Annotated in this window: 61 protein-coding genes (1 of these 61 running past the window's edge); 28 read left to right on the top strand and 33 right to left on the bottom strand. The window is 36.0% G+C overall.

Annotated elements, in window-relative coordinates; translation table 11 throughout:
- Both EK417_RS07465 and EK417_RS07460 read left to right on the top strand, forming a co-directional pair.
- Positions 1-573 carry the 3' portion of a cytochrome d ubiquinol oxidase subunit II gene (locus tag EK417_RS07465; protein ID WP_136521788.1) on the top strand. It extends 432 nt beyond the left edge of the window, so 573 of the gene's 1,005 nt are visible here — the last part of the coding sequence; its start codon lies beyond the left edge, outside the window; the stop codon is at positions 571-573.
- Positions 574-578: 5 nt separating this feature from the next.
- Complete coding sequence (locus tag EK417_RS07460) at positions 579-1,094, top strand: ClbS/DfsB family four-helix bundle protein (protein WP_136521787.1); 516 nt, start codon at positions 579-581, stop codon at positions 1,092-1,094.
- Between the two features lie 18 nt (positions 1,095-1,112).
- Here the strand turns inward: EK417_RS07460 and EK417_RS07455 are convergent, their stop codons facing one another.
- The 5 genes from EK417_RS07455 to EK417_RS07435 all read right to left on the bottom strand — a co-directional run bounded on the left by EK417_RS07455 (position 1,113) and on the right by EK417_RS07435 (position 5,487).
- On the bottom strand, positions 1,113-1,853 hold the full coding sequence (locus tag EK417_RS07455; protein ID WP_136521786.1) for a hypothetical protein: 741 nt from the start codon (positions 1,851-1,853) through the stop codon (positions 1,113-1,115).
- A gap of 129 nt (positions 1,854-1,982) precedes the next feature.
- Positions 1,983-3,680 carry a lysine--tRNA ligase gene (lysS, locus tag EK417_RS07450; RefSeq protein ID WP_136521785.1) on the bottom strand — a complete coding sequence of 566 codons (1,698 nt, stop codon included), beginning with the start codon at positions 3,678-3,680 and terminating at the stop codon, positions 1,983-1,985.
- 281 nt (positions 3,681-3,961) lie between these two features.
- A complete protein-coding gene (gene rlmF, locus EK417_RS07445; RefSeq protein WP_136521784.1) occupies positions 3,962-4,891 on the bottom strand; it encodes a 23S rRNA (adenine(1618)-N(6))-methyltransferase RlmF in 930 nt (309 codons plus the stop codon).
- 3 nt (positions 4,892-4,894) lie between these two features.
- Positions 4,895-5,269 carry a c-type cytochrome gene (locus EK417_RS07440; RefSeq protein WP_136521783.1) on the bottom strand — a complete coding sequence of 125 codons (375 nt, stop codon included), beginning with the start codon at positions 5,267-5,269 and terminating at the stop codon, positions 4,895-4,897.
- Positions 5,269-5,487, bottom strand: coding sequence for a hypothetical protein (locus EK417_RS07435; protein ID WP_076597060.1), 219 nt, complete (start codon positions 5,485-5,487; stop codon positions 5,269-5,271). Before EK417_RS07435 ends, EK417_RS07440 begins: the two co-directional genes overlap by 1 nt.
- Positions 5,488-5,683: 196 nt before the next feature.
- Here EK417_RS07435 and EK417_RS07430 point away from each other — a divergent pair, with 196 nt between their 5' ends.
- The 13 genes from EK417_RS07430 (at position 5,684) to EK417_RS07370 (ending at position 16,993) form a co-directional block, all read left to right on the top strand.
- Positions 5,684-6,136, top strand: coding sequence for a cupin domain-containing protein (locus tag EK417_RS07430; RefSeq protein ID WP_136521782.1), 453 nt, complete (start codon positions 5,684-5,686; stop codon positions 6,134-6,136).
- Positions 6,137-6,678: 542 nt separating this feature from the next.
- Entirely contained in the window at positions 6,679-8,103 is a 1,425-nt protein-coding gene (locus EK417_RS07425; RefSeq protein ID WP_136521781.1) for an anthranilate synthase component I family protein, read from the top strand.
- Positions 8,104-8,141: 38 nt separating this feature from the next.
- Complete coding sequence (locus tag EK417_RS07420; RefSeq protein ID WP_136521780.1) at positions 8,142-8,744, top strand: anthranilate synthase component II; 603 nt, start codon at positions 8,142-8,144, stop codon at positions 8,742-8,744.
- A 41-nt stretch (positions 8,745-8,785) separates the two neighbouring features.
- Positions 8,786-9,772, top strand: coding sequence for an anthranilate phosphoribosyltransferase (gene trpD, locus EK417_RS07415; RefSeq protein WP_076597128.1), 987 nt, complete (start codon positions 8,786-8,788; stop codon positions 9,770-9,772).
- A gap of 56 nt (positions 9,773-9,828) precedes the next feature.
- The gene (trpC, locus tag EK417_RS07410; RefSeq protein WP_136521779.1) at positions 9,829-10,602 is read left to right on the top strand and encodes an indole-3-glycerol phosphate synthase TrpC; all 774 of its coding nucleotides are present in this window, start codon (positions 9,829-9,831) and stop codon (positions 10,600-10,602) included.
- An 11-nt stretch (positions 10,603-10,613) separates the two neighbouring features.
- Positions 10,614-11,288 (top strand): phosphoribosylanthranilate isomerase, encoded by a 675-nt coding sequence (locus tag EK417_RS07405; protein ID WP_136521778.1) that lies wholly within the window; start codon positions 10,614-10,616, stop codon positions 11,286-11,288.
- A 28-nt stretch (positions 11,289-11,316) separates the two neighbouring features.
- Positions 11,317-11,826 (top strand): hypothetical protein, encoded by a 510-nt coding sequence (locus EK417_RS07400; protein ID WP_136521777.1) that lies wholly within the window; start codon positions 11,317-11,319, stop codon positions 11,824-11,826.
- Positions 11,823-12,368, top strand: coding sequence for a GNAT family N-acetyltransferase (locus EK417_RS07395; protein ID WP_136521776.1), 546 nt, complete (start codon positions 11,823-11,825; stop codon positions 12,366-12,368). The genes EK417_RS07400 and EK417_RS07395 overlap by 4 nt, the downstream gene beginning before the upstream one ends.
- A gap of 4 nt (positions 12,369-12,372) precedes the next feature.
- Positions 12,373-13,557 carry a tryptophan synthase subunit beta gene (gene trpB / locus EK417_RS07390; protein WP_136521775.1) on the top strand — a complete coding sequence of 395 codons (1,185 nt, stop codon included), beginning with the start codon at positions 12,373-12,375 and terminating at the stop codon, positions 13,555-13,557.
- An 82-nt stretch (positions 13,558-13,639) separates the two neighbouring features.
- Positions 13,640-14,374, top strand: coding sequence for a tryptophan synthase subunit alpha (gene trpA / locus EK417_RS07385; RefSeq protein WP_136521774.1), 735 nt, complete (start codon positions 13,640-13,642; stop codon positions 14,372-14,374).
- Between the two features lie 31 nt (positions 14,375-14,405).
- A complete protein-coding gene (gene lipB, locus EK417_RS07380) occupies positions 14,406-15,134 on the top strand; it encodes a lipoyl(octanoyl) transferase LipB (protein WP_136521773.1) in 729 nt (242 codons plus the stop codon).
- A 518-nt stretch (positions 15,135-15,652) separates the two neighbouring features.
- Positions 15,653-16,612, top strand: a complete 960-nt coding sequence (locus EK417_RS07375; RefSeq protein WP_136521772.1) for a protein-glutamine glutaminase — start codon at positions 15,653-15,655, stop codon at positions 16,610-16,612.
- Between the two features lie 69 nt (positions 16,613-16,681).
- The gene (locus EK417_RS07370) at positions 16,682-16,993 is read left to right on the top strand and encodes a hypothetical protein (protein WP_076597072.1); all 312 of its coding nucleotides are present in this window, start codon (positions 16,682-16,684) and stop codon (positions 16,991-16,993) included.
- A 6-nt stretch (positions 16,994-16,999) separates the two neighbouring features.
- Here EK417_RS07370 and EK417_RS07365 read toward each other — a convergent pair whose 3' ends face one another.
- On the bottom strand, positions 17,000-17,752 hold the full coding sequence (locus EK417_RS07365) for an SDR family oxidoreductase (protein WP_136521771.1): 753 nt from the start codon (positions 17,750-17,752) through the stop codon (positions 17,000-17,002).
- A gap of 293 nt (positions 17,753-18,045) precedes the next feature.
- Here EK417_RS07365 and EK417_RS07360 point away from each other — a divergent pair, with 293 nt between their 5' ends.
- Genes EK417_RS07360 through EK417_RS07350 form a run of 3 tightly spaced genes read left to right on the top strand, consistent with a single transcriptional unit; the run spans position 18,046 to position 19,570 of the window.
- Positions 18,046-18,678 (top strand): NAD(P)H-dependent oxidoreductase, encoded by a 633-nt coding sequence (locus EK417_RS07360; RefSeq protein WP_062670959.1) that lies wholly within the window; start codon positions 18,046-18,048, stop codon positions 18,676-18,678.
- 32 nt (positions 18,679-18,710) lie between these two features.
- Entirely contained in the window at positions 18,711-19,148 is a 438-nt protein-coding gene (locus EK417_RS07355) for a MarR family winged helix-turn-helix transcriptional regulator (protein ID WP_076597074.1), read from the top strand.
- On the top strand, positions 19,145-19,570 hold the full coding sequence (locus tag EK417_RS07350; RefSeq protein WP_136521770.1) for an organic hydroperoxide resistance protein: 426 nt from the start codon (positions 19,145-19,147) through the stop codon (positions 19,568-19,570). Before EK417_RS07355 ends, EK417_RS07350 begins: the two co-directional genes overlap by 4 nt.
- Positions 19,571-19,730: 160 nt before the next feature.
- Here EK417_RS07350 and EK417_RS07345 read toward each other — a convergent pair whose 3' ends face one another.
- From EK417_RS07345 to EK417_RS07305, 9 genes are all read right to left on the bottom strand, one after another.
- Positions 19,731-20,366, bottom strand: a complete 636-nt coding sequence (locus tag EK417_RS07345; protein ID WP_136521769.1) for a peptide deformylase — start codon at positions 20,364-20,366, stop codon at positions 19,731-19,733.
- A 160-nt stretch (positions 20,367-20,526) separates the two neighbouring features.
- The gene (locus EK417_RS07340; RefSeq protein WP_136521768.1) at positions 20,527-21,399 is read right to left on the bottom strand and encodes a ChaN family lipoprotein; all 873 of its coding nucleotides are present in this window, start codon (positions 21,397-21,399) and stop codon (positions 20,527-20,529) included.
- 115 nt (positions 21,400-21,514) lie between these two features.
- Positions 21,515-22,543 (bottom strand): hemin-degrading factor, encoded by a 1,029-nt coding sequence (locus EK417_RS07335; RefSeq protein ID WP_136521767.1) that lies wholly within the window; start codon positions 22,541-22,543, stop codon positions 21,515-21,517.
- Positions 22,544-22,547: 4 nt separating this feature from the next.
- Positions 22,548-23,198, bottom strand: coding sequence for a class I SAM-dependent methyltransferase (locus EK417_RS07330; protein WP_136521766.1), 651 nt, complete (start codon positions 23,196-23,198; stop codon positions 22,548-22,550).
- A 2-nt stretch (positions 23,199-23,200) separates the two neighbouring features.
- Positions 23,201-23,974, bottom strand: coding sequence for a heme ABC transporter ATP-binding protein (locus tag EK417_RS07325; RefSeq protein ID WP_076597081.1), 774 nt, complete (start codon positions 23,972-23,974; stop codon positions 23,201-23,203).
- Entirely contained in the window at positions 23,974-25,014 is a 1,041-nt protein-coding gene (locus EK417_RS07320; protein ID WP_076597082.1) for a FecCD family ABC transporter permease, read from the bottom strand. The genes EK417_RS07325 and EK417_RS07320 overlap by 1 nt, the downstream gene beginning before the upstream one ends.
- The gene (locus EK417_RS07315) at positions 24,998-25,876 is read right to left on the bottom strand and encodes a heme/hemin ABC transporter substrate-binding protein (RefSeq protein ID WP_136521765.1); all 879 of its coding nucleotides are present in this window, start codon (positions 25,874-25,876) and stop codon (positions 24,998-25,000) included. Before EK417_RS07315 ends, EK417_RS07320 begins: the two co-directional genes overlap by 17 nt.
- A gap of 21 nt (positions 25,877-25,897) precedes the next feature.
- On the bottom strand, positions 25,898-27,013 hold the full coding sequence (locus EK417_RS07310) for an HmuY family protein (RefSeq protein WP_228457908.1): 1,116 nt from the start codon (positions 27,011-27,013) through the stop codon (positions 25,898-25,900).
- 16 nt (positions 27,014-27,029) lie between these two features.
- Complete coding sequence (locus EK417_RS07305) at positions 27,030-29,135, bottom strand: TonB-dependent receptor plug domain-containing protein (protein ID WP_136521763.1); 2,106 nt, start codon at positions 29,133-29,135, stop codon at positions 27,030-27,032.
- Positions 29,136-29,230: 95 nt separating this feature from the next.
- On the opposite strand from EK417_RS07305, the gene EK417_RS07300 reads away from it, so the two are divergent.
- Together EK417_RS07300 and EK417_RS07295 are read left to right on the top strand one after the other, a co-directional pair.
- On the top strand, positions 29,231-30,037 hold the full coding sequence (locus tag EK417_RS07300) for a T9SS-dependent choice-of-anchor J family protein (RefSeq protein ID WP_136521762.1): 807 nt from the start codon (positions 29,231-29,233) through the stop codon (positions 30,035-30,037).
- A 195-nt stretch (positions 30,038-30,232) separates the two neighbouring features.
- Positions 30,233-31,525, top strand: coding sequence for a T9SS type A sorting domain-containing protein (locus EK417_RS07295; protein WP_136521761.1), 1,293 nt, complete (start codon positions 30,233-30,235; stop codon positions 31,523-31,525).
- Positions 31,526-31,610: 85 nt separating this feature from the next.
- Here the strand turns inward: EK417_RS07295 and EK417_RS07290 are convergent, their stop codons facing one another.
- The 3 genes from EK417_RS07290 to EK417_RS07280 all read right to left on the bottom strand — a co-directional run bounded on the left by EK417_RS07290 (position 31,611) and on the right by EK417_RS07280 (position 33,567).
- The gene (locus tag EK417_RS07290) at positions 31,611-31,901 is read right to left on the bottom strand and encodes a putative quinol monooxygenase (protein WP_034696070.1); all 291 of its coding nucleotides are present in this window, start codon (positions 31,899-31,901) and stop codon (positions 31,611-31,613) included.
- 88 nt (positions 31,902-31,989) lie between these two features.
- A complete protein-coding gene (locus EK417_RS07285) occupies positions 31,990-32,937 on the bottom strand; it encodes a sulfite exporter TauE/SafE family protein (protein ID WP_228457907.1) in 948 nt (315 codons plus the stop codon).
- Positions 32,938-33,159: 222 nt separating this feature from the next.
- Positions 33,160-33,567 carry an RrF2 family transcriptional regulator gene (locus EK417_RS07280; protein ID WP_076597090.1) on the bottom strand — a complete coding sequence of 136 codons (408 nt, stop codon included), beginning with the start codon at positions 33,565-33,567 and terminating at the stop codon, positions 33,160-33,162.
- Positions 33,568-33,719: 152 nt separating this feature from the next.
- Between EK417_RS07280 and EK417_RS07275 the strand changes: the two genes are divergently transcribed.
- From EK417_RS07275 to EK417_RS07255, 5 genes are all read left to right on the top strand, one after another.
- Positions 33,720-34,148 carry a DUF4268 domain-containing protein gene (locus EK417_RS07275; RefSeq protein ID WP_110367337.1) on the top strand — a complete coding sequence of 143 codons (429 nt, stop codon included), beginning with the start codon at positions 33,720-33,722 and terminating at the stop codon, positions 34,146-34,148.
- 109 nt (positions 34,149-34,257) lie between these two features.
- The gene (locus EK417_RS07270) at positions 34,258-34,896 is read left to right on the top strand and encodes a hypothetical protein (protein ID WP_076597092.1); all 639 of its coding nucleotides are present in this window, start codon (positions 34,258-34,260) and stop codon (positions 34,894-34,896) included.
- A 245-nt stretch (positions 34,897-35,141) separates the two neighbouring features.
- The gene (locus EK417_RS07265) at positions 35,142-35,510 is read left to right on the top strand and encodes a helix-turn-helix domain-containing protein (protein WP_136521760.1); all 369 of its coding nucleotides are present in this window, start codon (positions 35,142-35,144) and stop codon (positions 35,508-35,510) included.
- A gap of 25 nt (positions 35,511-35,535) precedes the next feature.
- A complete protein-coding gene (locus EK417_RS07260; RefSeq protein WP_136521759.1) occupies positions 35,536-35,823 on the top strand; it encodes a hypothetical protein in 288 nt (95 codons plus the stop codon).
- Between the two features lie 17 nt (positions 35,824-35,840).
- The gene (locus EK417_RS07255) at positions 35,841-36,332 is read left to right on the top strand and encodes a hypothetical protein (protein WP_136521758.1); all 492 of its coding nucleotides are present in this window, start codon (positions 35,841-35,843) and stop codon (positions 36,330-36,332) included.
- 81 nt (positions 36,333-36,413) lie between these two features.
- On the opposite strand, the gene gldG is transcribed toward EK417_RS07255, so the two are convergent.
- The 14 genes from gldG to EK417_RS07185 form a co-directional block, all read right to left on the bottom strand.
- Positions 36,414-38,084: a gliding motility-associated ABC transporter substrate-binding protein GldG gene (gldG, locus tag EK417_RS07250; protein WP_136521757.1), complete on the bottom strand. Its 1,671-nt coding sequence runs from the start codon at positions 38,082-38,084 to the stop codon at positions 36,414-36,416.
- 4 nt (positions 38,085-38,088) lie between these two features.
- The gene (locus EK417_RS07245; protein ID WP_076597095.1) at positions 38,089-38,817 is read right to left on the bottom strand and encodes an ABC transporter permease; all 729 of its coding nucleotides are present in this window, start codon (positions 38,815-38,817) and stop codon (positions 38,089-38,091) included.
- A 56-nt stretch (positions 38,818-38,873) separates the two neighbouring features.
- Positions 38,874-39,425 (bottom strand): CopD family protein, encoded by a 552-nt coding sequence (locus tag EK417_RS07240; RefSeq protein WP_136521756.1) that lies wholly within the window; start codon positions 39,423-39,425, stop codon positions 38,874-38,876.
- Between the two features lie 172 nt (positions 39,426-39,597).
- On the bottom strand, positions 39,598-40,794 hold the full coding sequence (gene kbl, locus EK417_RS07235; RefSeq protein WP_076597097.1) for a glycine C-acetyltransferase: 1,197 nt from the start codon (positions 40,792-40,794) through the stop codon (positions 39,598-39,600).
- A gap of 151 nt (positions 40,795-40,945) precedes the next feature.
- Positions 40,946-42,877, bottom strand: coding sequence for a M1 family metallopeptidase (locus EK417_RS07230; protein ID WP_136521755.1), 1,932 nt, complete (start codon positions 42,875-42,877; stop codon positions 40,946-40,948).
- 83 nt (positions 42,878-42,960) lie between these two features.
- Positions 42,961-44,430: a D-alanyl-D-alanine carboxypeptidase/D-alanyl-D-alanine endopeptidase gene (gene dacB, locus EK417_RS07225; RefSeq protein ID WP_076597099.1), complete on the bottom strand. Its 1,470-nt coding sequence runs from the start codon at positions 44,428-44,430 to the stop codon at positions 42,961-42,963.
- 161 nt (positions 44,431-44,591) lie between these two features.
- Positions 44,592-47,039 carry a replication restart helicase PriA gene (gene priA, locus EK417_RS07220; RefSeq protein ID WP_136521754.1) on the bottom strand — a complete coding sequence of 816 codons (2,448 nt, stop codon included), beginning with the start codon at positions 47,037-47,039 and terminating at the stop codon, positions 44,592-44,594.
- Positions 47,040-47,312: 273 nt separating this feature from the next.
- On the bottom strand, positions 47,313-48,221 hold the full coding sequence (locus tag EK417_RS07215) for an AEC family transporter (protein WP_136521753.1): 909 nt from the start codon (positions 48,219-48,221) through the stop codon (positions 47,313-47,315).
- 192 nt (positions 48,222-48,413) lie between these two features.
- Complete coding sequence (locus EK417_RS07210) at positions 48,414-50,882, bottom strand: beta-mannosidase (protein WP_136521752.1); 2,469 nt, start codon at positions 50,880-50,882, stop codon at positions 48,414-48,416.
- Between the two features lie 123 nt (positions 50,883-51,005).
- Entirely contained in the window at positions 51,006-51,668 is a 663-nt protein-coding gene (locus EK417_RS07205; protein WP_136521751.1) for a copper homeostasis protein CutC, read from the bottom strand.
- Between the two features lie 18 nt (positions 51,669-51,686).
- Entirely contained in the window at positions 51,687-52,241 is a 555-nt protein-coding gene (locus EK417_RS07200; protein WP_168801944.1) for a hypothetical protein, read from the bottom strand.
- An 84-nt stretch (positions 52,242-52,325) separates the two neighbouring features.
- Complete coding sequence (locus EK417_RS07195; RefSeq protein ID WP_076597105.1) at positions 52,326-53,321, bottom strand: isoaspartyl peptidase/L-asparaginase family protein; 996 nt, start codon at positions 53,319-53,321, stop codon at positions 52,326-52,328.
- Between the two features lie 259 nt (positions 53,322-53,580).
- Entirely contained in the window at positions 53,581-53,817 is a 237-nt protein-coding gene (locus EK417_RS07190; protein ID WP_136521749.1) for a hypothetical protein, read from the bottom strand.
- Positions 53,818-53,821: 4 nt separating this feature from the next.
- Positions 53,822-54,538, bottom strand: coding sequence for a hypothetical protein (locus EK417_RS07185; protein ID WP_136521748.1), 717 nt, complete (start codon positions 54,536-54,538; stop codon positions 53,822-53,824).
- 155 nt (positions 54,539-54,693) lie between these two features.
- On the opposite strand from EK417_RS07185, the gene EK417_RS07180 reads away from it, so the two are divergent.
- Positions 54,694-54,921, top strand: coding sequence for a hypothetical protein (locus EK417_RS07180; RefSeq protein WP_136521747.1), 228 nt, complete (start codon positions 54,694-54,696; stop codon positions 54,919-54,921).
- A gap of 57 nt (positions 54,922-54,978) precedes the next feature.
- Here the strand turns inward: EK417_RS07180 and EK417_RS07175 are convergent, their stop codons facing one another.
- Positions 54,979-55,908 carry an IS1595 family transposase gene (locus EK417_RS07175; RefSeq protein WP_136521746.1) on the bottom strand — a complete coding sequence of 310 codons (930 nt, stop codon included), beginning with the start codon at positions 55,906-55,908 and terminating at the stop codon, positions 54,979-54,981.
- A 474-nt stretch (positions 55,909-56,382) separates the two neighbouring features.
- Here EK417_RS07175 and EK417_RS07170 point away from each other — a divergent pair, with 474 nt between their 5' ends.
- Positions 56,383-57,144 carry a T9SS type A sorting domain-containing protein gene (locus tag EK417_RS07170; protein WP_136521745.1) on the top strand — a complete coding sequence of 254 codons (762 nt, stop codon included), beginning with the start codon at positions 56,383-56,385 and terminating at the stop codon, positions 57,142-57,144.
- Positions 57,145-57,257: 113 nt separating this feature from the next.
- Positions 57,258-57,596 (top strand): hypothetical protein, encoded by a 339-nt coding sequence (locus EK417_RS07165; protein WP_136521744.1) that lies wholly within the window; start codon positions 57,258-57,260, stop codon positions 57,594-57,596.
- Positions 57,597-57,671: the final 75 nt, after the last annotated feature.

Here is a 57,671-nt window from a genome sequence, read left to right as displayed (position 1 = left end):
CCTGATGCTATAGGTTTTCTGGATCTGTATGTGTTCAGCTGGCTGAACTGGTTTGGGGTTTCCGTAGGTTTATTTACGGTAGCGCTTTGTGCTTATCTTGCTTCTATTTTTTCATTAAGAGAAACACGTGATAAAACTGATCTTTCATTAATGATCAGAAAATCCAAACAGACGATGATCTTTGTTGTGATTACAGGTATTTTGGTATTTTTGACCGCTTATATTTCAGACATTCCCCTTTTGATGTGGGTATTTTCTAAACCTTTGGGGATTATGGCCATTGCCTTTGCTACGATTGCCTTATTGCTTATTCTAAGAGCCTTGAACCGTCAAAAGCTGCTTCCTGTTCGTGCTTTGGCTGGATTTCAGATGGTGATGATTTTAGTGGCGGCAACGTATCAGCATAATCCGGATATTATTTTATTAGGAAACGGACAGCATCTTTCATTACTGGAACATATGGCTCCTGAGAAAACCATTGCGGCATTGGGATGGGCACTGATGCTGGGTTCATTATTTATTCTTCCGTTTTTATTTTATCTGATGGCTTCTTTCAGTAAGTTGAGAAAATAGTGAGTATGCAGGGTTATAAGCATAAGGCAGAACTTATTGAAGAGCTTAGGAAAAGATTCCGGCTTTACGATCAGGAATTTGATGATATTACAGAAAACGATAAAGATCTTGTTCAACCGGGAGTTGACAAAACGCCATCGCAAAATATCTCCTATCAATTGGGCTGGACTCACCTGCTCTTACAATGGGAATCCGATGAAAGCCAAGGAATTGAAGTAAAAACTCCCACTCCTGATTATAAATGGAATAATCTGGGAGGATTATATCAGTCTTTTTATAATGAATATGGTTCCTATAGTTTACAACAGCAAAGACAGCTGCTTAGAAATCAGGTTGATGAAATTATCAACTGGATAGAAAGCCTTGATGATGATATACTATTTATTCCTGGCAAAAGAAAATGGGCAACAAAACCCGCACTATGGCCGGTCTGGAAATGGATTCATATCAATACCATAGCTCCGTTTAAAAATTTCAGGGTACAGCTTCGGAAATGGAAAAAAGAAAAAGGTACAGAATAGATTTGTACCTTTTATATTTTATAACCTCTTTCTTATATTTTGATAGATCATATTGAATATTGCTAAAACAAATTTGATACAAATCACAATTACAGCAGTAATAATAATTGCAGGAATAGCAAGAATTGATCCTGTAATAGTCCATCCATTATCTATTAATGAATAAAAGCTTCCTCCTATAATTCCTAAAAGCACCAGCATTGCTACAACAATCATCCACCAGTTTTTTCCTTCATAATAAGCAACATCAGATAAAATATATCCAAACCTTTTGCCGTACAGGACTTCTAAAAACATACCTTTTTCATTAGTAATAATAACTTCTTCTCCTTTTGCAAGAATTCTTTTTGAAACCTCAACATCATTATTATTATAAAATAAATTGACATATTTTTCTTTTTGAGCATGATCATAGATCCTTTTCATCTTTATAGATTCCTGACTCATTTCTTCAAGTGCATGCGAAGTAAATACTTCATGAAAATCATAATTCACTCTTGTTTTTGATTCATAGAAAACTACCGTACAAGAATCATCAATAAGCTTTGCTTTTTTTAGAATATAAATTTTTGAGAAATCTTTTTTAATATAACTTTTCTTTCCTTTCAAATAGATTTCCATCCAGTTAATTCCATTTCGCCTTTTTTCACGGTTAAAATCTACAATTTCTCCTTCGTGTAAAAAGTCAGACGTTTTGGAGTTTTCTTCATGAGCCGAATATAGCACCACAGGTTGAAGAATTTTAATTCGTTTTGACATGTTCAATAGGTTTTCAGCCAGTTTTTCAGGAGATGAATATACAAATAAAACCTTCTTTTACAATGCCCTACAAAAAAAAAGACTGCCCAAAAGCAGTCTTTCTATTTATACTATTTATTGTATTAAATCTTAAGCCAATTTCATCAAAAGATTTTCATCAATTTTCTCTACTTTCACAATATTATTCTTTGTTAAAGTTTTGGAAGCTTTATCCCATTTTTTACCGGATAACTGGCTTCTTTCTTTTACTTCCGCTAAAGACATTGCTTCTTCCTGAGAATTAAGGATTTCAAGGATTACTTTTTCATCCTCCCCTAATTCAATTTGTGGAACCGCTTTTTCAGGTCTCATCTGAGGGAAGAATAATACTTCCTGGATAGATGCATTATTCGTTAAGAACATGATTAATCTGTCCATACCGATTCCTAATCCTGAAGTTGGAGGCATACCATATTCCAGCGCTCTTAAGAAGTCCTGATCGATGAACATCGCTTCATCATCTCCTCTTTCAGATAACGCCATCTGTGCTTCAAAACGCTCTCTCTGATCAATAGGATCATTAAGCTCCGAATAGGCGTTCGCGATTTCTTTACCGCACACCATTAATTCAAAACGTTCTGTTAAGCCTTCTTTGCTTCTGTGTTTCTTTGTTAATGGAGACATTTCGATCGGATAATCTGTAATGAAAGTCGGCTGAATGAAGTTTCCTTCACATTTCTCACCGAAGATCTCATCAATTAATTTTCCTTTACCCATAGTCTCATTCACTTCAATACCGATAGACTTGGCAAAATCGTATAATTCCTTCTCTGTTTTTCCTGTAATATCGAATCCTGTAAATTTAAGGATCGCTTCTGTCATGGAAACTCTTGGATAAGGAGCTTTGAAGTCTACATTGTGTTCTCCGAACGTCGCCGTTGTAGTTCCGTTTACCTGGATAGCACAGAATTCCAGTAATTTCTCAGTGAAATCCATCATCCAGTTGTAATCTTTGTACGCTACATAGATTTCCATAGCCGTAAATTCCGGGTTGTGAGTTCTGTCCATTCCTTCATTTCTGAAGTTTTTAGAGAACTCATATACTCCGTCAAAACCACCTACGATCAATCTTTTCAGATACAATTCGTTAGCAATTCTTAAATATAATGGAATATCTAACGCATTGTGGTGCGTGATAAACGGTTTTGCTGCTGCTCCACCAGGGATAGACTGTAAGATTGGTGTTTCCACTTCAAAATATCCAGCGTCATTAAAGAATGTTCTCATGGCATTGAACAGTTTTGTTCTCTTCACGAAAATTTCTTTCACCTGTGGATTTACCGTTAAATCTACATAACGCTGTCTGTATCTTAATTCAGGATCTGTAAACCCGTCATGTACAACACCGTTCTCATCAGTTTTAGCCTGAGGCAGCGGACGTAAAGCCTTTGTAAGAAGGGTAAAGTTTTTTACTAAAACGGTCTTCTCTCCTACCTGAGTGGTAAACAATTCTCCCTCGATACCGATAATATCACCAATATCCAATAGGTGTTTGTATACTTCATTATATAGTTCTTTATCTTCACCCGGACAAATCTCGTCTCTGTTGAAATAAACCTGGATTTTTCCTTTAGAATCCTGCAATTCTGCGAAAGAAGCCTTCCCCTGAATTCTGCGGGACATTAATCTACCAGCGATCTTTACCTGTTTACTTTCAGAAAAGTCCTGTTTTATAGATTCTGTAGTATCTGTAATTGTATACTCATCCGCAGGGAAAGCATTAATCCCCATTTCAGTAAGCTTATTCAGCTTTTCTCTTCTAATGATTTCTTGTTCTGATAATTGCATTTCTTATTTTTCTAAAAGCGTACAAATTTAGTCATTTTTGACCTGACCATCAATGGCTTTTTTCAGAAATTTTAAAAAGTGAACAGGGAATCGATTTGAGATAAGGGCTATAAAGTATTGAAATCAACAATTGAGGTATTTAAACGCTGGGGTCGCAAAGATTATTATTATAATGGTAAAAAAACGATCGCAAAGCCGTTTCACTTAGCAAAGCACCCTATTATTAGTTAATTTAGTCTCATAATTTGAGCTATCGTGCTGGAAACTTTAAACTTTGAATTTTAAATCAACCAGGTTTTTCTGTCCTTTTGAGGAATAAACGTCCAGGCTAATATTCTGCTAACTTTTTGTCCCTGAGCCATATCAATCGTTTTGACTTCTACAGCTTTGACTTTTTTTAAAAGGTTAGTAAGCTTATTGAGATTGTCTTTTTTAGAAACCAGACACGTGAACCAAAGAACCTGCGATGAAAATAATGAACTTTCATTGATCATTTTAGTGATAAAAGCCAGTTCACCGCCCTCACACCATAATTCCGACTGCTGACCGCCAAAATTCAGTAAAGGCTGTTTGGATTTTGAGATTTTAAGGTTCTTTGTTTTTCGGATATTTCCTTTTACAGCAGACTCTTCAGAATCATGAAAAGGAGGATTGCACATCGTAAAAGTGAATCTGTCTTCAGGTTTGATGATATGGACAAAGATATGATCTGCATCAGGCTGGCTTTTCAGTTGAATAACGGAAGACAGATCCGGGTTTTGATTTAAAATATCCTGAGCATTTTTCAAAGAATCCTGATTGATATCTGTTCCCGTCATCATCCATCCATAAAATCTGTGGCTGATTAAAGGATACACAAGATTAGCTCCTGTTCCTATGTCAAGTCCTTTTACAAAACTTCCTGTTGGAGTTTTATTAAGCTCTTCGCCCAAAAGATCGGCAATATAATGTACATAATCTGCTCTTCCGGGGATCGGTGGACAAAGATTGGTATCGGGAATATCCCAGCCTTTAATGTTATAAAAATGTAAGAGCAAGGCTTTGTTGAGCAGTTTGACTGCTTGTGGAATGCTGAAATTAATGGTTACCGTCTGATAAGCATTTGTAAAAACATAGTGTTTCAGTTCCGGCACACAAGAAATAAGCTGATCAAAATCATAAGGATTACGATGCAGATTTCTTGTGTGCAGACTGGATTTTTCAGCGGACATATTTTATTTCTTCTGACTTAAAATATATTCCACCATTTTTTTGGCATCTTCTTTAGATACCTGTGGATGGGCAGCCATAGGCACACTTCCCCATACTCCACTTCCGCCTTCTATAATTTTGGAAGCCAGCAGCTCCGTATCCTTTTCAGAGTACTTACCTGCAATTTCCTTATAAGAAGGTCCTATCATTCTCTCATTAACAGAGTGACATCCTGAACAGTCCAATGTTTCGATGATCTGCTCACCTGAAAGATTAGATTGAGCCGGTTCTGAAACAGCAACTGCTTCAGAAGAAGACGCTGCTTCTGCTGTATTTTCTTTTTTAGAACAGGAAATGATCATAAGACCCAAAGTTCCTGCTAAAAGTATTTTTTTCATTATTTCTTTGCTGTAGAATCTGTTTTAGCAGCTTCTGGTGCCGGAGCAGCCGGAGTTGCAGCAGCTGGAGCAGCAGTTTTAGCAGTAGAATCCACAACAGTAGTTGCTGCTGGCTCTTCAAGCATTGTGTTGCTGTCCTGTAAAGAGTGATCTGTTTTTTTTGAACAGCTTGCTAATAATAAACCTCCGATAAATGCGATTGCTAATACTTTTTTCATTTTTTTCTAATTTGGAAACAAAAATATAAAAAATAAACTTTTAAACTTATGACAAATGTTTTCTTTAAGAAATATTTTTACAGACCGGGTTTTAATCCAATCAATAAAAAAAATAATTCAAACATCAGAGAAATTAAATAAGCTTAGTTATTTTTGTATAACGGATTATCCAAACCAAAATATAAATAGGAAGCTTATGACTAAAAAAAAATTGTTTGCTGCAACTTTCTTTGTTGTTTCCTCTAGCCTCTTTATTTCATGTGACAATTCCTCCAACGAACCACAATCACAATATTCTGATAAAATAGAATCGGTGACACTTTTAAAAACAACTAAATCATGGGATGGAACCGTATATCCGGCCTATCCTACCACACAGCCGGAAATTTCGGTTCTTAAAATTGCCGTACCTCCCAACAAAGCTTTAGACTGGCATAAGCATCCTGTTATTAATGCTGCTTATGTAGAAAAAGGGGAAATTCAGGTGGAAAGAAAAGAAGACGGCAAAACACAGTGGATTCGTAAAGGTGAGGTGCTGCCCGAGATGGTGAATATGGGCCACAGAGGAAAAACGGGAGATAAAGGAGTGACTTTAATTGTTTTTTACAGCGGAACTCCTGATACACCTTTGTCTGAACCAGTAAAATAATTGTTTTAACGCTATGTTCGCAAGGTCAATCTGTTTTATAGTGCGTTTATTTTTTTGTGCAAAGCCACTTCGTTTAGCTAATGACAATATACTTTGCTTAGTGAAACGCCTTGGCGAACGTTTAAATAATAATCTAATAACATCTTTGCGACCTCAGCGTTTAAATAAAACAATTATATTTAACTTTGGTTTAAAATTCAAAAATTCTGTTTTTCACCTGGTCATATTAAACGGTTGTAGCGGAAGGTTTTTAAAAGATTAAGGAATTGAAACAATAGCTCAAGCAGCTTAAATGAAGACTTTCTATATTAAATTTTTGTATTTTTTGATATTTTTTATTCTTGGTATTAAAAAATTTTCTACATTTGTCCCATGTTAAAAATGAACAACAATATTTGGTGGTGGCTTTCAAACTCTTCGTCGGGTCTGGAGGTATTGTCATGTTGTTAACTACAGCAGAAATAATCAAAAAACAATATATAGGCTTTGACGGATACCGTTAAAGCCTTTTTTTATTCCTTAATCTTACAAAAAACAATACAATGTTGACCAACACAATTACAATAAAAACTGTTTCGAAAAAAACACTGGGAGACCTTCATACTCCCATGAATATCTACCTTAAGATCAGGGATAAATTCCGTGATACCATTCTTCTGGAAAGCTCGGATTCAAAAAGTATTGATAATAATTTTTCCTTTATCGCCGTGAATGCCATTGCAGGAATTGAAGTGAAAAACCTCAGCGAATTTGAAATTAAGCTTCCCGCTTCAGCTCCTGTAAAACAATTGATTCATGATCAAAAGATTACAGATGTATTTGAAAACTTCAGAAATATTTTTAAATGTGAAAAAACGAATGATCCAATAGAGCAGACAGCTCAGAGCCTTTTTGGCTATACAAGCTTTGAAGCGGTACAGTTCTTTGAAAACATCAATCTTAAACCACAGAGCAAGGAAGTTGAAATTCCTGTTATGAGATACAGGTTATACCAATATGTAATTGCTATCAATCATTTCAATGATGAAATGCATATCATTGAAAATTTTATTGATGGGGTAAAATCTGAACTTCATCTTTTGGAAAATCTTATTAAAAATCAGAATACTCCGGTTTATCCTTTTGAAAAAACAAGCGAGGAAACCTCTAATATTACCAATGAAGAATATCTGGAACTGGTAAAAACGGCTCAGAAACACTGTATGCGCGGAGATGTCTTCCAGCTGGTTCTGAGCAGAAGATTTGAACAGAAATTCAAGGGAGATGAATTCAATGTATACCGTGCTTTGAGAAATATCAATCCTTCACCTTACCTATTCTATTTTGATTACGGGAATTATAAATTATTTGGTTCCAGCCCTGAAAGCCAGTTAATCATCAAAAATAATAAAGCAATTATTCACCCGATTGCAGGAACTTCCAGAAGAACGGGAAATTTTGAAGCAGACCTTGAAGCCATTGAAGTTTTAAAAGCTGATCCTAAAGAAAACGCAGAACATACCATGCTGGTGGACCTGGCAAGAAATGATCTTGGAAAACTTGGAAAAAATGTAACAGTTACCAAGCTTAAAGAAATCCAGCTGTTCTCTCACGTTATTCATATGGTAAGTGAAGTAACGGCAGATGTTGAAGATGATATCAATCCTCTTGAAATGGTTTCCGCTACTTTCCCTCAGGGAACTCTGAGCGGAGCACCAAAACATAAAGCGCTTCAGCTGATCAATCAATACGAAAAAGATTCCCGCGGATATTACGGCGGCTGTATCGGAATTATCGGACTGAACGGAACCTGCAACCAGGCCATTATGATCAGAACTTTCTTAAGCAAAAACAACACATTATTTTATCAGGCAGGTGCCGGTCTTGTAGCAAAATCTGTCCCTGAAAGTGAACTGCAGGAAGTCAACAACAAACTGAACGCCCTGAAAAAAGCCGTTGAAAAAGCAGAAAAAATAGTTGAAAAATAAGCCCTACTATTAACCAGCAACTCCATAACAAAAAAGCAATGAACAACAATATAAACACTCAACAGCCCCAGCTTAAAGTTCTCGTTTTCGATAACTATGACAGCTTTACGTATAACCTTGTCCAGATTATTGAAAGAATTCTGAACCAAAGAGTAGATGTGGTAAGAAATGATGAAATTACCCTGGAAGAGATTGGTAAATATGATAAAATCATCCTTTCTCCAGGTCCCGGTATTCCTGAAGAAGCGGGTATTTTATTAGACCTTATTAAAGAATATGCTCCTACCAAAAGTATTTTTGGAGTATGCCTTGGCCAGCAGGCCATCGCTGAAGCTTTCGGAGGAAACCTGATCAACCTGACTGAGATCTTCCACGGAGTAGCAACCACTACTGAACTGGTAAAAGAAAATACCAAATTGTTCAAAGATTTAAGTTCAGGACTGGAAGTGGGAAGATACCACAGCTGGGCAGTAAACCCTGAAGGTTTCCCGCAAGAACTGGAAATAACGGCTGTAGATAAAGACGGAATGATCATGGCTTTGCAGCACAAAACCTATGATGTACACGGAGTACAGTTTCACCCTGAGAGCATTTTAACTCCGGAAGGAGAAGTAATCATTAAAAACTTTCTGTTGTCATGAAAATCTCAGAAAGTCCTTCAACAAACATAAAAACACCACAAATGAAAGAAATACTGCAATACCTGTTCAACCATAATACGCTGTCCAAATCTGAAGCTAAAGCTATGATGATTGAGATTGCACAGAATAAATTCAATGCTGCGGAAGTGACGGCTTTCATCAGTGTTTTCCTGATGCGAAGCATCACATTAACAGAACTGGAAGGCTTCAGAGAAGCATTATTACAGATGGCCGTTTCTGTAGATATAGATGCCGGTAATGCCATTGACATTGTAGGAACCGGAGGAGACGGAAAAGACACCATTAATATCTCAACGCTTGCCAGCTTTGTAGTAGCCGGAACCGGACAGAAGGTAACAAAACATGGAAATTACGGAGCTTCTACCACTACAGGTTCATCCAATGTGCTGGAAGAACTGGGATATCAGTTTAAAAGCAGTTCAGAACAATTGAATGAAGATCTGGAAAGAGCCAACATCTGCTTTTTGCATGCTCCTTATTTTCATCCTGCACTGCAATCGGTTGGTTTATTGAGAAAGTCTTTAGGATTAAGGACATTTTTTAATCTCTTGGGTCCATTGGTAAATCCGGCAAAACCAAAATTTTCCATGATTGGAGTTTACAATCTGGAAATTGCAAGAATTTATCAGTATCTGCTTCAGAAAGAGGAACGTGACTTTATTCTTGTACATGGTCTGGATGGATATGATGAAATAAGCCTTACGGATGACAGCAAAATCATCACAAAAAACGGTGAAGAAATCTATTCTGCGGAAGATTTAGGCTTCAACCCGGTAACGCTGGAGGATATTAAAGCAGGAAACTCCATTCAGGAAACCGCAAAAATATTTATGAATATTCTGGAAGGAAAAGGTACGGAACAGCAGAACTCTGTGATCCTGGCCAATGCTTCAGTAGCTCTGTACAACACTCATCAATTCGGGACGTATGATGACTGTCTTCTGCTCGCTCAGGAAAGTCTGCACAGCGGAAAAGCATTAAACAGTTTTAATCTTTTGATTAATTAAATTCATTATTCACTTGCGAAGCAAAATTCACTATTGACCAAAATTAAACACAAGAAATGACTATACTGGATAAAATTATTGAACGAAAAAAAGAGGAAGTTGCAGCAGCAAAATCACGCATTTCTCTTGATCATTTAAAAAACACGGCTTTTTTTGGAAGACCAACCTGTTCTCTGAAAGAATCTATCAAAAATAAGAGCGGAATTATCGCTGAATTTAAAAGACAATCTCCTTCAAAAGGAATCATAAACAATAGTGTAAAGCCTTTGGAAGTAGTTTCAGCTTACGAAAAATTTGGAGCAAGCGGAATTTCTATCCTGACTGATCATGATTATTTCGGAGGAAATTTAAATGATGTTCTGGATGTAAGAAATGAGATTACCATTCCGATTCTGCGAAAAGATTTTATGATTGACGAGTATCAGTTTTATGAAGCAAAAAGTATAGGAGCAGATGTTGTTCTGTTGATTGCTTCATGTCTTTCACCTAATCAGGTACAGGAATTTACAGAATTAGCTCATCAACTGAAAATGGAGGTTTTACTGGAAATTCATACGGAAGATGAACTGAAACATTTCAATTCGAAAATTGATTTAGCAGGAATTAATAACAGAAACCTTAAAGATTTCAAAGTAGATCTGCAGCATTCTGTCCAGCTGAAAAACCAGCTTCCAAAAGGAGTTTTATCTGTTGCGGAAAGCGGCATTTACAGTCTTGAAGATTTTCAATTTTTAAAAGAAAAAGGATTTGACGGTTTCCTGATGGGCGAATATTTCATGAAAAATACAGATCCGGCCAACGCTTTTGAAGAATTTGCTTCTCAAATTTAAACTCAATACCAATGAACCTGCCACCTAAAACCTTTAACCTGCCACCTCAACTCAAAGTCTGCGGTCTTACAAAACCGGATCAGATTCAGGAATTGATTTCTATGAGTGTAGATTTTCTCGGTTTCATCTTCTATGAAAAATCCCCGAGATATGTTTTGAATCATCTGAGTATGGAAGAGATCTCAGCTATTGAGCATCGGGGAAAAACAGGTGTTTTTGTTAATGAAGAAACAGATGTCATTTTAAAAGCAGTTCAGCAGGCAGGATTGAATTTCGTTCAGCTTCATGGTGATGAAAGCAATCATTTCATTGCCGGATTAAGACAAAAACTAAATCCTGAGGTTGGAATCATTAAAGTCATCAGAATAGGAGATATTGATTCTGATAATAAAGATAAAATAGCACAAACGTTTACCTCCAATCTGCCACCTGTCACCTACTACCTATTCGATACTGACAGTAAAGCCTTCGGCGGAACGGGAAAACAATTCGACTGGAGTATTCTGAATGAATTCGACATCCCTCTGCCCTACTTTTTAAGCGGCGGTATTTCCGAGGAAAATATAGGGAATATTGATACATTGAAACAACAGCCTTTCGCTGTAGATATCAATTCAAAATTTGAAACAGAACCCGGCAGTAAAAATATCGACAGAATAAGAAAGTTTAAAACCCTGTTTCAGTAAAATAAATAACACATAAAAACACACAAGGATGAATATACATTTGCTAAAGAAGACATTTTATAAAACATTATTTCCGCCTAAATTCGGGAATGATAAAATTCAGAATCTGTACCGCTTTGTTTCTGAGAACGACAGCAATACAGAACATTGGGAAGTGGGAGGATTATTGTCTGATTTCATTTGTATTATTAAAGATTTTAAAGAAAGTGATATCCAGTATTTTTTTGAAAGAATCAGCTTATGGAACAGCTATTATCTGGTCATTATTTCAGATAAATTTTTAGAAAATCATGTAAGATCAAGTGTAAAGTATGACCTGGGATTGATTTATGCTAAAATTTTTCTGTTGTATGAAGATTCCGATCCTTATTTTTTAATTGATAATCTGGAAATTGCCATTACCATGTATCAGTCGGAAATAGATAAGGCAACCTTAATTGATTTAACACATAAAATAGAATTGTTATATTATAAAAAGCTGATTACGAAACAACAGTACGATTACCACCTCACCTTTATTAACAGCTTAAACCCATGAAATATCAAGTAAAAAAAACGAAAGATTTAACAGAAGCAGAAATAAAACATATTCTGGAGCTTTGGGATATTTCTGCCTGGAGCACCATGAATTCATCCTATTTCCGCTCTTTTTTCAGAGATTCAGAGTTTCATTTTCTGATGGATACGGATGAAAATATACTGGCCATTATGAGAGTGAATTTTGATTTCACCATACAAATAGCAGATACAGATTACTCCTTTGCAGAGGCTGTAGGGCTGGTTTCTGCTCATAAAAAGAAAGGGTATGGAGCTGCTTTGGTTCGTTATTTCAAAGAAAATGTTACTCAGAGAAATCTGGAAACAATTGGATTCTGCCATTCGGATCTTCGTATTTTTTATGAAAAGTGTGATGTAGAAATTCTACACGACAAAGCCAAAATGATCAAAGAAAATGTGGATTCAGAGTGGGTGAATGCTGAAGATGATGATATTTTGATTTTTCATACAACACAGGAAAGAAAAGAACGGCTCAATCAGCTGAATTCACAAAACAATGCTTATTTAATGACTAAAGAATAAAAAAATGAATTATAAAAACCCCGACGAAAACGGATATTATGGAGAATTTGGAGGAGCTTTTATCCCCGAAATGCTTTATCCTAATGTAGAAGAACTGCAAAAAAACTATCTCGAAATCATAGAATCTGAAGATTTTCAGGATGAATATCAGGATTTACTTAAAAACTATGTTGGGCGGGCTACCCCATTATATTTTGCTAAAAATCTGAGTAATAAATATAAGACTCAGATTTACTTAAAACGTGAAGACCTCAACCATACCGGAGCTCATAAAATCAATAATGCTCTGGGACAGGTTTTATTGGCAAAACGCCTCGGAAAAAACAGAATTATTGCTGAAACCGGAGCAGGACAGCATGGTGTTGCCACAGCTACAGCGTGTGCTTTGCTTGGTCTTGAGTGCATTGTTTATATGGGAGAAATTGATATCCAGAGACAAGCCCCCAACGTGGCAAGAATGAAAATGCTGGGGGCAGAAGTGGTAGCTGCCACTTCAGGATCAAAAACGCTGAAAGATGCGGTAAATGAAGCATTAAGAGACTGGATCAACAATCCTGTAACTACCCATTACGTGATTGGAAGTGTTGTAGGACCTCATCCTTTTCCTGATCTTGTAGCCAGATTTCAAAGCATTATTTCAAAAGAAATCAAAGAGCAGCTTAAAGAAAAAACCGGCAGAGAAAATCCTGATTATGTGATTGCCTGTGTGGGCGGAGGAAGTAATGCTGCGGGAACTTTTTATCATTTTGTAGAAGAGAAAGAAGTAAAAATTATTGCTGCTGAAGCCGGAGGTCTGGGTGTAGATTCAGGAAAATCTGCAGCAACAACATTTTTAGGAACACTCGGAGTTCTTCACGGAAGCAAAAGCCTTCTGATGCAGACGGAAGACGGACAGGTCATTGAGCCGCATTCTATTTCTGCAGGATTAGATTATCCGGGGATAGGACCTTTCCATGCGCATTTATTTAAACAAAAAAGAGCTGAATTCTTTAGCATTAATGATGACGAGGCTTTAAAATGTGCCTTTGAGCTTACCAGACTGGAAGGTATTATTCCTGCATTGGAAAGTTCTCATGCACTGGCTATTCTGGATAAGAAGAAATTTAATGAAAATGATGTTGTGGTGATTTGCCTGAGCGGCCGTGGAGACAAGGATATGGAAACGTATCTTAAAGAAATTAGAAGTTAGATACTAGAAATTAGTAATAACAAGTATTCACCTTCTAACTTCTAACCTCTAATTTCTAACTTCTAACTTCTATAAAAAAAAAATGAAAAAACTAAATATATACTTCACAGCAGGAATTCCGCAACTGGAAGATACCGCTGATATTATACAACTGATTCAGGATTCCGGAGCAGATATGATAGAAATCGGGATGCCTTATTCTGATCCTGTGGCAGATGGCCCTGTGATCCAGAAAGCTCATGAACTGGCGTTACAAAACGGAATGACGATTGAAAAACTCCTTTCCCAATTGAAAGCAATCAAAGACGAAATCAAAATTCCGGTTATTCTGATGGGGTACATCAATCCGGTTTTGAGCTTCGGATTTGAGAAATTCTGTGCTGCATGTGCGGAAAGCGGTGTTTCAGGATTGATCCTACCCGATCTTCCTCCTATTGAATTTGAGAAAAATTATCAGCATATTTTAAAACAGTATCATCTTAATTTCACTTTTCTTGTAACCCCGGAAACCTCTGATGAAAGGATGATCTATCTGGATTCTTTAAGTTCAGGCTTTCTGTATGCGGTAAGCTCTTCTTCTACCACCGGAAATGAAAATGCGGTTTTAAAAAATGAGAATTATCTTTCCAGACTTGCATCTCTTCCACTTAAAAACCCGGTAATGATAGGATTTGGAATTAAGTCTAAGGAAGATTTTGAAAATGTAACGGAAAAAGCGGATGGCGGTATTATCGGAACCGCTTTTGTGAATATTTTGCTTCAGGATAGAGACTGGAAGAAAAGTGTCATAGATTTTATCCATTCCATAAAAGGGTAAAATTCACTAAATTTGTATATCAAAAATTGAAATGAATACAAATCAAAATAAAGCAGTAGAATTTGAAGATTTAGGAGTCAAAGAATATCAGCCAGCCTGGGATTATCAGGAACAACTGATGAAAAACATCATTGATACCAAAATAAAAAACAGGGATCTTCCTGCAGAACAGCATAGTATTACTCCCAACCACCTTCTTTTTGTGGAACATCCTCACGTGTATACATTAGGAAAAAGCGGACACGAAGAAAATATGCTTGCCGGTATTGATAAGCTGAAAGAAATTGATGCTACGTTTGTGAAAGTAAACCGTGGCGGAGATATTACGTACCATGGTTACGGACAGGTTGTAGGCTACCCTATTCTGGATCTTGAAAACTTTTTCACAGATATTCATCTATATATGAGGAATCTGGAGGAAGTGATCATCAGAACCATTGCCGAATATGGTATTAAAGGAGAACGTTCCCCGGGAGAGACCGGAGTTTGGCTGGATGTAGGAAAACCTTACGCCAGAAAAATGTGTGCTATGGGAGTGAAAGCTTCCCGATGGGTAACTCTTCATGGTTTTGCACTGAATGTGAATACAGATATGCGTTATTTTGAATACATTATTCCATGTGGGATTAAGGATAAGCAGGTTACTTCTTTAAAAAGAGAGCTTGAAAGAGAACTCACACCGGAAGAAATGGAAGAACTGAAAGCAAAGATCAGAAAGCATTTCGCAGACGTTTTCCAAGCAGAATTGCTTTATAAATAGTCAAAGTTTACTTACAATATAATAAACCCGGGTTCAATAGTTAAACCCGGGTTTTTAGTTTTATGATAATGTTATTTTTATTCGCTTAGACTATCCACAACGTTTGTCATTCCAAAGGAATCCAGATTCAGAAATCCTGTAATAATGAATGAGGATAAAATAAGAGTTTAGATTCCTATGAAATGACAAAGCGAGTAAAGAAAAGATACGTACTAAAAACATCCGTATTCTAGTGATGAATTATCCATCCAACTTGTCTATTCCGTAGGAAACCAAGGCGTAAAAAACAACCGATTTTACCATTTTAAAAATTTTCTATTTCCATTGAATATCCCTATAAAAACGATCATTTTTTCATCTTTTTCAATATTATAAAATCAATAAAACAATAGAATAATGTATTTTTCTCAAAAAAAATATTGCATATATTTTAATTTTTACTATTTTTAATATCACAAAATAGTGAACTATCATAATTAAAAAGTTCACTGAAAAACTAACCACAAAATATAAAAACTATGAAAAAATTTCTGTTATCCATGATGGTATTCGTGACGTTACTGTCTTTTAATTCCTGCTCAGATTCAGGTGCCAATCAGGATCCGAATCTTGTTGCTAAAGAATCTAATGAAATCGCAATGAAAGATTTCGGCAAAACTGTTCCGGTAGGGATTGAAAAAGAAGATGGAAAGTTTAAAGTTTCCTTGATGGTTTCAGCGCAACCGTATCAAATTAAAGATACTAAAGAAAATGCGGGCTATATCTCCATGATCAAAGAAGCTGTAGAAAACGAAACTCCTGTTCAGATTTTCCTGAAAGCCAATTCTAACGAAATCGCAAAGGTAGAAAAAGCAACTGCTGATGATATCCTTTATTTCAAATCTGTATTCAACAAAGAAGAAAGAGGGGAAAGTAATAAGGCAGTAAGTATCATTCCTAATCTGGCGACGTTAAACAGTCTTTTTGCACAGATTAAAAATCAGGCTTGTGGAACTTCTACCGCCTCTTCACCATGTATCACTTTCAGATATCCTGTGGATGGCTGCTATGCAAGAGCGCACAAAATGAGACAAATCCTTTTGAATGCAGGTTACGATTGTGAAAAGCAATTCGTGTATGGTAACCTTAGAGCATCTACAGGAACATGCTGTGTTTCATGGGTATATCACGTAGCCATTTTGGTAAGCTTCAAAAATGCTTCAGGAATTGTTGAAAAAAGAATCATTGACCCATCATTATTCTCCAGCGGACCTGTAACTGACGCTGCATGGAGAGCTGCATGTACCAATACAAGCTGTGGATCTGCTTCTGTTTCTTCTTATGCCAATACAGCAGGAAACGTATACTACAGAAGTCCAGCCGGTTCTTTACTGTATGACAACAACTATGTAAATACCAATTGTGTATTGACTAAATTTTCATCCCTTTCAGGATGTTCTCCTTCCCCAGCTCCTAGTGTGGCAAGCTGTGGATTTTAATTAATTTATAGAAAGCTCCTGCTTACATTTTGATATATTGCAGGAGCTTTTTACTTAATACTATTTGCTATGAAAGCCTGGTCCTATTTATTATTGCTATTTATTATGATCACATCCTGTTCCGGTAGTTCCACTCCGCAGAATTTAACGTGGTACAATAATGCCACCATTTCAAATATCATGGAAGATCCCGACAAACCGAATGAAGTGGTACGTGTCGCTATTGGAATCAGTGCTCAGGTTTTTTATCTTTCCAAAAAATCACCGGAATACAAAAGCCTTATGGAAAAAGCAACCCAAAGCTTTAAAAAAGGTAAGACCTATAATATCGGTATTGAAAATAAAACCAATATCATCAAAGAAATTAAAGAAGTCAAATAATCAGGATTATCTGATCACCGAAATTCCGGCATCCACTTTCACTTCTGCTCCATGAATATAGGAAGCTTCTTCTGAAGCAAGAAACAGAACTACATTGGCTATTTCTGACGGTTCGCCCTGTCTTTTAAAAGGAATCGTGGGAATAATCTCATCAATGGCACTATCAATCTGATCTCCGGTTAAGCCCGTATTATTAAAAATATTGGTTTTAATATGCCCGGGACTTACTCCATTGACACGAATGCCGCGTTCTGTAAGTTCCAAAGCAAATGTTTTGATCAACGACTGCACCGCAGATTTTGCTGCAGAATACACTGAAAAATTAGCCATAGCAATATCTGTGGCCATTGAAGTATTGAAAATAACGCAGCTGCCGTTTTTCATTAATGGTAACACCTGCTGTACCGTAAAAAACGGTCCTTTGACCAGCATATTGAACAGTTCATCAAAGTGATTTTCATCCACATATTCCAGGGGAGCAAATCTTCCATATCCTGCATTGGCAAAAACCAGATCAATCTGTTCTGTATATTTTCTGATTTCATGCTGCAGGTTCATCAGATTTTTCATATTTCCGGCATCGGAAACAATTCCGAAAGCCTTTTCTCCAAGTTTCTCTAAAGCTCTATTCACCGTTTCTTCACTTCGTCCGGTGATTATCACTGATCCTCCTTCATCAATAAATTTCTGAGCGGTAGCCAAACCCATTCCATTGGTTCCTCCTGTAATTAAAGCCGTTTTGTTTCTAAATCTCTGCATTGTTTTAAGTTTAAATTCTATTGCAAAGATTGGAATACTAAGACTTTGAAAAAATCCGAATCATGCGGAATTGACTGAATCGTGAAATACCTTATTCACCTATGACTCTGAGCTATTTTGCTCTTTTTCTTTTATATTTTTAAAGTTCATCAATAATTGTCATCAATAAAATCTTTTAAAATTAAATTGTACACAATTAAATTGAGCGTACATTTGTACTGTTAATTTACTTCAACGTAAAATCATGAAGTTTAATAATCGCCAAGTAGTTTAATTTAAAAACAAAAAGAAAAATGTCATTAATAGAAAATTTAAACTGGAGACATGCAGTAAAAGCTTATGATCCGACCAAAAAAGTATCACAGGAAGACCTTAATACGATTTTAGAATCAGCAAGACTGGCTCCTACTTCATCGGGATTGCAGCCCTTCAGAATTATTGTTGTGGAAAACCAGGAGCTGAAAGAAAAAATGGTAGCAGGAGCTTTAAACCCTGAAGTAATGAGAGACTCTTCTCACGTTTTGGTCTTTGCAGCATGGGACAGTTATTCTAATGAAAAAATTGACAAAGTTTACGATTATCACACGGATGTAAGAGACCTTCCGAGAGGACGTTTTGGGAGCTATACCGATAAAATAAAAGAAATATACGGTGCACAGACTCCCGAAGAGCATTTTGCACACACTGCACGCCAGACTTATATCGCTTTAGGAATTGCCCTTGCGCAGGCTGCAGAGCTTAAAATCGACAGTACACCGGCAGAAGGATTCAGCAATGAGGTGGTAGATGAAGTACTGGGACTAAAAGAACTGGGATTAAAAAGTGTAAGCCTTTTATATCTTGGATACCGTGACGAAGCGAATGACTGGCTTTCTACTATGAAAAAAGTCAGAATTCCAATGGATGAATTTATCATAAAAAAGTAATACCTTCATCGAATCTTTCGTACTCAAACATTATGGAAAACCCGAAAACACCCAAGCTGGAAAATCAGATTTGCTTTCCGCTATATGTCATTGCCAAAGAGATTACGGGGCTTTACCGTCCATTTCTTGATGAACTCGGCATTACATATCCTCAGTATCTTGTGATGATGATATTATGGGATGGTGACGGGCTTACGGTAACCCATATCGGAGAAAAACTGTTTCTGGACAGTGGTACTTTAACACCTCTCCTTAAAAGACTGGAGTCTAAAGGATTTATTATCCGCAAAAGAAAAAAAGAGGACGAAAGAGTGGTTGAAGTATTTTTAGACGAAGCCGGGAAAAAGCTTCAGCAGAAGGCTTGTGAGATTCCGGGAAAAATCCAGGAAAAACTGGGAATACAACCGGAAGAGCTGCTGCATCTTAAAGACACCGTGTTAAAAATATTAAACAAAATAGAAAATAAATGAAAACGTTATATACAACTCAGGTCACTGCTCAGGGAGGAAGAAACGGCCATGTAAAAAGTGAAAACGGAGTGCTGGATCTTGATGTTAGAATGCCAAAAGCTTTAGGAGGAGCCAATGATGATTTTGCCAATCCTGAAATGCTTTTTGCAGCAGGATATTCCGCATGTTTCGACAGTGCTCTGAACAGAGTGATCAGTCTTTCTAAAGTAAAGACAGGAGAAACAACGGTAACCGCTCAGGTAAGCATAGGTCAGCTTGAGAATGGTGGTTTCGGACTGGCTGCAGAACTGGATGTTAACATTCCCGGAGTTTCTCTTGAAGAAGCGCAGGCGTTGACAGAAAAGGCACACCAGATCTGTCCTTATTCTAATGCGACCAGAAATAATATGGAGGTGAAACTTTCAGTCACCAACAACGATTAATCCAATTTTTTTAAGCATAGTTATAACGAAAGGAGCTGTTTCCGTGGAAACAGCTCCTTTTTTTATTTTCCCACAGATTTCTCAGATGGGCACAGATGATTGAGAATATTTTTTATGTATATAATGCTCAAGAATTTCACTCGTCATTCATCATTCATCATTACCTTCTGTCCTTCATGACATCACTTTTCTGATAGGCATCTACCTTTTTATAAGAATCGTTTTTCTCCTTTTCTTTTTTGTCTGAAATCAGAATTCCGAAAAGATGGTCGATTTCATGCTGGAAAATCACCGCAGTAAAACCTTCTACGATTTCTGAATATTTCTGTCCTTTCAAATCCACATATTCCAGTTGGATAACTTTGCTTCTGTAAAACTGATCTCTGAAATCAGGAATAGATAAATCGCCTTCAGGACCGAGGTTCTGAAGATCAGATCTCCAAACAATTACTGGATTAATAAAATATTCCAACGGAGTTCCTTCTTTATCAAAACGCTGCACCCAGATAATCTTTCTGTTGATTCCCACCTGTGGAGCTGCTATGCCTACTCCTCCATCTGTTGAAATAAGGGATTCTTTCATTCTTTTTACCAGAACAGCGGTGTTAGGATCAAGAGGATCTGCTTCTGAAGAAATACTCAGCAAGGTTTTATGCTGATTGGCATCTGTTGTCTGATAGATAGGCAACGCCCTATTAACATCTCCCTGATTGATGATGGAAAGCTCATTGGAAGTAAGTTTTTGTGCATTGAACAGCCCGATAAAAAAGATCAGCAGGATAGAGATTTTTTTCATATGTTTTTGAATCTGATACAAAGGTAAATATTGTGGAGTAAAAATGATTAAAAGGTATTCAATAATTATGTTTAGGCTAAAGCCAATGGAAGTTGATATAAAAAATAAACGGGCTAAAGCCCGTTTCTATTGAATATTTTTCACTCTAACTGTTGAAAGTTTAAAAAGTCTTTGTCATATCCGCAGGGATAATAAGATTGAAATCTGTCGGGATATAATCTTTGGCAGGAACTTTCAGTTCAGAATCGTCTGATTCAAAAACGGAGATAACTGCCATTTTCAGATTGGGATTTTTCTGTTTGATGTACCAATAAATTCCACCAAATTCTTTGCTGTGATAGTTTCCATTGTAGTGGATAAAGGTCTTTCCGGCCTGGTAATTTTTCAGGATAGATTCCGCCATTGTAGCGTCTTTTGTAGCCTGAGCTGAAATGAAATTCATCACTTTTGTTCCTTCTGCATGATCTCCCATCATTTTTTTCATCTCAGGATATCCCGGAGTGTCTAACGTTACTTTAATTGGCAACTGGGCAATGTAGGTTTTCTCTTTTTCGCTTAATTTATTTAAGGACTCAAGACCTTCTTTTGCAGTCTGAGAGGCATATCTCCTTGGAATATTGGTTGCAATGAAATTCAGTTTTTTATCCTTGGCAAAATCTACCAAAGGTTTGTAATCTGTTGCATAATTGTTCCATAAACGGGCAGAATCTTTGAATGTTTTAGCATCAAATTTCCCATTTAAATACTGATCCAGCTGCGCCTGATTGTCCCTTTCAAACATTTCTGCTCCTAAGATCAGCTGACCGTTCTTTTTCGCAAACAAAGCTTCCGTAATTTTAAGCTGAAGCCAGTGATTGATAGAACTGTTATGATTTTCACCAAAAAAGACCACATCATAATCTGCCAGTTCTTTTACCAGCTTTTCTGTCTTTACTTCTTTTCCTTTTTTATCATAAAACTGATATGCTTTTAAGTCCTGTGCCTTCAATGCACAGACACCGGCAAGCAGTATCGCTATGAAAATATTTTTCATTTTATTTATATTTAGTCACAAATTACACAAATATTCCGGCACTTGCAGATCGTTTCATAAAAAAGACCGCTTTGAATTTTACAAACAAAACGGTCTCATTCAAATCATCTAATTATTATTTCTCTAAAGCTGCTACAAGATCCTTCCATTCCTGAAGCTCAGGAATTCCAGGCTTTCTTTTTCCGAAGAACTGAACGATAAAGTCACCTTCTTTGTTGAATACTTCGATAGCGGTTACTTCTCCGTCTTCAGTAGGTTTTTTAACGATCCATGCTTCTGCAATTTTCGTTACATCAAGATGTAAGTTGAAATCAGGATCCATCACGTTGAACCATTGCTGATGCCAAAGTGTTTTCTTCACATTTCCTGTGTGGATCTGGATAATTCCTCTGTTTCCAACGAAAACCATGATCGGAGTATTCTTTTCAGAAGCATCTTCAAGGATGTTGACTACTTTAGCATTATCGATTTTCTTAGCAAATCCTTCCGGAGCCAATCGTAAAGCCTGTGTTCTGCTTACGCCGTATTTTCTTGTCATCATGAAAAAATCATGAGTGTCTTTCAGTTCTGTCCATGCTTTTTTGAAGCCTTCCACATCAATATCTGAATCTGCTTTTTCCGCCTGTTTTGGAGCTGCTGCTTCAAACGCAAGCACCTGATTCTGATCTTCTGATTTGAATTTTTCTACAATCACATCGAAAGCAGCTTCATTACTGTCTTTCGTCAGATAAATTTTGTGAAGTGCCAATCCGTCTTTTCCGAAAAACTGAAGACTTTTCTTATCACCTTCCAGTACAGCAAAAGCAAATTTCCAATGGTTAAGGAAAATTCTGAGATCAATATCTTCCCCCACAAAAAGCTGTGCATGAGGACTGCTGAAATCTCCGTTCAGGTAAGTCCCTTTTCTTTCATGAACACATTCATCATTACGGGTAAGAGCCATTACTTTTCCAAGCTGCTCAGCATCTGTAAGGATTCCGTGAAAATCCGGGTTCAGGACAGTAACTCCTTCACCAATGCTTGTTGCCAATAATTCTGCCTCACTTACTCCTAACTGTGCTGCTGCATTTCTTATTCTGATATGTGGATTTTCTGCTTTCAGAGCTTCCCATTTTTGCTTTAAATCATTAACTAATGTGCTCATTACTTTACTTTTTTATGGTTAAAATTGTATAAATTCTTCGTAGGGTTTCGTTTCCTGTTTTACTTTTTATTTCTTCTTCTCTTTCTGAAGTTTTCATTCTCTTAAAATGACTTTTTGAGATCAGTTCTTCCATTTCGCTGTTGCTGTACAAGGTAAAATCATATTCCGTAAACGGTAGTTTTTCCATGAATTCTTTTTGTCCGAATGTCAGAACGAATGTTCCGTCATCTTTTAGAATCATGCAGATCTCGTTTAAGAATTCCACCGGATTTTCCCAGAAATAGACTGTGTTTACGGTAAATATTTTATCAAAAGTTTCATCCTGAAAAGGAAGCTTTTTCCCTTCATACAAAACAAATTCTGTCTGATTTTCAAATTCTTTATTGAGCCTTTTGGCTTCATTGTGCATGGTTTCAGAAATATCAATCCCTGTATATCTGAGGTTTTTGGCAAGGCTCATGATACTTTTCAGGTGTGCGGCATTCCCGTGTCCTATTTCAAGGATTTGCTGGCCGTCATCTATCGAAAGTGTTCTGATCGTTTCTAATGTCATGCTGATATTCGTGGCATTCATCATTTCACCGATCTCAATGCCTTTTTCTCCCTGAGGATTGGCAAGATTCTGAGCGAGGATTTTAAGTTCTTCTTTTTCCATGGTTATCCAAAAATGATCATTGGGTTATTGGTAATAGGATGTCCGCAGATGGTACAGGGAAAGTTATAAGCATTGCTGATATTTTCTTCAGTAAAAACTTCCTGTGGAGTTCCATAGGCGGAAACCTGTCCTGATTTCATTAATAAAATCTTATCTGCAAACCGGGCAGCAAGGTTCAGATCATGTAAAACAACAATGGCACTGTTGGCTTTTTTTGTGAAATTTTTGATAATTTCCAATGCTTTGTACTGATGTTTTATATCTAAATTATTCAAAGGTTCATCCAGAAAAACCACCTTATGGGTGATATCATTTTCAAGCTGTGCCATCACTCTTGATAGATGTACGCGCTGCTTTTCTCCTCCTGAAAGGGTGTTGTATTCTCTTTCTTTGAGATGAAAAATATCGGTTTCGTACATCATTGCATTCATGGCTTCCAGGTCTTCTTTTCCGGGCTGGGCATCGAAATAGGGATACCTTCCCATCATGATCACGTCTTTCACCTCAAGCGGAATATCATTGCTGTTATGCTGTGAAAACTTTGCTTTGTGTTTTGAAAGTTCCTGGATATTCCATTCTTTAATTGGTTTATTTTTAAACAAAACCTTGTTATTGAGAGATTTTACCTCATCCGCCAATACACTCAGAAGACTTGATTTTCCTGCTCCGTTCGGTCCCACAATGGCGAGAAATTCACCGTATTCCAGAGAGACATCTACTCCATCCAGAATCCTGAATTCTTTGTGTTTATAATTTATCTGGTGTGCCTTGATCATTACAGTGATTTTTTAAATTTAACCAAAATAGCGATAAAAACAGGACCTCCCATTAAGGCTGTCAAAATTCCGATCGGCAGTTCTGAAGGAGCTACAATACTTCTGCTGAAGGTATCTGCCATCAGTAACAAAATACTTCCGCATATTGCTGATAAAGGCAAAATAAAAGCATAATTGGATTTGAATAAAAGCCTTAAAATATAAGGTACAATAAGACCTACAAAACCAATTGTTCCTGAGAATGCCACGCAGGTTCCCACCATTAAAGCCACGGTGATAATGATCTGCTTTTTCAGTCTTTCCACATTGATTCCCAGATGCTGTGCATCTTTTTCTCCCAGCATCATTGCATTTAAGGCTTTTCCTTTGGGTAATAAAATGATGTAGGCGATGGTGATCACAATGGCGAGAATGATATTCTTCGTCCATGTTGCTGCGGCAAGGCTTCCCAGATTCCAGAAAGTAAGATCTCTGAGCTGTTCATCTTTTGAAATATAGATCAAAAATCCGGTTATCGAAAACCCGATAGCTGTAATGGCAACTCCGGTAAGCAGCATCATCACTACATTGGTTTTCCCTCCGCTTGTTGAAATTCTGTACACCAGCATCATGGATAAGAAAGAACCGATAAAAGCGGCTATTCCTACCAGTGAAAATTGTACAGCTTCAGGAAGATATTCTTTGAAATGTCCTCCTAAAACAATCGCAATGGCCGCCAGCAAGGTTGCTCCTGAGGTAAGTCCTATTAAATCTCCCGTTGCCAGAGGATTCCTGAAAAGCCCCTGAAGACTCGTTCCTGAAACCGACAACATGCTTCCTACTAAAATGGCCATGATTATTCTGGCTGCTCTTACGTCCCAGATCACATATTTATCACTCAATGATAAACCGGAATCTCCTTTTATCAATTGCCACAGCGCCCTGAACGGAGAGTTTTCTCCGAAATCATAAACTCCTGTATTAAGAGACAGCACTGCTATAATGATAAGCAGTACCGCACTTATAATAAGATAAAAGTATAGTTTACTTCGTGCTTTCAATTAAAAGTTTGTTTAATCCTACTGCTGCTTCTCCTACTCTTGGTCCAAAACCTGATACTAAACCTCCGTCCATCGCAATAATTTTCTTATTTTTACCTGCATTGGTCTGAGATACTCCCGGCATTTTTAGCGCTCCTTCGTTTCCTCCCGCACCCTGTAAACCGGTTTCGAAGAAGAATAATACATCAGGATTAGCTTTTACAACGGCTTCCGGGGTCAATGGTTTGAAATCTTCAAAATCTGACACTGCATTTTCTCCGCCTGCAAGGGCGATCAATGAAGCCATTGGCGTGTTTTTACCGCTTACCATCAGCATGTTTCCTCTGGCATAGATGAACAGTACTTTCGGCTTTTTAGCAATAGGCTGTACCTGCTTCAGGTCAGCATCAATTTTATCGTTTAATTTCTGATAGTCTGTATTTCCGATTGCTTTTGCTACCTGCTCTATCAGTTTTTTAGTTCCTTCAACTGTGTATTCCTGTTTAAAAACTTCAGTTTTAATCCCTGAAGATTTAATTTTCCCCATTAATTCAGGATTGATATCTTTATCAGAAGCAAGAATCAATGTTGGGTTTACCGCCATGATCGGCTCAATCGTCATGGATCTCATGTGTCCTAAATCTTTAGCGGTAGCTTTTAAAGAAGCAGGGTAAGTACTTGTAACATCAGTTCCTACGATTTCTTTTTCGTGGCCTAAAGCAGCTACGATTTCAGTAATTCCCCCGTTTAGTGTTACTATTTTATTATTGGTTTTCGGTGCTTCAGAAGAAGCTTCTGTAGTATTTTCTTTTGCTCCTGCCTCTGCTTTTTTGCATGAGTATACTGCTACAAGAACAGAAGCTGCAAGGATGAATTTTTTCATGATCTACTATTATTTGATTATTTATAAAGGTTCAAATTCAAAATTGGTGTACCCTCTTTCTCCTTTTGTGTTTTTCATGGTATTGAATCTCAGCTTGAAATAAAAACCTTCAGCATCTTTCAATACAAAGAAACGGTCTGCATACACGAAAGGCACAGGATTGGATGCTGTACCGGTAGTGGTTCTCCATTTATCACCAATCGCTCTCTGGTCATTGAAAACAAATTTTGCAGGTTCTACATCTTTCAGTTTAAATGCATTGTAAGCAGCATCAAGACTTCCTGTAACTGTCACCTGATAAGCTCCTACTCCATTAAGGGTATTGGTTGTTACAAAATCCGCATAAAAATAGCTTCCTGCACTGGTTGCAGGTCCCATGAACACTTCATTGGTAAACGTTGTGAAGGCCAGATCCCATTTTTTCTTCTTAGGCTGAATTTTTACAGGTGTTCCTGTTTTCAGGTTGAAGAACGAGAAGCTGTATTCTGTATCTTTGGTAATGATATATTCTTTTACGTCTGCTTCTGCTGCATTCACGTCAGCATAGCGTATTTTGTATCCATTCTGAGCTCTCAGTATCTGAATTTTTTTCCATCCTCTCGGATCTCCGGACAGAGAAACGGAACCTGCCCCGATATTGGCTGCAGAAGGTATTTCTCTTCCCAGATTGATCAGATATACAGGATTATCGGCATCATTTTCTTTGATGGCATCAATCCCTGAAGTCTGATTCAGGAAGTCACCATTAGGATTGTCAACATATTTCATATTGGCAGCATCAAATGTTCCTACCTGAGCAATGTCTTTCAGACTTGATATATCAGCTTCTTTTACTTTACTGATATCTGAAGCGTTCGGTATTTTGATCACTGTCATGGCAAGAGAGCTATTCATAATCACTCTGTACGCATCACCGCTATAAAAACCAAGATCCCAGTCTGTTCTGTTATTGACAGCCGGATTGGTATAATCACTTAAATCAATCCAGACCTGATTAGGTTCTGTAGGACCACCAATTTGCACACTTACTTCAGATCCTGTCATAGGAGAAACCGAAACCGGATCTTCATCAGCAGAAAGACAAGACTGTGTAGCAGCCATGATAGAAAGAACAGATACTATTTTTAAATACTTCATAATCGTAACTTATTATTTAAAATTGAAACATTAATCGGGCAAAATAGCTTCTGCCATAATATAAATTAACAAACCCATTCGCCGCTGTATGAGCTGAACCTGCCATCGCTGTAGAGTTTAGTCTTGTTACATCGAATATATTTTTTACCCCTGCAGAAATTTCAAAATGCTTATTCCAGAAAGGCTGGCTCACAATGAAATCCATCATATGAAAACTATCCACTTTCCCAAGGCGGAATCCGCTCGCTCCATCTGACACATACATTCTGTCCGGACCCGTGAATTTGTAATAAAGGGCAAAATTGGTATCGGTACTTTTCAGTTTATAAGTTGCTGAAGCTCCCGCCTGTACCAGATACTGGAAATCTGTAGGGGAAGAAGATTTCAAATCATTCACGGATACCGATGTTCCGTTTACAGATCCCCTTAAAGACAGGGCAAACCGATCTTTTCTGAAATCTATATTAGTGGAGAATAGTAGATTTTTATACGTATCAAGATTCATGTATTTGTAGGTAGAAGGTTCTTTTACCATCACCATTTCAATCCTGTCACGTACATCCAGATATAATGCATCTACTCCGTATGCGATTGTCCATCCGTTATCTGCTGAAAAATTCTGGTTCCAGAAAAGGCCTGCAGAAAAACCTTTTTCAGGATGTAAATCCGGATTTCCCTGTACATCATGATTAAGGTTCACAAAATACGTGTACAGTTCATCATATTTCGGGAAACGGTTGGCTGATCCTGCAATTGCCCGGAGATTTGAATTTTCAGAAGTTTTATATCTTGCTGATAACGAATAGTTGTACTGATTATTAAAGTTTTCACTGAGGGAAAGTCTTACTCCAGGTCTTAAAGAGAATTTGTCTGAAACATTCCATTCTGCAGAAAGGAAATTGGAATAGGTAAAGATCTTTCTTTTTACCGCTTCACCAAAGAAGTCTCCGGCAATTAAAGCGGCATAACCATTGGTGTAGTCTAATTCATACCCCAACTGGAAATCAAAAACTTTACTATCCAGGAAGTTGCTGAACATCCCTCTTGAGTAGATGACATCTGTTTTATAATAAGACTTTTCGTCCTGACGACTCTTTATTTGTCTGTTCGGAATATCGTAATTATAGTCGTAATATTTCCTGTCCTGGTTCTGGTAGGAAAAATCCCCCATGTATCGGATATGTCCCAGATTAGTTTGAATATTGAACTGATGAATCCAGCGGTCTGTGTTGTATCTTCTGTCTCTGCTTTCGTAGGCAACCCCGCCTAATCCGTCATTAAGAGGATTTCTGTTGACCTCCGGATTATAGAAATTGAATTTTTCGTTAAGATATGTCAACTTGTAAAAGAATGTGGTTTTGTTTTTTGTATATCTCAACAATGCAGAGGCATCATACTGATCTTTCGGATTCCATTCATACCCTCTTTGGTTATCCTGTCCGAAATATTTGTAACCTTTGCTTTCCCCTTCGTATCCCATAAACTGATTATGATTGAAATTGATGCTGGCAAACCATTCATTGCTGATATTATAATCTACATTAAGGTTCTGAATATGCCTTCCGTTTCCTTTTTTCTTAAGATCATAGCTGTCTCTCACTGTTTCTTCCTGCAATGAGCCTCTTACACTGATCTTCTTTGTATTGGTTTTCTTGGTAATAATGTTGATTACTCCTGCAACAGCTCCGTTTCCATATTCAACCCCCATGCTTCCTTTTACAATTTCAATTCTTTCGATATTGCTTAGGGTAATTTTGGTAAGGTCTATATTACTTCCCAGTCCTGTATCCCCTACTACCGGAATATTGTCTATAAGGATCTTTACATAATCACCGTTAAGTCCCATGATATTGGCCGTGGAATTTCCTGAACGCGTATCCGGAGTGATCTGTATATTAAGACTTTGATTTAAAACCTCGGCAACATTCGTTGCTGCCATATTTTTAATCTGCTCAGCATCAATAACATCAACCTTATAGATGGATTTGTTAATGGACTGCTGCATGTACTGTCCTGTAATAACAACTTCTTCAATTTTCTTTTGATAAAGAGAATCCTTTTCTTGCGCATTCATCCATAAGGCCACGGATAATGATAGAACGGAAAGCACTTTCTTCTTCATAAGGGTACAAATTTTCGACAAATATAAAACTTTATTTAGACTCATTAAAAATAATTATATATTTTTGTGTAATAATTCTAAATAAAAATAATCTTATGAAATTACAATTACTTTTAGGAACTCTGATATTTACAGCCTTAACGGCTAATGCTCAGGTATCTAACATCAATGAAAATTTCAACAATTTTACAGCAGGGAATACTACTTTCCCACAGTCTGGATGGTCTGCCATCGTTGCACCCATAACCGGTGAGTTTCCTCCTGTACCTCCAAGAATGATTGTAGCAGGAGATTCTAACAGATTTGTCCAGTCGTATGCAGGAAACAACGCAACAGGTTCTTCTTATCTGATTACTCCACAGATTGAAACTCCAACAGGAAATAAAACTTTAACTTTTGACACTACATTAGTGTCTCCATCTCCTGGTCCTGGAAGCATTCAGGTAGGCGTAGCGTCTAATCCTGCAGATATGTCAACTTTCGTTCCTGTAGGAAGCCCTGTTAATGTATCGGTTATTGGCACAGTTCAGAATATCAGTGTGAATATTCCGGCATCCACAGATTCATACATTGTATTTAAGTTCACTCCTACCGCTACTCACGTAGCCATTCAGGTAGATAATGTCGTTTATAATACCACTGCTTCTTTAGGTATATCAGACAACAATAAATCCACAGAAAATTTCAGGTTTGCCTTAAATTCTGATCAGTCAGCCTTAGAATTTATTATTAAAAAAGATCCTAAAAACATTCAGATCTATTCTGCAGCGGGACAAAAAGCAGCTGAAGGCAAGCTGACCGGACAAAGATTTGATATCAGCACCCTTCAATCTGGTGTATATTACATGAATATTGAAACTGCGGAAGGAAAAACAATCCAGTCAAAATTCATCAAAAAATAAGGTTTATCAGACTATTATTTGCCTTTTTTAAAGCCGGTAGGAAAATCTTACCGGCTTTTTCTTTACTCTAATTTTGTTATGCATTGGTATGATTACAATAAAAACACGATAAAAATCATGTTTTTATTTAGACTGATTAAAAATAATTATATATTTTTGTGGAATCATTCTAAATAAGGATTTAAAAAATAAATTATGAAAACAAAACTATTATTGGCTTCAGTATTCGCAATGTCTGTTCAGCAGACTGTTTTGGCGCAGACTGATGCATTGGGATATTCACAGGTAAACATGACTATGGGAAGCGGATATCAAAACCGAGTGTTTGTAAACCTTGCAGATGGTAATATGATTTCTCAGCCAGCCAATACGTGGGATATTGCTTTTTACAGAAACTCAAACTACGCATTCGGATCCAGAGTTAATGATACTAAAGATATTGAAGTGTACACCGCCTCCACCAATTTAGCCGATTGGGATAATATCAGCATCAGCAATGAAGCTTCATGGGGAGCCCCTCTTTATAATCCGGATCAGACCACTGACTGGAGTCAGGGAGCTTTCGAGCAGGGGCCAGTGACCTCTCCAAATCCTAATATCCCTTCAACAGGATGGGGAGTTTACAACCCAATGAATCACCATATTCAGGGGAAAGCTATTTTTGTTTTAAAATATGCTTCAGGAGCTTATATTAAGTTTGCTATTGAAGATGCCTTTGCAGGATATACTTTCAGATATTCAAAATGGAATGGTACTTCATGGGGAGCTACGGAAACAAGAACGCTTGCTAACGGTACAGATGATTCTTATTTCAACTATTTCTCTTTTGATAGCGGAGCAAAAGTTCCTAATCTGGAGCCTTCCAGAACAGCATGGGATTTTGTATTCACAAAATATTATACATTCTATATGGGAGTACAGATGTACCCACTTTCCGGAGCGATCCAGAGTCCAACCGTAAAAGTAGCAATGGTACAGCCTGAAACACAGCAAACAGCAGCCAATTCTATTCCTGCCAGTACAAGTTTCTCTTCAGCTATTACTACTGTAGGACATTCATGGAAAGGAATCGGTACAGTAAAAAGTGATGTTGTATACTACGTTAAAAAAGGAAACGACTATTACAGAATGTATTTCACTACCAATGGTGGAGCCAGTACAGGAAATATGTATTTCAAATACAAAAAGATCACGGAAACGTTAGGAATTACTGAAGTAGGAAAAAAAGCTTCCTTCGGTATTTATCCTAATCCGGCTACCGCGGATAAAAAAGTAACGGTTCTTTTTGATGTTAAAGAAAAAGCAGGGAATAAGGGAAATGTAGAGGTTTATGATCTTACCGGGAAAAAGGTATATTCAGATGAACTTACGAACCAGGCAGGTTTCTATAAGCAGGACCTGAATCTTTCTACGCTCCCTTCAGGAAATTATCTTGTAAAAATTACTTACGGTGGCTATTCGGAGACGAAAAAGCTTATCGTAAAATAAACTTTCTATTTTAATACTTTCTATTTTTTCTAATAAAAGGGCGGTTTCAGATTCTTGAAACCGCCTTTTATCTTTTCTCTATGTCTTAGTATATCTTAAATCCTTTATAAACTTCCACTGAGCTTTCCATGATTTTGGATGCATCTTTACGGAAATCTAAAAGGTGATCCTGACCGTTATGCCTGTTGTGATGCTCAACACTTTCCCAAAGCTCGATCAGGAAGAAAGTTCCTTTATTATCTTTATCTTCAATAAGATCGTACTGCAGGCAGCCTTCCTCTTTTCTTGTTTCTTTCACAAGATTCTGAAACAGCTCTACAGCGTCCATCAGATAATTTTCATTAAACTTAAAAAGTGCAATGATATGTAAATTCATGTTCTAATATTTAGTGATGTAAAAGTAAAATATTTTCAAAGCCGAATATCTTTTTAACCCTTTTATTTTTCCACACCACGCATAATTTTTAATTAAAAACTGATTTATAAATAGTTATAGAACTCATTACGATCACCAAAGTTCCGATAATCACAAACATTTTTTTGACGGGAAGCTTAGCAGTAAGCATTGCGGAAAAAGGAGCGGTAATGATTCCGCCAATCAAAAGTCCCAGAATGATATTCCAATGCTGGATTCCCAGGGTCAGGAAAAAAGTGATGGCAGCTGTTAAAGTAAGAATAAATTTGGCTACTGTGGAACTTCCTACGGCAAATCTTGGAGTGAATGCATTTTTAATCAGTGTTCCGGTTACCAAAGGTCCCCAGCCTCCACCAGCAAAAGAATCTATAAAACCTCCTATCACACCCAGTCTGGTCAGGTTGGTTTTTCTTTTCAGGGCTTTACTCTGTTTTTCTTTAAATACATTTGATAAAATCTGGAATCCAAGGTATAAAGTGTAAAAAGCAATGAATGTTTTAGTTACTTTCGCATAATATTCTCCAAGATAAGTAAGGCTTACAGCTCCAATGACAGCTCCAATTACAGCTGGAATAGCGAGTTTCTTTACCAGGCTTTTGCTTACATTCTTCAATTTGATGTGGCTGAGACTTCCTGCAGCAGTGGTGAAACTTTCTGCAGAATGAATACTTGCACTTACAATATGCGGCGGAATATTGAGAAGCATAAGCGTTGTAGTACAGATGACACCATACCCCATTCCCATAGAACCTGCAACAATTTCTGCAAAAACACCTACCAGAAGCATCCAGTAAAAAATATAATGATCTTTGGCCAGAATACCCTGCAATTCTTCCAGATATCCCAGTTCGTACATTGAAAAAACAACAATGGACAGAATAGCAGCCGTCACAAAAAGCACATTCAACCTTACCTGAATTTTTCTTGAAATCACCATATCACAAAACCGTTTTAATCCATATTGTCTCATCATCAGCATGATTGACAACAAAGGCATGTAATGACAATCTGTTTTCTGTAGTTCTTTGCGAGGAAATTTTTCCGGATATAATACATTCAGCCACTGAATGCACTTCAGTACTAGAGGGCGTAAGCTTTTGTAATGGGTTTACCTCTTCTTTTGAAATCATAGTTTATTCATTTGAAGTAGTGCAAATATCTGATAAAATATTTATCCTACAAAACAAGTAGACTATTAATTCAAAAAAAAAGGACCGGGTTAATCTACCAGATCCATTAAAGTTTTTTTCTCAAGAATATTCAGGGAAGCATCGCGAACCTCTATCAGCACATCATGAAGCCCGCAATGATCTTCATTGCAGTCATCACATTTTTCATAGAAATTCAAACTTACACAGGGAAGCATGGCAATAGGACCATTGACAAGACGAATGATCTTCGCCAGTTTCACATTTTCCGGATTTTCTTTGAAAAAGTATCCTCCACCCTTTCCTTTTTTACTGTCGAGGATGTCCGCTTTTTTCAATTCAAGAAGGATGTTTTCCAAAAACTTTAAAGGAATCTTTTTATGTTCCGCAATTTCAGAAATAAGAATCGGACCTTCATTTCTTTTTTCTACAAGATATGAAAGCGCCTTAAACGCATATTGAGATTTTTTTGAAAGCATTAAAGCAAAAATACGAAAATTGTTTAATATTTGAAAAAGGACAGGAAATCTACATCATAAAAGGGTAAAAAGGTATGTTTGTTTATCCGTAATTTTACGGTTTTAGATACCACAATATTGCCTTTCTCCTATTAAATCATTATGTTTGCGATATGTTCAGCAAACAAGAAGCACAGCAACTAAAAAAGGAATTTTGGACAGCTTTTGGAAGATCATTTCCGAGGAAATGGATTCTTTACGATACCAAAATCAAGGACATGGCATTTAAATTTTCTGCCGACAAAAAAAAAGCAGAAGTTTCTCTGGATATCGAAATGAAAGATGAAATCTTCCGAAATGCCTACTACGAAAAGATCTGGTCTCTGGAAGATATTTTAAAAGATTTTATCGGAGATTTTCAAAAAGAAGAATATTTTACTCTTGAAAACGGCAAGATAATCAGCAGAATATGGGTTGAAAAACATAATATCTCCATTTTTAATAAAAATACATGGCAAGAAATTTTTGAATTTTTTGTGGACAAAATGGACGGTTTCGAAAGGTTTTATTACGAATACGAGGATTTTATAAAGGACATATAGAATACTTACGAAATAAATACTACTTCATACTTCAAGTTAAGATAAAAAGAAAACTTATCTTTGCCACACCACTTAAGCTAATAGATGAAATAAACTAACATGATTAAAAATGAGAAAAGTGTACAAAAACATTTTTGGAGAGATTATTTCCAAAAGTAAAGCTGTGAAGCTGAGCGAATATCATCTGTATTATTATGAGGAAGGTTCTGATTTCCTGAAAGAAATTGAATTTATCAACGAAGACAGTGTTTACAACATCAATTATTTTCTAAGTGACCGGGAAGACGAGGCAAAGGTAGTGGATTATCTTAAAGAAAAATCTGACTTTTTTGATATCGAAAAAAAAGAAACTGCCGATGGCTTTATTATTTCTACCAATAAATTATATTCTTTATCTGTAGATGATCTGCCCCTCATTTCTAAAACCGTTTTCAAAACAGACGATCCTGAAAACTTCATCTGTTCACAGGTAATTGATAACGAAACCCATCAGCCACAGCTTGAAAGAACCATAAAATGCTGGTATACCAACGACGAAAACGGAGAAAAATATGCCGCTATAGAATGCAGCTATCAGGAAGACGGAAAACTGGAACTGGCGGTAGACAAAACCCCTGATCCTGATCATGAAGAAAACTGGATTCATTATGATTATGATACTTTCCAGGATCTTCAGGCACAGATTTCCACTGACATCAGTTATTACAAAACTGCGGCCTTACTCCCGAAGGAAGCTTACCAGCAGTAATTTATTTACATGTTTTATACAACACTCATATCAAAATTATGAAAGGGAAGAGCTTAATTTTTGCAAATGGCAATAATTGAGTTCTGAATAAAGATCAAAAAAAATAATAAAGACTGTTTCCGGTGCTGGAAACAGTCTTTCTCTTTTCTGTAACAAAACCAGTGATCAGAATCATTTCCAAAATAGGTTTAAAACCTTGTTCCATTTTATTATATTTGTACAAAGACACAAATATAAAAGTCGTTATGGAAAAGCTAAAGAATCTAAGAAAGCAAAGAGGCTACACACAAGAATATATGTCTAAAATAATATCCACAGATGTCTCCAATTATTCCCGAAAAGAGAATGATGAAGTACGAATATATGATGATGAATGGGAAAAGCTTGCTAAAGCGCTTGATGTTCCTGTAGAAGATATCAAAGAAGAAAGAAAAACAGCTATTGTCCATAATAATCATGACAATACTACTTTTAACGATAATGCAGGAAGCTATTTCAACAACTTCCACAGTATTCCGGATTCCATTGTAGAAAATTTGCAGAGCTATATTAAAGTTTTGGAAGAGCAGGTGGGAGCTTTGAAGGAAGAGAATAAAAAACTGAAGTCTAGATAAAGCTTTATAATAAATTTATTTTCTAATGGAAGATGAAGACCACATTTTTGAAATAGAGAACAGTATAGTTTTAACTATTCCAACTGATATTAAACAAATAACAGAAGGTGTTCGCGAATCATTTTATTATTTAGACGGTTTAATTAATCTAGATTCAATATATAGAGGCATAAATCAAAATGATAGCTTAAATATTAAAGCTAAAAATATTGAATTTAAAAAAAACCTACAAGAACTAGAAGAAGGTTTATATTTTTCAGATCCTGAAAACAGTTTGGCAACATTCTCAGATTATGATCAATTAAAAAACTAATAAAATCGTATATACTTTTGAAAGAAAAAGTAGATAAGTTTCAGTTGGATATTTTAGAGAAAGTAATGGATTCTTCATATAAAACTCTAAAGTCAATTACAGAAAAGAAGCCATATTTAGAAAGCTATAGTGCACAAATATATTCTTCATTTTTAATAAAGTCTGCATTTTTACATTCATCTGCTGAAAATAAAACTATAACATATTTTTTAATTCAGCATGAGGAAAAATTTGAAAAAAACGTCAATCCATATGATAAGTATGAAAACATTACAGTAAATGATTATTCATACAATTTATATAGAGAAAGGGTAAAATTTGAAAGTATTTCTGAACAATTATTTAAACTAATTTTTTCTGTTCAAGAAATTGACGAAAAAAGAGCTTTAGATAGTTTGGTTAATAAACAATATAGTTTTAATAAACAAGTAGTAATATTAACATACGTAATTACATTCTTGACAATTGTAATGACACTGGCTACTATTTATCCAATTTACAAAAAATAGAAAATATCTAGTAACATATTAAAATCTGATATTTTTATCAACAAAAATTCCGGAAGATGTTCTACCGGAATTTTTTATATTTTATCCAAATTTCTTTTTCCTTAGCCAGAAGAACAGCCCTCCGGTAAGACCGATAATAGCCAGTGGAAGCAGTAAATTGATCCATTGCCAGGTCGATTTCTCTTCAGTAATTCTTTGTCTGTCAAGCAATCTTTCTTCGATGTTTCTGTTTCTCAGTTCCATCAGATTGCTGTCGTCTAACAGATAATCCAAAGCATTTCTAAGGAACTGTTCGTTTCCAAACTGTTCATTTGTCAACAAATCTACACCTAATGGAAGCGGTTTTCCTTTGATCACTTTGTTTCTTCCTACATCTCCGTCTGCAATAACGATCATTTTATTCTCCGGGCTGGATGTTTTGAACCCAGGGTAAGATTTTCTTTCAATTCTGGATGCATAGGCAGAATTAAACTTACCTTCCAATGCTACAGCGAAAATCTTCGGTGTACTTGGCTTTTCCATTTGTCCAAGGCTGTCTACACTTGCAATTTCTTTCAGATCCACATAGTTCGGAACCTGTTTCAGTAATGTTCTTTCACTGGATTCGAAAAGAACTTTTGTTTTGATATTCTTTCTTCCTCCTAATGTATCGATGGAAGTCGGAAATTCAAATTTTACAGGGTTGATATTTTTGGTAACCGGATTATTATTTTCAGCAATTCCAAGCGGATAATAAGGCCAGGGTAAGCTTGTGTACTGAGGATTTCCACTCACTTCTCCTGTAACCAGTCTTAAAAGGGCAAACTTTTTAACATCTTTTACCAAAGCAGGATTGATTCTCAATCCGTAATTGAAAAAGAAGTCGGTCATATTGATATCAACCGGGAAAGGCATTACTTTTTTAGATCTTGTTAAGGTATCCATTTCAGCATTTACTGCATCAATCATCCACAGAGTTTTTCCTCCGTTCATGATGTACTGGTCAAGAATTACTTTTTCATTATCGGTAAAAGCTTTTCTCGGTTTTGCAATCACCAAAGCACTCATCTGCTTTAATAACGGAACATCTTCTAATGAAAGCTCTGTCTGATTTTTAGGAATAATAGGTCCTGCATCATAGTTTTCCATGGCCAGCTGTACAAATCCCTGGAATTCATCCGGGTTCAGCTCATCATGGTTGACCAGAATCCCGATTTTCTTTCTCTTAGCAGCTGCAATATTTTTGATATTGGAGATAAGGTTGTATTCCAATCCTTCAATGGATCTCGTCAACTGCTGATCGGCATCAATTCCTGCCTGCTGAACCACCAACGGGATGGAAACTCCGTCATTTCCATGTTTAATCACCGCATAAGGGAAAAGAGTGATCTGTGAGATCTTTCCGTCTTTTACGTCAGGGAGAATAGACGGCTGCATTCCCATGGCCATCAGGGTGTCCTGAGACATTTTTGTTTTAATGGGATCTATAAATTTAAAATCAATCTTCGGATTAATTTTTCTGAATTCTTCCAGCATAAATTTCGTTTCACTCTGAAGCTGTTTGAAACTAGCCGGAAAATCTCCTTCCAGATACACATCCACAGTCAGAGGTTTTTTAACGGACTCCAGTACTTTGATGGTGTTATCAGAAAGGGTATACCTCTTTTCTTTTGTTAAGTCTAATCTGATTCCCGAATAGGTCAGGATAATAACCAAAGGAATAATTGCAATTAAGAAAATTCCTAATGGAGATTTAGCATTGAACTTCTTCATGATTCTACTTCTTTTTGTTAATAAAATGATTAGACAATACTAATGAAGCACCGATAACAAGTACAAAATAAGCTACATCTTTAAAATCAATAAGCCCTCTTGTAAAGCCTAAGAAATGCTGATAGAAGCCAATATTCTGAAGGATAAAATCCGCACCTCCCAATAACTTATAACTTGCCAGCTGTTCGATTCCAAAATACATGATAAAGCACATGAAAACACCCAGCAGATAAGCCATAATCTGATTCTGAGATAGTGAAGAAGCCAGAATTCCCACTGCTGAAAATGCTGCGATTAAGATAATCAGTCCAATATAGCTTCCAAAGGTCATTCCAAGGTCAATATTTCCTGCAGGAACTCCCAAAACATATACCGTATAAAGGTAAATCAGGGAAGGAATAAGGCATAAAATCCCAACAATCCATACGGAAAGGAACTTACCTGTCACCAGTTCTGAAACTTTCAACGGCTGTGAGAAAAGCCAGTTTAATGTTCCGGTTTGCTGTTCTTCCGCAAAAGTTTTCATGGAAAGTGCCGGAATGATAAACATCAACAGCCATGGAACCAATACGAAATAGCTCTGCAGTGAGGCCATTCCGATCTCAAAAATATTAGAATCGTTGTCGAAAAAGAACAGGAAAAGAGTCGCTATCAAACTAAAGGCGGCAATGATCACCCATGCGCTCCAGTTTCCAAAGTAACTCCAAAGTTCTTTCTTTAAAATTGCAATCATAGTTTTTTATAAAATGTAGAAAGGATGAATGTATTTGAAATACATCTACTCCACAATTATTTGTTTTTTTTATTTTTATTAACCAGTTTCACTGTCATCATAATCAGAAATACAAGAACGAAAAATCCTGCGATTAATTGCCACCAGTATTCAATTACCATCGATTTTAAAATAACGGTAAATACGACCAGAAACAGAATGAATGTTGCAATTTCATTAGCCTGTCTCAGTTTTATATTGGCAATGGGCAGTGTACTTCCATTCAGAACTTTTAAGTGAAGCACTTTTTTCCAGCACCAGTAATGGTAAAGGGCAAGTCCGATAAGGAATGTCAGTTTTAAATGAAACCATCCCATCTTCATTAATCCCGGATTTAAAAAGATCATCACCAGTCCGCAAACTGTCATAATGACTCCCGCAGGAACTGTGATAATGTTCCAAAGCCTTCTGGCCATAAAAGTATACTGCTCTCTCAGAATTTTCTTTTTTTCTTCCGGAAATTCATCGGTATCTTTATAGTAAACGAAAATCCTTACGAGATAAAAAATTCCCGCAAAGTAGCTTACCATAAAAATAATGTGCAGCGCTTTGATTATTGTATAAAGCATTCAGAAAAAATTAAAAGCAAAGATAAGCTTATTATATAATTGTTAAAAATAAATTTCTTTTGATCAGGAAAACCCAATCAAAAACAGATTTATATAAAAAATAGTTCGGCTCGGGGCAGCGAAGCTGCCCGAGCCGAACATTATATTTTCATTGTTGTAATCAATTCAATAATTAAGAGATCACTCCTAATTCTTTTCCAACCTTTTCAAAAGCTGCAATCGCTTTATCAAGATGCTCTCTGGTATGGGCAGCAGATAACTGTACTCTGATTCTTGCTTTTCCTTTCGGTACTACAGGATAGAAGAATCCGATTACGTAGATTCCTTCATCCATTAGCTTTTCGGCCATTTTCTGAGAAAGCGGTGCATCGTAAAGCATTACCGGAACAATAGCAGCATCACCTTCAGGAATATCGAATCCTTTCGCTTTCATTTCCGTTCTGAAGTATTCTGCATTTTCCATTACTTGATCACGAAGTGAAGTATCATCTGAAATCATATCCAGTACTCTTAATGCAGCTCCTACGATACCAGGCGCTAAAGAGTTGGAGAACAGATAAGGTCTTGAACGCTGTCTCAGCATATCAATGATTTCTTTTTTACCGGAAGTAAATCCTCCTAAAGCTCCTCCTAAAGCTTTTCCTAAGGTAGAAGTGATGATATCTACTCTACCCATCACTTCATTAGCTTCATGAGTTCCACGGCCTGTTTTTCCGATGAATCCTGTTGCGTGAGAATCATCTACCATCACCAAAGCATCATATTTATCGGCAAGATCACAAACTCCTTTCAGATCTGCAACAATACCGTCCATAGAAAACACTCCGTCTGTAACAATAATTTTAAAACGGTGATTCTTTTCAGAAGCTGCAATCAGCTGCGCTTCCAGATCCTCCATATTATTGTTTTTATATCTGTATCTGGCTGCTTTACAAAGACGAACACCATCAATGATTGATGCGTGGTTCAGTTCATCTGAAATAATAGCATCTTCTTCTGTAAAAAGGGGTTCAAAAACTCCACCATTCGCATCAAATGCAGCAGCATAGAGAATAGTATCTTCAAGACCTAAGAAATCAGCGATTTTCTTCTCCAATTCTTTGTGAATATCCTGTGTTCCACAAATGAAACGAACAGAAGACATTCCATAACCATGAGACTGAATCATCTCCTGAGACGCTTTCATTACTTCCGGATGGTTGGATAATCCCAGATAATTATTGGCACAGAAGTTCAATAGCTTTTTTCCATTAGCTTCTATTTCTGCGCTCTGTTGGGAAGTGATGATTCGTTCTCTTTTGTAAAGTCCGTCATTCTCAATATTCTGAAGTTCGTTCTGTAAATGTTGAAGGTATTTTTCAGAGATCATTTTTAGTAATTTTTTAGATGTGCTAATTTACTAAAAAGGCAGTAAAATAAAACCTTTTATAAGTTTAAATCTAAAAAATTGATAAGGTTTCACTTTTCAACACTATTAGTCTATAAATACAGTAGGACAATATCTATATTTATTTAAAATTTTAATGTTTGATAAATTTAATATTCTTTTCATCAATTGTAATGAAATAAGCTCCAGGAATCAATTCTGCAATTCCAATCGCTTTACCTGGCTGATACGTTCCTTTTCCAACCAGCTTTCCGTCTATAGCATGAATTGTAAAATCTATAGCTCTGTTAATTCCTTTCAGATTAATTTCGTTTTTTGCAGGGTTCGGATACAAACCAAAATCTTCTTTCTCCACAGAAGAAATACTTAAGGTATTATCCTGAACAACTGTAGAGTTTTTCTCAATAATCTGGTATTCATAATTAAACTGAACACTTGCGATCGGGAATGTTACCGACTGTAAAAAGCTTTGGTTATTGGATGTATTATTAAGGACAAAGTAAGCTGTCTGCCCTGAAGTTCCCGTCACTTTAATAGGTAAAGGCATTTCAAAAAAGCCAACGGTAGCACTGCTTTGTGTCTGAGAAACTTTAAATAAAGCCTGATTTCCACCCTGCATCCACTTGATGGTGTAGGTAGGATATCCTTCTCCATAAACCCAGTCATTGAAAAATTCTGTAAAATCCGTCCCGGTAGACTGAAGCAAAGACGCATTAAAATCAGCTGTACGTGCGTAGCTGTACGCCAGGTTCGGTCTTGCATGATAATCTTTAAGCGCCTGGTAAAATACGGCATCGCCTAAGATCCATTTCAGCATTCTCAGTACATATCCTCCTTTGGCGTAAGACAATCTGCTGTCAAATATTCTATTGATGCTGGAAAGTCCGGAATCCGGAACATATACACTTCCTGTTGTACTTGCGGTAATATAATTGGACTGACCTTGTAAGTAATTCAAAAATTCTGTATTGGTCATCAATAGTTTTTCATTGGCAAGATGTTCTCCAAAAGTTGCAAAACCTTCATTCAGCCAGATATCATTCCATGCACCACAGGTTACTTTATCCCCAAACCACTGATGAGCAAGTTCATGGGCGATAAGCTGTCTGCCCCAACCTCCCATAGAAGACATGGTTTGATGTTCCATTCCGCCACCAAACATAAATTCCATATGTCCGTATTTTTCATTACGGAAAGGATAAGAGCCAAAATAAGTTTCAAAAGTATTCATCACCTGCTTGGTCCAGTTAATATTGGCTATGCTGGTGGCATTTGAATTTGTGGAAGGATAGATATAGTTCACAAAAGGAAAAGGAGGATTTCCGATGGTATCAGTAAGCTTAACAAAGTTGGTAATGGAGAGCGCAATGAGGTAAGCCGGTGTAGGATACATTGTTCTCCAGAAAGTAAGTTTAGTGTTTCCTGTAGGAAAGGTTTCAGACATCAGTTTTCCATTGGCTGCCACGCTGTAATTGGAGGGAGTTGTAATCTTAAAATCAAATCTTTCAATTTTATCATTTAAACTTTGCTTGGTAGGAAACCAATCCTGAGCACCATAAGGCTCATTCAAAGTGGAGAGTACCGGAGTTCCGCTCTGGAGGGCAGTTCTGAAAGCATCATTACTGGTGGATGGTGCTCCTGCATAGTAAATAGTAAGAGAGTCTAATGTATTGGCAGGAATAGAAGCAGGAAAATCAATCTTCAGTTCTTTTGAAGGAAGCTGCTGAAAGCTTGTAATGTTGGTTCCATGATATTTCACCTGGGAAACCGTTAATGAATTGGAAAGATCAAAATAAATGCTTCCTATATTTTGGTTAGGCTTAAAGTGAGAAGTCACTGATCCGGAGATATTATATACCGCAGGATCCAGACTCACGTCCATTCTCTGATACTGCAAGTCGTAATTCAGGGTATTGGGATTGATATTCCCGATATTCATCTTTTGGGTGAAGGATTTTTTCTCTTTCTCGATTAATCCTTTCATATCCGTATTTTGCCTTTGCTTCTGGGCATAAAATTGTTGAGAAAATAAAAATCCCAACACCAAAAGGTACAACTTTGTCATGTTTTGAAAAATTTAATCAAATATAAAAAAAACCTTTTAATTCATGATTAAAAGGCTGTTATAATATATAAAATAAAATTTTTTTAAAGATCCAGTGCAGGTTCAAGAATTTTTTCCATTCTTTTCTTCACCATATCTACTGATCCGGAATAGTTATTTACCATCAAAGAAAAAACCAGTGTCTTTCCTGAATTGGTTTTCAGATAACCGGCTAATGTTTTCACTTTGTTCAAAGTTCCTGTTTTAGCAAAAACCTGTCCGTTCCCTCCTACATTAAACATTCTTTTGAGTGTTCCGGATTGTCCTCCGATGGGTAAAGAGGTCAGATAAGATCTGTAGTATTTCTGATCCATCAGAGAAGTAAGAAACTTCACCTGAGAAATAGGAGTTACATTATTACTTCTTGAAAGTCCGCTCCCATCAATATAGTTGAGTCCGGTCATATCAAAACCAGCATCTTTAAGGTGATTAGTCACTACTATTCTTCCGGATTCTGAAGTCTGGTCACCCATTTTCTGATATCCTACTGTTCTCAGCAAAGCTTCTGCCAATGAATTATCACTGTGCTGATTGGTATAATAAATAATATCGTTTAAAGTTGGTGATTTATACGCTGAAAGCATTTTTCTGTTTTCCGGTGATGCATCTGTCATTTTGGGAGTAACTTTCCCGGTAACAGGGATTCCGCTTTTTACTAATGTTGTTCTGAAAGAGTTGGCAAGGTAAGCCGGTGCATCAGGAATTTTGGTTGTTAAAGCTCCGTTTCCTTCGTATTTATCAGCATATACCATCTGATGATTGTAAGGGGAAACATAGAAAAACTTCTTTTCTGTGGAGAAACCTCCTTTTTTGACAATCAGTTTTTCGTTCGCCGGGTTGATATCTCGGGTACTTCCTGCCGGTAAATAATAGTTATTGTTTTCCAACCATACAACATTTTCCGGAAGCATTGAAATATTGCCTTTGAAAAGCGCTGTCTGAATGATAATATCACCATTTACCTTTTTGATTCCCTCTCTTGAAACGCCGCCTACGAAATCTGAAATAATATCTCTATAAGATGCTGCACCTGCTTTGTTTGTTCCCAAAGAAGGGTCTCCGCTTCCTATCACATAAAGATTTCCATTCAAAACTCCGTTTTCATCTATCGTTCCTGAATACTCCAGCTGAGTCATCCAGCGGTAGTTTTCACCCAGCATATTTAATGCGGTTTCCGTTGTCAGTAATTTGGTTGTAGAAGCAGGAACTAAGGGAGTATTTTCGTTGTACGAAGAGATGATCTTCTTCGTTTTCGGGTCGTACACTACGAATCCCCAGGTTGCATTTTTCAGCACAGGATCCGCCATCATTGTGTTTACATTAATGTCTACCAATTCTTTTGCTGACAAAACAGTCTTCTCCACCATTGTAGTAACGGGTGAAGGCAGGTTTAAACTGCTTTTCTGATTGTCATAATTCTGAGAATAAAGAACGGTAGAAACGGTAGATTGAGCCAGGAAAAGACCAGAAGCCAACACCGCCGCACTTGAAATATATTTTCTGAAATTTACCATCTATCTTCTTTTTGTTCTATAGTTTTGACTCTGTAAAAAACGAAAGGTTAAATCATTCATTAAAAGAGCCAAACACTTAATCAACGTCCAAAAGTAGAAATTATTGTTATATAAAGGACCACAGCTCCATTATAAAAGAGTGTAAAGTTTGTTAAAAATTGTTAAAAATCAACAAAAACATCTTTTTTAATGCTTTGATATGCAGTGATTTCATCAAATTCTTTCAAACTTATCAAAACCATGCTTTTGAATTTTTCATAGTTTTTCCCACGGGGAAGCTTCAGCATAATCTGGAACTGATAGAAGTTATTCAGTTTTGCAATCGGTGCTCTTTCCGGACCTAAAACACATTCTTCAGGAAGATATTTTCTGAGGATAGAACCCAGAAACTGTGATGCCCGGTCTGCTTTATCCTCTCTTCTGTGTTTCAATTCAATCATTATCAGCTTGGTGAAAGGCGGATAATGGAATTTCTGACGTTCTGTAAGAATATATTTATAGATCTTGGCAGGATTGTTCATCTTGATCAGCTGAAATACAGAATGATCAGGATTAAAGGTCTGAATAAGAATCTTACCTTTTCCGGAAACCCTTCCGGCTCTTCCAGAAACCTGCGTGATCAGTTGATACGCTCTTTCTTCCGCTCTGAAATCCTGTACATATAATAAGGAATCCGCTTTTGGAATCGTAACCAGCTCAATATGATCAAAATCCAATCCCTTTGAAATCATCTGTGTTCCTACAATAATGTCTGTTTCCCGGTCTTCAATCTTCTCGTACAATTTTTCGTAGGCAAATTTCTTACGCATGGAATCGACATCCATTCTGTCTACTTCATTTTCAGGAAACAGTCTGGAAACTTCTTCGTGAATCTGCTCTACTCCAACTCCTCTTTCGTTCAGGTTTTCAGAACTGCATTTCGGGCAGGTTTTCGGTTTTGAAGCTCTTTGTCCGCAATAGTGGCATTTCATTTCATTTGCCGCTTTGTGATACGTCATTACCACATCACAATTAGAACAGTAGTTCACATAGCCGCAGCTTTCACATTCTATGACATTGGAATAGCCACGACGATTGTGTAAAACGATTGCCTGATTCTTTTCATCCACCGTTTTCTTTATCTCCTCAATAAGTTTCAGAGAGAAATTTCCGGACACCTTTTTAGATTCCTGAGCTTCCTTGAAATTGATCAGTTCGTATTCCGGTAAATTAACATTCCCGAATCTTTCATTCAGAAAGATGTATTTCATTTTATCTTTTCTGGCACTGTAGTAGCTTTCGACAGAAGGCGTTGCTGATCCCAGAATAACTCCTGCCTTATACAGCCTGCCTAAAACCAGAGAAGCGTCTTTAGCATTAAAATAGGGTGAAACTTCCCTTGGTCTGTACGCAGAATCGTGTTCCTCATCTACTATAATAAGCCCGAGATTCTGGTAAGGTAAAAATAATGCATTACGGGTTCCGATCAGAATACGGATGTCGTTCTGTTTAATTCTTCTCCATACTTCCACTCTTTCAAAATCAGTCAGTTTTTGATGATAAAAACCAAGCTGTCTGCCATATTTTTTCTCTAATCTTTGGGTGATCTGTTTGGTAAGCGAAATTTCCGGAAGCAAAAACAAAACATTCTTTCCGTCGCGGACGCATTCATCAATTTTCTCTAAATAGATATGGGTTTTCCCTGATGAAGTAACGCCATGAAGCAGGACATTCTTCCCTTCTTCAAAAGCCTCATCAATTTCAGCTTTTGCTGTTTTCTGCTGTTCGGAAAGCTCTTCAAGCTCCTCGATTTCTCCTTCATAACTTTCAATCCTGTCTTTCTGCATAAAGTATTCCTCCACAAGACCTTTGTCTGCCAAAGGTTTGAAGTGGGAGCATCCAAAATAACCATCCTCGAACAGTTCAGATTTTTTAATATGACCTTCAGGATTTTCCGTCTGTTTTTCCAGAATAAGAAGGAAAAGATCTTTCTGTTTCTTTGCCCTGTTAAGCTTTAAAAGAATGTCTGTAAGATTCTGATTGGCCAAAACCTCATCATTGATTCTTACATAAGCAACTTCCTTCGCTTTATACTTTTCAGCAATTTTCTCATCAATTTCAATGTACTGAAGATCAATAAGAGAATTGATGGTTTTTATGATATCTTTTTTAGGAATAAACGCTTCTATATCTGTCAGATTAATCAGCTGCCGTACTTCCAGAGCCTGAATAAGATACATTTCATTAACATCCAGGTTTTCAAAATCTATGATAGCTCCTGGTTTTAATTTTAAATAGGTCTCACTTTCCAATTTCAAAGAAGAAGGAAATGCAAACCTGTAAATTTCCCCCAGACTGCACAGATAATACTCCGAAAGCCAGTTCCAGAAATCAATTTGTCCCTGAGGAAGAATCGGTTGATCATCCAGCATGCTGATAATTTCCTTGGCGACAAAGTTTTCTGGTATATTATCATGAAGCTCAAAAACGATTCCTGTATAGATTTTCTTTCCGCCAAACGGCACCAGAACACGCATTCCGGGCTGGATTTCAGATATCATTTCTTCGGGAACTTTATACGTGAAAGATCCTTTTAAATTCAGGGGTAAAACAATTTGAGCGTATTGCAAGGGAAATATTTAAAGTGTAAAATTAAATTTTTCCTGAGAGAACTGCAACTTTGTGGAGATTCTTTTGTACTCCTTTAACAGACATTTAAACGCTACATTCTCCGTTTTCATTATGTCATTCCGTAGGAATCTCAACATTTCAGTTTGCAAAACCTTATTATCAAAAAAACTATATTATCAAACACCACATATTGGATTCCTACGGAATGACAAAGTGTGCGGATAAAAGAACAAACAAATTCAGAAAGGATCGAAGAAAGGATTCATGAATGACTAAAAAAGAAGTTCTGTAATCTCATACCAGAATGCAGAGGTAATAAATCCTACAATAATACTGACTCCGATGATAAGGTTGGTTAATTTTGTGTTCAGCCTGAACTGTTCTGCGATGATACTTGAGGTAACGAGTGTAGGCATTGCTGCTTCAAATACTGTAATTTTTGCCACATTTCCTTTTATTCCCAATAATAAAGCCATTCCCAAAACAATTGCAGGTGCCAGAATCAATTTATAAAGCATCGACATCGACATCTGGGGAATCAGTTTTTTCCATCCGTTGAATTTCAACTGTAATCCAACCGAAAATAAGGCTAACGGGCTTACCGTAGCAGCTAGTTTATCAAAGAAAGGCTCTGCAACAGTAAAGTCAATAAACTGCGACAACACCAAAGCGGAAATACATCCAATTAATGGAGGAAACGTAACCAACCTTTTTACAATGAATATTGCACTTATTTTTCCGGATTTACTTCCTCCTTTTACTGCAGCAATAATTCCGAGGGTTGAAAGGGCAAAGAACATCGTCTGGTCACAGATAATCGCAATACTCAGAAGCCCTTCACCATAAAAGGCACTGATTAAGGGAAATCCTATGAATGAAGTATTACTGTATCCGCTTGCCAATTCCAAAGTACTTCTGGACCGCCTTGAATATCCCCTGCTCTTACTGTAAAACATCATAAAGAAAAAGCAGAACACAGAAATTAAAAATGTTGCTGCAATGGGGAACAGCATCTCTGTTGTCCATTTTACTTTAGGCAGATATTTAAACGAAACTGCCGGAAGAGCAAGATAAAGAATCCAGGTATTGATACCTTTATGGGCATCGGGGTGGATAGATTTTGTTGCTTTGAATACCATTCCTGCAATGATACACACTGCAATCAGAACAAAATTTACCATAACTGTAATAAAATATGGGTCAAATTTACGGCTGATTTTTGAGTTGGAAGGGTATAATTTATATTTTTTTCGGTAGAATTTCTAATGAAACCTTTCAGTACTAAACCTTATAGGTTTTGAAAACCTATAAGGTTTGGAGATCTACCTGCCGAAAATTTATAACTGCTTGAAATAATTTTTTCAGAATATATTTTACTTCTTTATCACCTCCCAAAGACTCATCACCTCTATATTTTCCAAAGGCTTTGAGAGAATTATTCTTTTGGGAGTTCCGGGTAAGAGATCAAAAAAATTATCGCTGAAATGGGTATCACCAATCAAATAAATGTCCTTAGCCAGCATATCTGTTGAAATTTCAATTTCTGTTGGTGATATTTTTCTGATTTTAATCTCAGGTTTTAAAAGTTTCAGATCTTTTGGTTTATTAAAAAAGAACAGCTTTTCAAATGTTGTATCTTTTTCAGAACTGATCTTTAAAACAGCTTTAGACAAATCAAACTGACCCAGTTCTGATTTACTGATACTTCGTATTTTCTTACTTACATCAGCTTTTATATTATCTGAATGATTGCTTTTCCAAAGTGTTTTTCCTTTAAAATCAATGAGTTCAAATTTGATATCTGAATTAAGTTCTTTCACAAGATCACTGATCAGATAAATGTCATAGCTTTTTTCTGTTTCAGCAATGGACACCAACACAGGCTCAAAGCTTCTTTTCGCCTGATAATGGAAGGCTTTCCAGTTTCCAAGGTAATCAATAGAAGACCATGAAACCACCGGCCAGCAATCGTTAAGCTGCCAATACAGCGTTCCCATATTATAAGGTTTTGCACGGCGATGGGCTTCAATAGCGATCTGCATTCCTCTTGCCTGCAAGAGCTGTGAAACATAGTTGTATTGTACAAAGTCCGTTGGAATTTTGTAATCACGCTTCAGGTATTCATTAATAATATCCCAGCCACGGGTGTGCTTTTCATGGGCTTTTATGGTTGGATTCTGAAGGTTTAAATCCGGAATTCCGGAAAACATTGATTTTGTGGTTTCAAGGCTTGGCGTGCCCTGAAAACCGTATTCAGACATGAAACGGCCTACTTTTTCGTTGTAAATTTCGAATGGCTGTTCGCCCCACCAAACGCCCCAATAATGGGAATCTCCTTCTGTAAGGCTTTCTTTATGTCCCCAGCCAATGGAGGGAGAGCTTGGCCAGTATATATTTTTATCAGACTTCAGGTTTTCAGCCAATGCATTGGGAATTACCTCATGGAAGAGTTTTTTATAATCTTTCCAGACCTGTAATGAATCATTTTTTGAATAGTTGAACTGTTTCTGATATCCCCAGTTGACAATGGCTTCATCAATTTCATTATTCCCGCACCACAAAGCAATGGATGGATGATTCTGCAGCCTGTTGACCTGATCTTTTACTTCTTCTTTTACGTTGTTTAAAAAGGCTTCATCTGCCGGATAAAAGCTTCCTGCAAACATGAAATCCTGCCAGACTAAAATACCGTTTTCATCGCAGGCTTTGTAAAATTCATCATCTTCATAAATACCTCCGCCCCAGATACGGATCATATTCATATTGGCATCTTTGGTGTCTTTGATCAGTTTCTGATATTTTTCTTTGGTCATTCTCGGAGAAAAGCTGTCTCCCGGAATCCAGTTCGTTCCTTTGATATATAACGGCTGGCCATTCACTTTAAAATAGAAAGATTTTCCTTTTTCGTCTTTTTCCTGCACTAATTCAACTGTTCTTAATCCTATCCTGATATTTTTAGCATCAATATTTTTCTGATCTTTTGACAGCTTTACTTCAAAATCACAGAGATGAGCTTCACCACGTCCGTTTGGCTGCCAGAGCTTCATCCCGCTTGTTTCATAAGGAACTGATATTGTATTGTTTCCTTTTTTTAAAGATATTTTTTGGTGAGTTGTATTAAGATCCAAGGTATAATCTCCGGCATTTTGAGCATAAATTTCTATGTCAAAGCGCAAATCATTAGAAGTGTCAGAAACTCTCTTCTGAATATCTTTGACGGTAATAATTTTAGCATTATTCCAAAATTCGAGCTGAATGTCTTTCCATATTCCTGCAGTAACCAGTCTTGGTCCCCAATCCCATCCGAACTGGTATTGTGCTTTTCTTACAAAGCTTCTGGGTGATTCCGGCATTGTAAACGGAACTTTTTTTGCTAATTCCTTTCCGGTATTCACGGCAGATTTAAATTTAATCTGCAATGTATTATTACCCGATTTCAAATATGGCTTTACAGAAATTGTCCATTTTCTGAACATATTGTCTGTTTTCTTCAGCAGCTGACCATTAAGATAGATTTCGAAAAATGTATCTAATCCGTTAAAAACAAGATCAATATTATCGTTCTTTAATTCCTGGGAAGAGACTGTAAATGCTGCCTGATAATCCCAGTCTTCATTTTCAATCCACTGTACTTTCTTTTCATTTTCATCCTTAAAAGGATCAGGAATGATCTTATTATCCAATAAATCCAGATGAACAGTTCCAGGTACTTTCGCAGGAAGCCATTTTTGATCTTTTGAATTTTTAAACTGCCAGTTCTCTGAAGACAAGCTTCTTTGTGAAAACTGTGCAAAAAGGAGATTCTGTGTGAAAATGAAAGCAAAAAGGATCGTTCTATTCATCAATAAATTTGTTTGTATTGTTACAATACCAGTGATTTTGCCATTCCGAGGCACGAAGGAATCTCTATTTTATTGGTTTAGATTCCCGCTGCGCCTGGAATGACAAACTAAGTACATATCATACTACCTGCCCTTCAGAGCAGCCACTTCATCTGCATTAGCGAAAGCTCCACCATCCGTAATAGCTGAAGAATGGAAGTAAGCAGCATTTGTAACGGCTCTTATTTCTTCAATATTGGACGCGCGAAGTCCGCCTCCAACAAGGATTTCTATTCTTCCACCGGAGAGTGCAACCAGTTTCTTAAGGTTTTCTTTTCCTTCAGATACATTTGTTTTCTGGCCGGAAGTAAGAATGGTTGAAAAACCACATTCAATTACTTTTTCCAAAGATTCTTCCAAACTTGCAGCGCGGTCAAAAGCACGATGAAAAGTACATGGAAGTGGCGCTGCCAATTTTACCAAAGCTTTATTCTGTTCTATATTAACCTCATCATTTTCATCCAGAATACCGAATACAAAACCATCTGCATGTAAGGATTTTAATTGGATCAAATCATTTTTCATCTGCTCAAATTCTGAATCTGAATACGTAAAATCACCACCTCTTGGGCGGATCATCACAAAAATCGGGATATTGATTTTTTCACGGAGTTTCTTCATGGTTTCGAAATCCGGAGTAGTTCCTCCTTCGCTGAGACCGTCACATAATTCTATTCTGTCTGCCCCATTTTCAAAAGCTATTACTGCTGATTCAGAATTAAAGCAGGCTATCTCTATTTTTGACATTGTATTATCTATTAAATTTTATTTTGGTTCGTCCTGCAGTACATCTGCAATCAGAAAAGAACCGTTTTCTTTTACTACTTTTACTACTGACGGATATTTGGCTTTAAAACTATTATCAGTCAATACTACATTGAATATATATTCATTTTTTGAGGAGAGTTTTAAATCACAACTGCCGATTTCTATTGTATCCCAATCCTGTGCGGAAATGAGAAATCCTATACCGACTCCAGCTTTATCAGTATCAAACCTGGACTTCCATTTATTCTGAAATTCTTTTTCTGTAAGACTTCCATCCACATCCATATCTACATTTATGGCGTCAGTTTTATATTCGAAATAGTCTTTTGTGGTGATCTTCTGCATATTCTTTTCTTCATTTCCGATGTCTGCTTTAAAATAATCGACGATGCTTTTTTCCAACCATTTTTGAGCAGCTTCAGCGTCATTGGATTCATTATGCAAAACTATTTTTTCTTCTGTCTGTGGTTGTGTGATATCTGTTTTAACTTCCTTTTTTTCTTCCTTACATGCAATAATCAGAAATAAGGAAGCAATCATCGTTCTTTTCATATTTATTTTATGTTTTGGCTAAAGCCAATAATTATCTTTGATGTGTTCAAATGGGCTAAAGCCCATTCCTACTGAATTTTTTAATTATTTCAAAGCAAATTCAGGTTTCTCAAGACGATTTCCTTTCTGATCATACACGGCAAAGCTGAATCCATCCTGAATACAGTAAGAACCATATTCTCCCTGTTTATTGATGGCAATAAACCCTACCTGAATATCTTTTAGATTTTTGTTTCTTCGCTGATTAATTTTAACAATTCTCTCCACGGCTTCCTTACAGGCTTCCTGAGGATTTCTGCCCTGTCTCATCAGCTCTACCACAAGATGTGTTCCTACCGTTCTTATGACCTCTTCACCATGACCTGTTGCCGTAGCTGCTCCTACTTCGTTATCAACAAACAGACCTGCTCCGATAATTGGAGAATCTCCTACTCTGCCGTGCATCTTAAAAGCCATTCCACTGGTAGTACAGGCTCCCGAAAGATTTCCCTGTGCATCCAAAGCAATCATTCCTATGGTATCATGGTTTTCAATATTAGCAACAGGCTTGTATTGGCTGGTCTTTAACCATTCTTTCCATTCTTTTTCTGATTCAGAAGTAAGAAGATTTTCTTTTTTAAACCCCTGTGAAAGGGCAAATTGTAATGCACCGTCACCTACCAGCATCACGTGGGGTGTTTTTTCCATTACGGCTCTTGCAACCGAAATCGGGTTTTTAACATGTTCCAGGCATGCCACGGAACCGATATTATAATTTTCATCCATGATACAGGCATCCAGCGTCACTCTTCCGTCTCTGTCCGGACGGCCTCCATATCCTACACTTCTTTCTTTCGGATCTAATTCTACGAGACGTACTCCTTTTTCTACGGCATCCAAAGCCCGTCCTCCTTTTCCAAGGATAGTCCATGCTTCTTCATTGGCTTTTAACCCAAAGTTCCAGGTGGAAAGTACGATAGGTTTATTGATGTTTTTTTTATTTTCAGGCAGTTCTCCGGCCATTAGCTCTAAAGGGTTAATGGTAAGTGCTGCAGTTGCAATTCCCAGTTTTTTGATAAAACTTCTTCGGTTATTGTTCATTGTACGTAAGAATTATTTAATACAAAGCAAATATCTTAAAAAAATCCATTGAAAATTGTATCGATTTCTCACTATTTTTCTTTGCTGTTTTTTACTATTTTTATAATGGTTATTTTAATTAAGGCACCTACATACAATGTTACACTAATTATAACAAGCTATTTATTGTCTTTAGATGTTATTTAGTATTATACCAACTTAAAAATAAATGAAGACTAAAATAATTAGTCTTCATTTATTCAATTTTTTAATAAGAGAATTAAACTAATTCTTCAACATATTTAATAGTCTTTTTTTGTTCTTCAATCGTTTGTTCAAAAATATAATCTTCTTTAGTTTGAACAAAAAACCATCCATCAGTATATAGAGTTGTTATTTTTGTTTTACACAATGGACAGATTATATTATCAGCTTTTTTTTCTTCGGGGAAAAATAACTTATTTTCAATTACAATGCTTTCAGTATTACAGCATTTACATAAAACATAATTTTCCATAATATTATATTTTTGAGTTTATAAAAAGTCTTTTTAAATCTTCGACATTATAATCAGCTTTATAATCTTTCCGACATTTACACCATTTAACACAATCAGGACGAGGTATAAATTTGCCTTTTAATATGTGATTATCGGGCAAATTTTTTATAATTTCATTTTTTGCAGAATTAAATAATATAACATCTTCATTATCAATTTTAATAGAGTGTTGAGGATCATCAACAAACACTTTTCTTACATAGTTAAACAAAATTGGTGAATCGTTATTCCTAATTGTTATCATCTTTCTTTGTCTATCGATAGTATGCCAAAGCTTTTTTAATTCATCTACATTTTGAAAATATCTTTCTTCCATTGTACTATTAACATCCCAATACATAGGGTTATTTTTTGTTATCCAGATTTCAAAGTTTTCATCTTTTATTAATTCCCTGTCTAATTCGAATAATATTGGACCATAATAGTTTTCTCTACTAAATGCAGTATGTAAATCAGCCGTATCTAAAAATACATCATTCCATACATTCACCTGCTTATCTTTATAATCAGATTTTGGTTGTGGAGTTTGAAATAAACCTTTACTTTCAACAGCTCCCCTTGAAAGTAATCCTCCATTTTGAAGGTATGTAATAGATGTACCAACAGTATTAGCATGATAAAGAGCTAATATTCTTTTTTCAACAAAAAAGTCATAAAGTTCATGGTTATTTAATCTCATCTAAATTTTTTGTATTAAACAAAATTACATTATTTAAATATAATAAAAACAAATGATTTAACTAGTATTAAAATTTTATATAATTTCTATTGGCTATAATTTTTACATAATTTAAAATTTTGAATGTTTATATATAAATATTAAAATATTCAAGAATGGAAAATAATGAAAGGCTTATAATAGCTTGTATAAAAGATGAAAATAATAATGTCAAAGCAAAATGTTGTTTTTTCAATAATATTGAAGAATTAATCAAAGAAATTGATGATTATATTTCGAATGAACTAGCTTTGAAAAATTCAAAAGTTTACATTGATAATCAAGAAATTTTTTCTGAAAATGAGAAAAAAGGCTTATTAGAAAAGGGATATCAGTTTGATTAGCTTATTTTGAAAATCAATATAATTTAGGAGATAGGTCTTCGTTTGGGGGCCTATCTTTTATTTTATCATTAATCTCTTGTAACTCAAATTACAACCTTTAATATTTGTAAGCAAATACATAAACCTTTCACTTGGACTCATCTTTCTCGTATTATGTCTAAATACAAATTCAAAAATATATTTTTGTAAATGCTTTCTTGAAACAACTCTATATACACCAATAATTCCTCGTTTTAAATTTCCCCAAAAGTTTTCAATACAGTTTGTACTTGTATTACCATTTACATATTCCTTTTTACCATGATTAACAATTGAATGATTATAAAATTCATGTAAGTTATTATATGCTTTCCATTCATCTGTATATACAGTTTCAAATGCATCAATTGTTTTAAAAATTATGGGTTCTAATTGTTCAGCACTTACTGATTCTACTACATGAGCCACAACTTTTCCGCCGCGTTGAATCATTCCTAAAACGGGAACTTTGTCTTTGAAACTACGTCCTTGTGAATTTTTTACTTTTTTGTCTGCATGGCGATTCTTATTTTTTCCACCAACGTATGTTTCATCAATTTCTACTTCACCAGATAATATATGTTTATTTTCAAATTTTGAACATTCTCTTAATCTTTTAAGAATGAACCATGTCGTCTTTTGTGTCACATTAAGCTCTCTTTGTAATTGCATAGATGATAATCCTCCTTTATGACTTGTAAATAACCATATGGCTATAAACCAATCTTGAAGTTTTAGATTTGAGTTTTTAAAAAGTCCAATATTTTTTATTGTAAAATATTTTCCTGTGTTCTTACATTTATATTTGTTCCCTTTACATTTATAAACTTTTGAGTTTTTATCAAAGGGTGAAACTGGATTTCCATCCCAAAAAATCTTTTCTAAAAAGTTTATGCATTTTTGTTCATCTGAAAATGTTAAAATCAATTGTTTTAATGACTTGATTTTTAGCTCATTAAAAATATTCATATCTTCTATTATTAGAAGAATACCATCCGTAAAATCGCGGAATTATAAGATTGAAACGCTAATGTTGAGCTAAAAAAACAGAGAACTAAATTTTTTATTAAAAACTCTTTATATTTGTTAAATATTACGGATACACAAATCCTAATAGAACATTTTCGAACACATTAGAAGGTGTAAACTTATTGTCTCTAACGAATCTGGTAAATTATTTAGGACGATAATAAGTAGACTGACCTACGCTATACTATTATGGCGTGGGCTGTTACTTATTTTAGTCCATGGCTTACCAGAGCCCGTTAGATAGAATTTGTTAGCAGTTCCACGCTTTCTTTATATCTAACAATAACTCTTCTTCGGAACTCAGAAGAAACAAAACCAATTTATGTTTATCTGTATTATGGAAATCCGTAAGGAATCTATCAATCTACAAAATAGCTTTGTAGACTTTAAACTATTAAAATTCAACTTTAAATCATGAAAAAAATCCTACTATCAGTAGCAATAATGGCTACAAATTTTGCATTCGCTCAAATTACACTTGAAAAAACTTATGCTTCAGAGAATCTACAAGTTTATACAAATGCAACTGAAACAAATTTTTATTCTGTTGGGCAAAATCTAACAACGGTGAAGATTTATAATTCTAATCATACATTGAAAAAACAATTTTCACCAACTATTCCAGCGGGATATTCAATGAATATCAGCTCTTACAACAATTTCATTCTATCTAAAAACATTTTTAATACAGATAGTTTGTTAGAAATTGTCGTTGTTTTTAATAAGTATGATAACGGGTCTGTAAACAAAATTGTAATCTTTAATGAGGATGGACAAGTAGTTAAAGACTTTGGTGAAAATTATAGATTTGATGATGAGTTTGATTTCTATATTTATCATGATAATACAACAAACACTAATAAATTAAGGCTTTATAAAGAAAATATAAGCTCAACTGAAATTTATAATCTTCCAACCACATCGCTTGCAGCAAAGGAAATTCAATTGGCAAATAAACTATCAGCTTTTCCAATTCCTACAAACAAAATATTGAATATTGTAAATCCTGATAATGGAGCTAATAAAGTTCAAATTTATGATGCATCAGGAAAGTTGGTGATGAATAAAACTTTCAGTTCAAATGATGATAAAATATCTATTGATGTTGAGAATTTAACTAAAGGAATTTATATTTATAAAATTGGAGAATTGAGTTCTAAGTTTATTAAGAATTAAAATTGATTTCTAATAAAAATCTCACTATTAAAGTGGGATTTTTATTATGGTTTTCCGTAATATAGGAGGTTCTTTTCTTTGTATTTTAGCACAAATTAAAAATATTAAATATTATGGAAAGAAAATATCATTTTTCTTTTGAACAAAGAACATTTAATGGAGTTGTCGAAAGTGGTATACCCAATAATGAAAGTATTAAAAAACTTATAAATCAACTAGGCGGAAAGAATATTACATATCCATGTAATAATACAATAATTTTCACCTACAAAGATGAAAAATTTGATATGAACACTTTTAAAGATGAGATTTCAAAATATTTCTACTTTACATTATCTTTAATTGCAACAGATAGGGAAGATACTTATGTAAGTAATTCAAATCCAGAAACCAATATAAATCCGAGTAAAAAAATAGAGGAAAGAATAAATTTAGGTAAGATGTTTAAGTAATTCATATTGTCCACAACCTTGTCTATAAAAAGACACTATTCCGAAAAGTGTGTAAGTTAAAAAGTTAAGGCTTGG

Source organism: Chryseobacterium candidae (genome assembly GCF_004916905.1).
GTDB classification, from domain to species: domain Bacteria; phylum Bacteroidota; class Bacteroidia; order Flavobacteriales; family Weeksellaceae; genus Chryseobacterium; species Chryseobacterium candidae.
Note: the sequence above shows the minus strand (reverse complement) of the source record. Positions and strands in the feature narration are given on the sequence as shown.

Coding starts and splice junctions, on each gene's coding strand:
- EK417_RS07460 (WP_136521787.1), top strand. CDS start 579: ATGCAGGGTTATAAGCATAAGGCAGAACTTATTGAAGAGCTTAGGAAA.
- EK417_RS07455 (WP_136521786.1), bottom strand. CDS start 1,853: ATGTCAAAACGAATTAAAATTCTTCAACCTGTGGTGCTATATTCGGCT.
- lysS (WP_136521785.1), bottom strand. CDS start 3,680: ATGCAATTATCAGAACAAGAAATCATTAGAAGAGAAAAGCTGAATAAG.
- rlmF (WP_136521784.1), bottom strand. CDS start 4,891: ATGTCCGCTGAAAAATCCAGTCTGCACACAAGAAATCTGCATCGTAAT.
- EK417_RS07440 (WP_136521783.1), bottom strand. CDS start 5,269: ATGAAAAAAATACTTTTAGCAGGAACTTTGGGTCTTATGATCATTTCC.
- EK417_RS07435 (WP_076597060.1), bottom strand. CDS start 5,487: ATGAAAAAAGTATTAGCAATCGCATTTATCGGAGGTTTATTATTAGCA.
- EK417_RS07430 (WP_136521782.1), top strand. CDS start 5,684: ATGACTAAAAAAAAATTGTTTGCTGCAACTTTCTTTGTTGTTTCCTCT.
- EK417_RS07425 (WP_136521781.1), top strand. CDS start 6,679: ATGTTGACCAACACAATTACAATAAAAACTGTTTCGAAAAAAACACTG.
- EK417_RS07420 (WP_136521780.1), top strand. CDS start 8,142: ATGAACAACAATATAAACACTCAACAGCCCCAGCTTAAAGTTCTCGTT.
- trpD (WP_076597128.1), top strand. CDS start 8,786: ATGAAAGAAATACTGCAATACCTGTTCAACCATAATACGCTGTCCAAA.
- trpC (WP_136521779.1), top strand. CDS start 9,829: ATGACTATACTGGATAAAATTATTGAACGAAAAAAAGAGGAAGTTGCA.
- EK417_RS07405 (WP_136521778.1), top strand. CDS start 10,614: ATGAACCTGCCACCTAAAACCTTTAACCTGCCACCTCAACTCAAAGTC.
- EK417_RS07400 (WP_136521777.1), top strand. CDS start 11,317: ATGAATATACATTTGCTAAAGAAGACATTTTATAAAACATTATTTCCG.
- EK417_RS07395 (WP_136521776.1), top strand. CDS start 11,823: ATGAAATATCAAGTAAAAAAAACGAAAGATTTAACAGAAGCAGAAATA.
- trpB (WP_136521775.1), top strand. CDS start 12,373: ATGAATTATAAAAACCCCGACGAAAACGGATATTATGGAGAATTTGGA.
- trpA (WP_136521774.1), top strand. CDS start 13,640: ATGAAAAAACTAAATATATACTTCACAGCAGGAATTCCGCAACTGGAA.
- lipB (WP_136521773.1), top strand. CDS start 14,406: ATGAATACAAATCAAAATAAAGCAGTAGAATTTGAAGATTTAGGAGTC.
- EK417_RS07375 (WP_136521772.1), top strand. CDS start 15,653: ATGAAAAAATTTCTGTTATCCATGATGGTATTCGTGACGTTACTGTCT.
- EK417_RS07370 (WP_076597072.1), top strand. CDS start 16,682: ATGAAAGCCTGGTCCTATTTATTATTGCTATTTATTATGATCACATCC.
- EK417_RS07365 (WP_136521771.1), bottom strand. CDS start 17,752: ATGCAGAGATTTAGAAACAAAACGGCTTTAATTACAGGAGGAACCAAT.
- EK417_RS07360 (WP_062670959.1), top strand. CDS start 18,046: ATGTCATTAATAGAAAATTTAAACTGGAGACATGCAGTAAAAGCTTAT.
- EK417_RS07355 (WP_076597074.1), top strand. CDS start 18,711: ATGGAAAACCCGAAAACACCCAAGCTGGAAAATCAGATTTGCTTTCCG.
- EK417_RS07350 (WP_136521770.1), top strand. CDS start 19,145: ATGAAAACGTTATATACAACTCAGGTCACTGCTCAGGGAGGAAGAAAC.
- EK417_RS07345 (WP_136521769.1), bottom strand. CDS start 20,366: ATGAAAAAAATCTCTATCCTGCTGATCTTTTTTATCGGGCTGTTCAAT.
- EK417_RS07340 (WP_136521768.1), bottom strand. CDS start 21,399: ATGAAAAATATTTTCATAGCGATACTGCTTGCCGGTGTCTGTGCATTG.
- EK417_RS07335 (WP_136521767.1), bottom strand. CDS start 22,543: ATGAGCACATTAGTTAATGATTTAAAGCAAAAATGGGAAGCTCTGAAA.
- EK417_RS07330 (WP_136521766.1), bottom strand. CDS start 23,198: ATGGAAAAAGAAGAACTTAAAATCCTCGCTCAGAATCTTGCCAATCCT.
- EK417_RS07325 (WP_076597081.1), bottom strand. CDS start 23,974: ATGATCAAGGCACACCAGATAAATTATAAACACAAAGAATTCAGGATT.
- EK417_RS07315 (WP_136521765.1), bottom strand. CDS start 25,876: ATGAAAAAATTCATCCTTGCAGCTTCTGTTCTTGTAGCAGTATACTCA.
- EK417_RS07310 (WP_228457908.1), bottom strand. CDS start 27,013: ATGAAGTATTTAAAAATAGTATCTGTTCTTTCTATCATGGCTGCTACA.
- EK417_RS07305 (WP_136521763.1), bottom strand. CDS start 29,135: ATGAAGAAGAAAGTGCTTTCCGTTCTATCATTATCCGTGGCCTTATGG.
- EK417_RS07300 (WP_136521762.1), top strand. CDS start 29,231: ATGAAATTACAATTACTTTTAGGAACTCTGATATTTACAGCCTTAACG.
- EK417_RS07295 (WP_136521761.1), top strand. CDS start 30,233: ATGAAAACAAAACTATTATTGGCTTCAGTATTCGCAATGTCTGTTCAG.
- EK417_RS07290 (WP_034696070.1), bottom strand. CDS start 31,901: ATGAATTTACATATCATTGCACTTTTTAAGTTTAATGAAAATTATCTG.
- EK417_RS07285 (WP_228457907.1), bottom strand. CDS start 32,937: ATGCCTTTGTTGTCAATCATGCTGATGATGAGACAATATGGATTAAAA.
- EK417_RS07280 (WP_076597090.1), bottom strand. CDS start 33,567: ATGCTTTCAAAAAAATCTCAATATGCGTTTAAGGCGCTTTCATATCTT.
- EK417_RS07275 (WP_110367337.1), top strand. CDS start 33,720: ATGTTCAGCAAACAAGAAGCACAGCAACTAAAAAAGGAATTTTGGACA.
- EK417_RS07270 (WP_076597092.1), top strand. CDS start 34,258: ATGAGAAAAGTGTACAAAAACATTTTTGGAGAGATTATTTCCAAAAGT.
- EK417_RS07265 (WP_136521760.1), top strand. CDS start 35,142: ATGGAAAAGCTAAAGAATCTAAGAAAGCAAAGAGGCTACACACAAGAA.
- EK417_RS07260 (WP_136521759.1), top strand. CDS start 35,536: ATGGAAGATGAAGACCACATTTTTGAAATAGAGAACAGTATAGTTTTA.
- gldG (WP_136521757.1), bottom strand. CDS start 38,084: ATGAAGAAGTTCAATGCTAAATCTCCATTAGGAATTTTCTTAATTGCA.
- EK417_RS07245 (WP_076597095.1), bottom strand. CDS start 38,817: ATGATTGCAATTTTAAAGAAAGAACTTTGGAGTTACTTTGGAAACTGG.
- EK417_RS07240 (WP_136521756.1), bottom strand. CDS start 39,425: ATGCTTTATACAATAATCAAAGCGCTGCACATTATTTTTATGGTAAGC.
- kbl (WP_076597097.1), bottom strand. CDS start 40,794: ATGATCTCTGAAAAATACCTTCAACATTTACAGAACGAACTTCAGAAT.
- EK417_RS07230 (WP_136521755.1), bottom strand. CDS start 42,877: ATGACAAAGTTGTACCTTTTGGTGTTGGGATTTTTATTTTCTCAACAA.
- dacB (WP_076597099.1), bottom strand. CDS start 44,430: ATGGTAAATTTCAGAAAATATATTTCAAGTGCGGCGGTGTTGGCTTCT.
- EK417_RS07215 (WP_136521753.1), bottom strand. CDS start 48,221: ATGGTAAATTTTGTTCTGATTGCAGTGTGTATCATTGCAGGAATGGTA.
- EK417_RS07210 (WP_136521752.1), bottom strand. CDS start 50,882: ATGAATAGAACGATCCTTTTTGCTTTCATTTTCACACAGAATCTCCTT.
- EK417_RS07205 (WP_136521751.1), bottom strand. CDS start 51,668: ATGTCAAAAATAGAGATAGCCTGCTTTAATTCTGAATCAGCAGTAATA.
- EK417_RS07200 (WP_168801944.1), bottom strand. CDS start 52,241: ATGAAAAGAACGATGATTGCTTCCTTATTTCTGATTATTGCATGTAAG.
- EK417_RS07195 (WP_076597105.1), bottom strand. CDS start 53,321: ATGAACAATAACCGAAGAAGTTTTATCAAAAAACTGGGAATTGCAACT.
- EK417_RS07190 (WP_136521749.1), bottom strand. CDS start 53,817: ATGGAAAATTATGTTTTATGTAAATGCTGTAATACTGAAAGCATTGTA.
- EK417_RS07185 (WP_136521748.1), bottom strand. CDS start 54,538: ATGAGATTAAATAACCATGAACTTTATGACTTTTTTGTTGAAAAAAGA.
- EK417_RS07180 (WP_136521747.1), top strand. CDS start 54,694: ATGGAAAATAATGAAAGGCTTATAATAGCTTGTATAAAAGATGAAAAT.
- EK417_RS07175 (WP_136521746.1), bottom strand. CDS start 55,908: ATGAATATTTTTAATGAGCTAAAAATCAAGTCATTAAAACAATTGATT.
- EK417_RS07170 (WP_136521745.1), top strand. CDS start 56,383: ATGAAAAAAATCCTACTATCAGTAGCAATAATGGCTACAAATTTTGCA.
- EK417_RS07165 (WP_136521744.1), top strand. CDS start 57,258: ATGGAAAGAAAATATCATTTTTCTTTTGAACAAAGAACATTTAATGGA.